General features: G+C 42.0%; 47 protein-coding genes (2 of these 47 cut by a window edge). 11 read left to right on the forward strand and 36 right to left on the reverse strand.

What is annotated here, in order from left to right; all coding sequences use genetic code 11:
- The 3 genes from AC23N5_RS14460 to AC23N5_RS14470 form a co-directional block, all read left to right on the forward strand.
- A protein-coding gene (locus AC23N5_RS14460) for a SusC/RagA family TonB-linked outer membrane protein (protein ID WP_487756137.1) crosses the window boundary here: on the forward strand, positions 1-2,953 show its 3' portion. It extends 146 nt beyond the left edge of the window; 2,953 of the gene's 3,099 nt are visible here — the last part of the coding sequence; the start codon falls outside the window, past its left edge; it ends in the stop codon at positions 2,951-2,953.
- A gap of 31 nt (positions 2,954-2,984) precedes the next feature.
- Positions 2,985-4,496, forward strand: a complete 1,512-nt coding sequence (locus tag AC23N5_RS14465; protein WP_487756138.1) for a RagB/SusD family nutrient uptake outer membrane protein — start codon at positions 2,985-2,987, stop codon at positions 4,494-4,496.
- A gap of 180 nt (positions 4,497-4,676) precedes the next feature.
- Entirely contained in the window at positions 4,677-7,373 is a 2,697-nt protein-coding gene (locus tag AC23N5_RS14470) for a c-type cytochrome (RefSeq protein ID WP_487756139.1), read from the forward strand.
- A 121-nt stretch (positions 7,374-7,494) separates the two neighbouring features.
- On the opposite strand, the gene AC23N5_RS14475 is transcribed toward AC23N5_RS14470, so the two are convergent.
- From AC23N5_RS14475 to AC23N5_RS14495, 5 genes are all read right to left on the reverse strand, one after another.
- Positions 7,495-8,595 carry a redoxin domain-containing protein gene (locus AC23N5_RS14475; protein ID WP_487756140.1) on the reverse strand — a complete coding sequence of 367 codons (1,101 nt, stop codon included), beginning with the start codon at positions 8,593-8,595 and terminating at the stop codon, positions 7,495-7,497.
- Between the two features lie 140 nt (positions 8,596-8,735).
- Complete coding sequence (locus AC23N5_RS14480; protein ID WP_487756141.1) at positions 8,736-9,296, reverse strand: pyridoxamine 5'-phosphate oxidase family protein; 561 nt, start codon at positions 9,294-9,296, stop codon at positions 8,736-8,738.
- A gap of 4 nt (positions 9,297-9,300) precedes the next feature.
- Positions 9,301-11,178: a CocE/NonD family hydrolase gene (locus AC23N5_RS14485; RefSeq protein WP_487756142.1), complete on the reverse strand. Its 1,878-nt coding sequence runs from the start codon at positions 11,176-11,178 to the stop codon at positions 9,301-9,303.
- A gap of 124 nt (positions 11,179-11,302) precedes the next feature.
- Entirely contained in the window at positions 11,303-12,115 is an 813-nt protein-coding gene (locus AC23N5_RS14490; RefSeq protein ID WP_183976279.1) for an RpnC/YadD family protein, read from the reverse strand.
- Between the two features lie 86 nt (positions 12,116-12,201).
- Positions 12,202-14,556, reverse strand: coding sequence for a prolyl oligopeptidase family serine peptidase (locus tag AC23N5_RS14495; RefSeq protein WP_487756143.1), 2,355 nt, complete (start codon positions 14,554-14,556; stop codon positions 12,202-12,204).
- A gap of 214 nt (positions 14,557-14,770) precedes the next feature.
- Here AC23N5_RS14495 and AC23N5_RS14500 point away from each other — a divergent pair, with 214 nt between their 5' ends.
- Complete coding sequence (locus AC23N5_RS14500) at positions 14,771-16,057, forward strand: acetyl-CoA hydrolase/transferase family protein (RefSeq protein WP_487756144.1); 1,287 nt, start codon at positions 14,771-14,773, stop codon at positions 16,055-16,057.
- A 133-nt stretch (positions 16,058-16,190) separates the two neighbouring features.
- A complete protein-coding gene (locus AC23N5_RS14505) occupies positions 16,191-16,790 on the forward strand; it encodes a Uma2 family endonuclease (protein WP_487756145.1) in 600 nt (199 codons plus the stop codon).
- Between the two features lie 4 nt (positions 16,791-16,794).
- On the opposite strand, the gene AC23N5_RS14510 is transcribed toward AC23N5_RS14505, so the two are convergent.
- From AC23N5_RS14510 to AC23N5_RS14650, 29 genes are all read right to left on the reverse strand, one after another.
- Positions 16,795-18,918 carry a T9SS type B sorting domain-containing protein gene (locus AC23N5_RS14510; protein WP_487756146.1) on the reverse strand — a complete coding sequence of 708 codons (2,124 nt, stop codon included), beginning with the start codon at positions 18,916-18,918 and terminating at the stop codon, positions 16,795-16,797.
- A 149-nt stretch (positions 18,919-19,067) separates the two neighbouring features.
- Entirely contained in the window at positions 19,068-19,841 is a 774-nt protein-coding gene (locus AC23N5_RS14515; RefSeq protein ID WP_487756147.1) for an NIPSNAP family protein, read from the reverse strand.
- Between the two features lie 111 nt (positions 19,842-19,952).
- The gene (locus AC23N5_RS14520; RefSeq protein ID WP_487756148.1) at positions 19,953-20,315 is read right to left on the reverse strand and encodes a winged helix-turn-helix transcriptional regulator; all 363 of its coding nucleotides are present in this window, start codon (positions 20,313-20,315) and stop codon (positions 19,953-19,955) included.
- Between the two features lie 50 nt (positions 20,316-20,365).
- Entirely contained in the window at positions 20,366-21,448 is a 1,083-nt protein-coding gene (locus tag AC23N5_RS14525) for an aminotransferase class V-fold PLP-dependent enzyme (protein WP_487756149.1), read from the reverse strand.
- Positions 21,445-21,861, reverse strand: coding sequence for a type II 3-dehydroquinate dehydratase (gene aroQ / locus AC23N5_RS14530; RefSeq protein WP_487756150.1), 417 nt, complete (start codon positions 21,859-21,861; stop codon positions 21,445-21,447). The genes AC23N5_RS14525 and aroQ overlap by 4 nt, the downstream gene beginning before the upstream one ends.
- Before the next feature lie 71 nt (positions 21,862-21,932).
- The gene (locus tag AC23N5_RS14535; protein WP_487756151.1) at positions 21,933-22,244 is read right to left on the reverse strand and encodes a LytTR family transcriptional regulator DNA-binding domain-containing protein; all 312 of its coding nucleotides are present in this window, start codon (positions 22,242-22,244) and stop codon (positions 21,933-21,935) included.
- Between the two features lie 26 nt (positions 22,245-22,270).
- Positions 22,271-22,651, reverse strand: coding sequence for a hypothetical protein (locus tag AC23N5_RS14540; RefSeq protein WP_183976260.1), 381 nt, complete (start codon positions 22,649-22,651; stop codon positions 22,271-22,273).
- Between the two features lie 158 nt (positions 22,652-22,809).
- A complete protein-coding gene (locus AC23N5_RS14545) occupies positions 22,810-23,451 on the reverse strand; it encodes a methyltransferase family protein (RefSeq protein ID WP_487756152.1) in 642 nt (213 codons plus the stop codon).
- Entirely contained in the window at positions 23,448-24,170 is a 723-nt protein-coding gene (locus tag AC23N5_RS14550) for a GNAT family N-acetyltransferase (RefSeq protein WP_487756153.1), read from the reverse strand. The genes AC23N5_RS14545 and AC23N5_RS14550 overlap by 4 nt, the downstream gene beginning before the upstream one ends.
- Positions 24,171-24,453: 283 nt before the next feature.
- The gene (locus AC23N5_RS14555) at positions 24,454-27,405 is read right to left on the reverse strand and encodes a sensor histidine kinase (RefSeq protein ID WP_487756154.1); all 2,952 of its coding nucleotides are present in this window, start codon (positions 27,403-27,405) and stop codon (positions 24,454-24,456) included.
- Positions 27,406-27,487: 82 nt separating this feature from the next.
- Positions 27,488-27,991, reverse strand: coding sequence for a hypothetical protein (locus AC23N5_RS14560; protein WP_487756155.1), 504 nt, complete (start codon positions 27,989-27,991; stop codon positions 27,488-27,490).
- Positions 27,992-28,040: 49 nt separating this feature from the next.
- Positions 28,041-28,424, reverse strand: a complete 384-nt coding sequence (locus tag AC23N5_RS14565) for an ester cyclase (RefSeq protein WP_487756156.1) — start codon at positions 28,422-28,424, stop codon at positions 28,041-28,043.
- A 110-nt stretch (positions 28,425-28,534) separates the two neighbouring features.
- Entirely contained in the window at positions 28,535-29,386 is an 852-nt protein-coding gene (locus AC23N5_RS14570) for a helix-turn-helix domain-containing protein (RefSeq protein WP_487756157.1), read from the reverse strand.
- Positions 29,383-30,330 (reverse strand): NAD(P)-dependent alcohol dehydrogenase, encoded by a 948-nt coding sequence (locus AC23N5_RS14575; protein ID WP_487756158.1) that lies wholly within the window; start codon positions 30,328-30,330, stop codon positions 29,383-29,385. Before AC23N5_RS14575 ends, AC23N5_RS14570 begins: the two co-directional genes overlap by 4 nt.
- A gap of 193 nt (positions 30,331-30,523) precedes the next feature.
- Positions 30,524-31,843, reverse strand: coding sequence for a hypothetical protein (locus tag AC23N5_RS14580; RefSeq protein WP_487756159.1), 1,320 nt, complete (start codon positions 31,841-31,843; stop codon positions 30,524-30,526).
- Positions 31,840-33,633, reverse strand: a complete 1,794-nt coding sequence (locus AC23N5_RS14585; protein WP_487756160.1) for a caspase family protein — start codon at positions 33,631-33,633, stop codon at positions 31,840-31,842. Before AC23N5_RS14585 ends, AC23N5_RS14580 begins: the two co-directional genes overlap by 4 nt.
- A 20-nt stretch (positions 33,634-33,653) precedes the next feature.
- Complete coding sequence (locus AC23N5_RS14590) at positions 33,654-34,727, reverse strand: hypothetical protein (RefSeq protein WP_487756161.1); 1,074 nt, start codon at positions 34,725-34,727, stop codon at positions 33,654-33,656.
- A gap of 65 nt (positions 34,728-34,792) precedes the next feature.
- A complete protein-coding gene (locus AC23N5_RS14595) occupies positions 34,793-35,608 on the reverse strand; it encodes a hypothetical protein (RefSeq protein WP_487756162.1) in 816 nt (271 codons plus the stop codon).
- Positions 35,609-35,694: 86 nt separating this feature from the next.
- Positions 35,695-37,518: a hypothetical protein gene (locus AC23N5_RS14600; RefSeq protein WP_487756163.1), complete on the reverse strand. Its 1,824-nt coding sequence runs from the start codon at positions 37,516-37,518 to the stop codon at positions 35,695-35,697.
- A 1-nt stretch (position 37,519) separates the two neighbouring features.
- On the reverse strand, positions 37,520-39,043 hold the full coding sequence (locus tag AC23N5_RS14605) for a hypothetical protein (protein WP_487756164.1): 1,524 nt from the start codon (positions 39,041-39,043) through the stop codon (positions 37,520-37,522).
- A 52-nt stretch (positions 39,044-39,095) separates the two neighbouring features.
- Positions 39,096-40,694: a GDSL-type esterase/lipase family protein gene (locus AC23N5_RS14610; RefSeq protein WP_487756165.1), complete on the reverse strand. Its 1,599-nt coding sequence runs from the start codon at positions 40,692-40,694 to the stop codon at positions 39,096-39,098.
- A gap of 57 nt (positions 40,695-40,751) precedes the next feature.
- Complete coding sequence (locus tag AC23N5_RS14615) at positions 40,752-41,516, reverse strand: hypothetical protein (protein WP_487756166.1); 765 nt, start codon at positions 41,514-41,516, stop codon at positions 40,752-40,754.
- Positions 41,517-41,525: 9 nt separating this feature from the next.
- Positions 41,526-42,119: a hypothetical protein gene (locus AC23N5_RS14620; protein ID WP_487756167.1), complete on the reverse strand. Its 594-nt coding sequence runs from the start codon at positions 42,117-42,119 to the stop codon at positions 41,526-41,528.
- A 200-nt stretch (positions 42,120-42,319) separates the two neighbouring features.
- Positions 42,320-45,319, reverse strand: coding sequence for a ligand-binding sensor domain-containing protein (locus tag AC23N5_RS14625; RefSeq protein WP_487756168.1), 3,000 nt, complete (start codon positions 45,317-45,319; stop codon positions 42,320-42,322).
- Positions 45,320-45,964, reverse strand: a complete 645-nt coding sequence (locus AC23N5_RS14630) for a response regulator (RefSeq protein WP_487756169.1) — start codon at positions 45,962-45,964, stop codon at positions 45,320-45,322.
- Positions 45,965-46,525: 561 nt separating this feature from the next.
- Positions 46,526-47,509: an SDR family oxidoreductase gene (locus AC23N5_RS14635; protein ID WP_487756170.1), complete on the reverse strand. Its 984-nt coding sequence runs from the start codon at positions 47,507-47,509 to the stop codon at positions 46,526-46,528.
- A 76-nt stretch (positions 47,510-47,585) separates the two neighbouring features.
- Positions 47,586-47,972 carry a hypothetical protein gene (locus AC23N5_RS14640; RefSeq protein WP_487756171.1) on the reverse strand — a complete coding sequence of 129 codons (387 nt, stop codon included), beginning with the start codon at positions 47,970-47,972 and terminating at the stop codon, positions 47,586-47,588.
- Between the two features lie 52 nt (positions 47,973-48,024).
- A complete protein-coding gene (locus tag AC23N5_RS14645; RefSeq protein WP_487756172.1) occupies positions 48,025-49,215 on the reverse strand; it encodes a nuclear transport factor 2 family protein in 1,191 nt (396 codons plus the stop codon).
- 43 nt (positions 49,216-49,258) lie between these two features.
- Positions 49,259-49,543, reverse strand: coding sequence for a response regulator transcription factor (locus AC23N5_RS14650; protein WP_229601474.1), 285 nt, complete (start codon positions 49,541-49,543; stop codon positions 49,259-49,261).
- A 78-nt stretch (positions 49,544-49,621) separates the two neighbouring features.
- On the opposite strand from AC23N5_RS14650, the gene AC23N5_RS14655 reads away from it, so the two are divergent.
- The 5 genes from AC23N5_RS14655 (at position 49,622) to AC23N5_RS14675 (ending at position 54,684) form a co-directional block, all read left to right on the forward strand.
- Positions 49,622-51,604, forward strand: coding sequence for a tetratricopeptide repeat-containing sensor histidine kinase (locus AC23N5_RS14655; protein ID WP_487756173.1), 1,983 nt, complete (start codon positions 49,622-49,624; stop codon positions 51,602-51,604).
- An 11-nt stretch (positions 51,605-51,615) separates the two neighbouring features.
- On the forward strand, positions 51,616-52,521 hold the full coding sequence (locus AC23N5_RS14660) for a hypothetical protein (protein WP_487756174.1): 906 nt from the start codon (positions 51,616-51,618) through the stop codon (positions 52,519-52,521).
- Between the two features lie 65 nt (positions 52,522-52,586).
- A complete protein-coding gene (locus AC23N5_RS14665) occupies positions 52,587-53,351 on the forward strand; it encodes an IS5 family transposase (protein WP_487756175.1) in 765 nt (254 codons plus the stop codon).
- A gap of 137 nt (positions 53,352-53,488) precedes the next feature.
- Positions 53,489-54,352 carry a sensor histidine kinase gene (locus tag AC23N5_RS14670; protein WP_487756176.1) on the forward strand — a complete coding sequence of 288 codons (864 nt, stop codon included), beginning with the start codon at positions 53,489-53,491 and terminating at the stop codon, positions 54,350-54,352.
- Between the two features lie 122 nt (positions 54,353-54,474).
- Positions 54,475-54,684: a hypothetical protein gene (locus AC23N5_RS14675; RefSeq protein ID WP_183979508.1), complete on the forward strand. Its 210-nt coding sequence runs from the start codon at positions 54,475-54,477 to the stop codon at positions 54,682-54,684.
- 1 nt (position 54,685) lies between these two features.
- Here the strand turns inward: AC23N5_RS14675 and AC23N5_RS14680 are convergent, their stop codons facing one another.
- Positions 54,686-55,327, reverse strand: a complete 642-nt coding sequence (locus AC23N5_RS14680) for a response regulator (RefSeq protein WP_487756177.1) — start codon at positions 55,325-55,327, stop codon at positions 54,686-54,688.
- A gap of 203 nt (positions 55,328-55,530) precedes the next feature.
- Between AC23N5_RS14680 and AC23N5_RS14685 the strand changes: the two genes are divergently transcribed.
- Positions 55,531-57,345, forward strand: coding sequence for a tetratricopeptide repeat-containing sensor histidine kinase (locus AC23N5_RS14685; RefSeq protein ID WP_487756178.1), 1,815 nt, complete (start codon positions 55,531-55,533; stop codon positions 57,343-57,345).
- A gap of 17 nt (positions 57,346-57,362) precedes the next feature.
- On the opposite strand, the gene AC23N5_RS14690 is transcribed toward AC23N5_RS14685, so the two are convergent.
- On the reverse strand, positions 57,363-57,671 hold the end of the coding sequence (locus tag AC23N5_RS14690; protein WP_183979514.1) for a response regulator. 342 nt of this gene lie beyond the right edge of the window; the window shows 309 of its 651 coding nt (coding positions 343-651); its start codon lies beyond the right edge, outside the window; its stop codon occupies positions 57,363-57,365.

The raw sequence follows: 57,671 nt of genomic DNA on the forward strand, positions 1-57,671 counted from the left end.
AGTAAACGTCGCCATCAAGGGCACCACCCGTGGTACCAACTCAGATGCCGACGGAAACTACAAACTTGACGTACCCAACGGTTCAACCCTTGTATTTAGCTACATCGGGTATCTTACCAAAGAAGTCGCAGTAGGTTCACAAACAACCATTAATGTGATACTCGAAACGAATGACAAAATTTTGAATGAAGTTGTGGTCGTAGGTTATGGTAGCCAAACAAAGAAAGAAGTAACGGGGGCGGTTCAGACCATTTCTTCAAAAGAGATTAAAGATTTACCTGTATCTCAAATTGGCCAAAAACTTCAAGGACAAGTTGCAGGGGTTCAAATCAACCAAACAACGGGTAAGCCTGGCGTTGGGATGAACATTCGTATTCGTGGGCAGCTTTCAGTTTCTGGGGGAAGCGACCCTCTTTATGTCGTGGATGGTTTTCCTATCACGGGTAATATTGGCGCACTAAACCCTGACGAAATTGAAGACATTTCGATTTTGAAAGATGCGGCTTCGACTTCATTGTACGGTTCACGGGCTGCCAACGGGGTAGTACTTATCACCACAAAAAGAGGTAAAAGCGGACAAACTAACGTAAGTTTCAACGTATTTACTGGAACGCAGGTAGTGCCTAAAAAAGGTCGTTTTGCGATGATGGATGCCGTTGAGTTTGCACAGTTTAAGAAAGAACACTACGAAGACTCAAACCTTCCAGTGCCAGTTGAATTCCAAAATCCTTCTCAATACGAAGGTAAAAACAACGACTGGTATGATGCCCTCCTCCGCCGTGCGCCAGTACAAAGCTACAATTTGACCCTAACGTCAAACAAAGACAAAGTAAGCACGTCGCTTGTTGCTGGGGTATTTAACCAAGAAGGGGTGGTATTAAACACCAAATATCAGCGTTATTCACTCCGTTTGAACAGCGAGTACAAGGTTTCGGATAAAGTAACGATTGGGATGAATATTGCACCACAGTACGTTTTCGACAATACGCCTCGTACGGATGGTGACCGTGGTACTGGTATTTTGTTTAATGCCATTCACACGTGGCCAATCATGCCTATTTATGACGAAAAAGGGGACTTGACCCTTTTCAACCGTTTCCCATCTAGCACAGGTAACATTTTTGCGTATCCAAACTGGGTGCGTGCAGCGTATGAATTGAAGAATGAAACAAAACAAACCAACTTACTTTCTAACGCTTACATTTCGTATAGCCCCATCAAAGGCTTGACGTTAAAGTCGTCGATGAACGTAGAATTGCTTAACCAGAAGTTCTTCTTCTTTAACCCATCTACTGCAACGAGTGCCATCAACACTGCCGTACCTGTAACGGCCGTTTCGATTCGTCAATCCACCGATAACTTTGGCTGGTTGAACGAAAACTTGGCTACTTATTCTAAGTCATTCAATGACCATAACTTTGAACTTTTGGCAGGTTATACCAACCAAAGCTTCCGCAGTGAGTCGAGCCGTATTCAAGCAGATACTTACTCGGACGACCGCCTTCCAACGATTCAAGGAGCCATCAACATCGCTCGTGGTGGTACCAGCAGCAACGTACAAGAATGGAGACTGACTTCATTGCTTTCACGTTTGACTTATAACTACAAAGGCAAATACCTCTTCACTGCCTCTATTCGTCGCGATGGTTCTTCTCGTTTTGGTTCAAACAACCGCTGGGGTACTTTCCCATCATTATCAGCAGGATGGGTTGTTTCGGACGAAGATTTCATGAAAACTTTCGACAAAATCTCGTTTGCTAAGTTGAGAGCAAGTATCGGTGTAACAGGTAACAACAACATTGGTAACTATACACAGTACGCCCTTATCAACAACACCGTAAACGCAGTTTTTGGAAGCAACGTAGCCCCAGGTGCAGCGGTAACATCACTTGCTAACGCCAATCTTGGATGGGAAACAACCCGCCAAATCGACTTAGGATTTGACATTGGTTTCCTCAATGACCGCTTCCAATTGACCTACGACTACTACACTAAAAACACTACCAACTTGTTGTATGCCGTTCAGATTCCACAGGAATCAGGCTTCGGTAACTTCAATGACAACATTGGTGAGATTAAGTTTTGGGGCCATGAAATCTCGCTTAACACGCGTATTCTTAGCACAAGCAAGCTCAAGTGGAACGTAAATGGTAACATTTCGTTCAACCGTAACAAAGTACTTGCCTTGGCTGATGGTATTGACCGTGTGTATGGTTTGCACCACATCACTCGCGTTGGTTATCCTTTTGGACAATTCTACGGACACCAAGCGAACGGGGTATATCAGAATGCTGAAGACCTCAAAAACTCACCTATCGTTCCTGGACGTTCTTTTGTAGGAACTATCAAACTTGTTGACATCAACGGTGACGGTGTAATTACTAACGGTGGTGACAAAGACGACCGCACAATTTTGGGTAACCCATTCCCAACATTTACCTACGGCCTTACCACTAATTTAACGTATGGTAACTTTGATTTCAGTGTAGTGGGTTCAGGTTCACAAGGCAACCAACTATGGGTTCGTCACTTGTACAGTACTGCTAACCTTGATGGGGTATTCAACCTACACAAAGAAGTGAAATACCGTTGGCGCTCAGAAGCCAATCCTGGCAAAGGATTCTACGGAACAACTGTAGGTGGTGGTACCGTGACGGGTATCGAGCGTGACTGGCAAAATAGCCGTTTTGTGGCTGATGCGTCTTTCTTTACCATCAAAAACATCACGGTTGGTTACACCATCAACAAGCCAAACAAAGTGTTCCGTTCGGCACGTATCTATGCTTCTATCCAACAAGCAGTAGTGTTTACGAAGTACTGGGGTGGATCTAACCCTGAAACCAGTGCACAGCAAGATGGTGGCGGCGACGGTGGTAACCTTAGCCCAGGTGTTGACTTGTTCAACTACCCTGTTCCACGTACATCAACCATTGGTATCAACTTTAACTTCTAAACCAACGGTTTAACCAAAATCACTGAATGACATGAAAAAATCCATCATATTTTCTATTGCGTTAAGCTTGGGTGCTTTTAGTTGCAACACCGACGAATTTCTTACCGTAACGCCTGAAACCGCCCTTAGTTCGGCCACTTTTTTCAAGACAGAGTCTGACTTTATTCAAGCTGTCAATGCAGCTTACGTTCCGCTGCGTTCGCTCCACAATATCAACTCACACTTACTCACAGAGCAACACTCTGACAATGCTCGGTATGTACGTAACGTACTCTTTGGAGCTACCGAAAACCAGTCGAACTTGGCAGACTTTAACGTACCGACGGCTAATGGTATTACTACCAACAGCAACGTACTGACAGCCTATCGTCAAAACTTTTTGATGATTGCGCGGGCGAATCAGGTATTGGCCTTGATTGATGCCTCTACCATCCCAGATGCCACAAAGAAAAACGTAAAAGGACAAGCCCTGTTTCTAAGAGCTTTGGGGTATTTGGATTTGGCGCGTTATTTCAACCGTGCTCCCCTTCAACTTACTCCAGTAGGCAACCGTTCGGAAGCTGCTGCTGCACTTGCTACGGGAGATCAGTTGTATGCTCAAATCATCAAAGATGCCACAGACGCTATTGCTTTACTTCCTGCCAAATCAGCGCAGGAAGCAGGCCGCGCTACGTCAGGTTCGGCTCGTGCGTTGTTGGCAAACGTCTATATGATTCAGAAAAAGTGGACAGATGCTGAAACCCAACTTCGTGCCATTGTTTCGAGCAATGAATACAGCTTGATGCCAAATTATGCTGATGCTTTCTCAACCAGTACAGGTAACAAAAACACCAAAGAATCAGTTTTTGAAGTACAGTATTTGGAAGGTTCGGCTGGGCTTAATGGCAACTTTTTGTATAACATGGTTCCTTACCCAATCGCCGCTAACGAACTTGTTACCATTACAGGTACTAGCAATGCGCAACCATTATCAGGAGAAGGCAATAATATTCCAACCCCTGATTTGATTGAAGCTTACGAAGCAGGCGATAAGCGTAAAGAGGCTACCATCGGGATGATTACGTTGAGCGGAGCATTACATGCAGATAAGACTTTCCCGTACATTAAAAAATACGCGAAACCTCACGCTTTGCACAACAACCACGGCATGAACTGGCCAATTTATCGCTATTCTGAAGTGTTATTGTTCTTGGCAGAAGCGTTGATTGAGCAAAATAAACTTGCTGATGCAACTCCATTCCTCAACCAAGTTCGTACACGTGCTGGCTTGGCCAACACCACTGCTACAACCCAAGCAGCCCTCCGCGATGCCGTTTATCAAGAGCGCCGTGTGGAGTTGGCATTTGAGTCGAAGCGTTTGCACGATTTGGTTCGTACAGGTCGTTTGGAAACTGTCATTAAAGCCTACGGCGACCGCGTGAAGGCAAATAAAGCACGTTACTATTTCCCTGCGGAAGGTTTCGTACCAGCCGATGCGTTTACCATCATCACCCCCTATTACGGACTTCCAGCTGCAGAAGCCGATTTGAGTCCTAATTTCTAGTTGTTTTCCTTCGAGCCGATTGCCGCAGTCGGCTCGAAGTTTTTTTGATTCATGGAGGGCTACGTAGCCTATTTTTCAAAGACTAAGGTAAAATAAGATAGGAAACTCTCTTTTACAGTACTATTACGATTCCACCCATTAGAACGTTGAACTTAAATTTGTATCCATATTTCTATTCCTATGTTCACTAAACACCGCTCTATCCGCGCATTTCTAGTGGCTTCCGCCCTGTTTACACTAGCGGCGTCTTTTACAATCCTCAACAAAACGGAGCCCGCTGTCAACGGCCGCGACAACCCGAAGGTAGAGAAGCTTCGTCTTCAGCCTGGTTTCAAAGCAGAGCATTTGTACAGCCCCTCCGAGAACAAACAAGGTTCTTGGGTTGCCATGACTTTTGACAACAAAGGCCGTATGATTGCTTCTGACCAATACGGTACCCTCTATCGTCTTGAGTTACCGCCGATTGGCAGCACAGGAGCACCCAAAGTAGAGCCGCTAAAAATTGGGAAAAGCGCCGCAATTGATACAGTCGGAATGGGGTATGCAAACGGGCTATTGTATGCGTTCAATAGCTTGTATGTGATGATTAACAACAGTAAAAACAACAAAACATTTCCACGTAAAAGTGGTTTGTACCGTTTGCAAGATACTGACAATGATGACCAATACGACAAGCTTACCTTGCTAAAAGAACTGGCTGGCGATGGCGAACACGGCCCTCACAGTATTATCTTATCACCCGACAAGCAATCGCTTTATGTCATTTCCGGGAACCATACCGACGTTCCTAAAATGGATGCGTATCGTTTGCCTGCTACTTGGCAAGAAGATAACCTTTTCCCGCTTATCAAAGACCCGCGCGGCCACGCCAACGACCGTATGGCGCCAGGTGGCTGGATTGCCAACGTTGACCCCGAAGGTAAAAATTGGGAGTTGATTAGTGCAGGTTATCGTAACGCCTTTGACATGGCCTTCAACGAAGTAGGTGATTTGTTTGTGTATGATGCCGATATGGAATGGGATTTTGGTTTACCTTGGTACCGCCCAACCCGTATTTGCCACGCTACTAGCGCTACTGAATTTGGTTGGAGAACTGGTAACAGCAAGTGGTCGGCTACTTGGCCTGACAACATGCCTGCACTCATGAACATCGGTCAGGGATCACCAACGAACCTTGTTTACTTGAGAGATGCCAAATTCCCTGCCAAATACAAGAAAACTTTGTTGGCCTTCGACTGGAGCTTTGGGATTATGCACGCCATTCACCTCAAACCATCTGGCTCTACTTACACTGGCGAACACGAAGAATTTATTTCGGGTATTCCGCTTCCGCTTACGGATGGTGTTGTTGGTCCAGACGGTGCTTTGTACTTTATGACTGGTGGTCGTCGTCTTGAGTCGGATGTGTATCGTGTCTATTACACAGGCACAGAAAGTACAGCCTCTCCTGCCCCAACGGCTATTACAAAAGAAAACGAGCTTCGCCGTAGTTTGGAGAAATTCCACGGCGAGCCAAACGCAAAAGCAGTGGCAACGGCTTGGCCTTATTTGAAACACCCAGATCGTTTCATTCGTTATGCGGCACGTTTGGCCGTTGAGCATCAGCCAGTAGCTGAATGGCAAGACAAGGCTGTGAGCGAAAAAGACCCAATTACGTCCATCAACGCCATCATCGCGCTTGCTCGTCAGAACAAAACTGAGTTAAAAGGAGCAATGCTTAACTCATTGTTGAGTATCAACTTCAAGTCGTTGACTGAGCCTCAACAAATTGATTTATTGCGTGCCTACGAGTTGGTGTTCTTGCGCACAGGAGCTCCCGATGCTGCTACAGGCACAAAAATTGCCGCAGCGTTGAATCCATCTTTCCCCGCTAATGCTAACAGCTCTGACCTAAACCGTCAATTAAGCAAAATTCTGATTTACTTAGAAGCTCCAGGTGTAATCCCTAAAACATTGGCCTTGTTGGAAGCCAAAGAACAACCTACGAACCTTACCGCAGGTGGTGAAACGGCAACCGCATCGGCTGAGTTAATCATGCGTAACCCCCAATACGGTTTGGACATTGCTGACATGTTGAAAAGTATGCCTCCTGCACAGCAGACGTACTATGCCACCATGCTTAGTTTAGCGAAAAAAGGATGGACTCCTGAGCTCCACGAGCGTTATTTCAAGTGGTTCTACAAAGCATTTAGCTTTAAAGGTGGACGTAGCTACGTTGGTTTTATCGACCGTGCGCGTAAACTAGCGTTGAAAAACGTACCAGAAGGCAAGACGGCGTATTACGACAAGCTCTCGGGTGGTGAGTTATTGAGCAAGAATGGAAATGACATTGCAAAAGTAACTTATCCAAAAGGCCCAGGTCGCCAGTGGAAATTGGACAATTCTGTAGCGGCAGTAGAGGGTAAATTGACAGGCCGTAACTTTGAAAACGGTAAAAACATGTACGAAGCCATCACTTGTAACCGTTGCCACAGTATGCGCGGAGAAGGTGGAAGTATCGGACCTGATTTGACTCAGTTGGGTACGCGTTTCTCTACCAAAGACATGTTAGAGGCCATCATTGACCCAAGTAAGAGCATCTCAGACCAATACGCGGCTACGCACTTTACGCTCAAAAATGGCGAGTCTATTGTTGGTCGTTTGACCAACGAAGACGCCAACGCGTATTACGTGTCTCAAAACCCGTATGAGCCTGAGAAAACAATGAAGTTGCTCAAGAAAAACGTCGCTTCGCACAAATATTCTCCAGTTTCTATCATGTTTGGAAACTTGATCAATAGCTTGAACGAAGAGGAATTGAAAGACTTGATGGCGTACTTGATGGCAGGTGGAAACGAGAAAAATGCAGTTTTCACTCAAAAGTCAGGTGACAAGTAACACTGACAACTTTCCATATCAAAAAGGGAGGCCACGCGGCCTCCCTTTTTTTTTAAGTGTTAGCGAAGTTTGTTTAAAGTTTTACCCGCAGATTGGCGCAGATTTAAAGTCGCAGATGAAATTATTTACTGAAAATTTTAGCGAGTTCTTTATTCAAGGTCTCTCCTTGTAAGTTTTTTGCAATGATTTTTCCCTCAGGATTAATCAAGAAATTTTGAGGAATAACCTGAATATTGTATTGTTTGGCTATGTCTGATTGCCATACTTTTAACTCCGAAACATGCGTCCATTCAAGACGATCTTTGTGTATTGCATTCAACCAAGCTTCTCTCCCATTGGGCCTATCCAACGATACCCCTAAAATGGTGAAGTTTTTGTCTTTGTATTGATGATAATTTTTAACAAGGTTTGGATTTTCCGCTCGACAAGGTCCACACCAACTTGCCCAAAAATCAACCAATACATATTTTCCTCGAAAACTGCTTAAAGTCACCGATTTCCCCGAAGTATCTGGCTGAGTAAAATCAGGAGCCATTGCTCCTACCGAAACCGTTTTAATAAGGGTTAATAATTTTGCGTAATCCTTTCCTAGTTTACTGCCTTTTATTTCCTCTGACAAGGCAATGTACATCGGTTCTAATTCAGTAATATCGCTATAAGTAAAATTTGAATATTCTTCCAAAAGGCACAGGCTAAGCATCGAAGTGGTATTTTCCTTGATAAACTGAGCTTTAATCTGCCACATTTTATCGTAGAGCAAATCCTGCTGTTTCACAAACGCCTTAGTAAACGCTTGCTGTGCTTTTTGTTCGGAGGTAGCTGATTGATATTCTTTATCTATTTGTTTCAACTGGTCTTCGGTGGATTTAAATGCCATTTTAAGTCGTTGATGGTCAATATTCATGGGTGAAACTACAACTGCGTTTTCAATGGAGTCAGCACTAGCCACCGTAATAGTGCCTGGTTCTATATAAAGCCTAATCGAAGCTTTCCCAGTCGAAATCCATCCGTAGTAGGGTCGATTTATAGTTCCAGTAACAACAAATTTCCCATTATAAATCTGCGCGGAATCCGTATGCCCAACAGACCCTATTCCGTAAACTACATAAATTTTGGCTTTGGGGGCAACATTCTTTAATTCTCCTTCGATTCGATAGTTGTTTTGAGCCCAAAGGAAGATGGGAGCTAAGAAAAGTACGGCAAATAGAAAAGGTTTCATCATAGTGCGTTTTTTTAATAATCATTAAATCCTTGACTACCAACAAAGATAAATAAATTACATATATAATTTTAATACATATAATCAATAAAAAAGACCTTCCAAGTTTTTGAAACTTGGAAGGTCTAGCTATAAACCAAACCCTATTTCCCCAATTCTTGCTCCCAATGAGTGGGAAGGCCGTCGAGGCTAATCAGGTTCTTTTCTCCAACGTAGTCACGTAATCCCTCTTCCCCTTTTTTCTCGGCCCAATCGAAGTGAATCGAACGCTCGCCCACGTAGTCAAACAACGGGATGCCAAATCCACAGGAGGTTTGCACCAAGTTGATTTCTGCAACGATGAGCTGACGCGTACTTGGATAGGTCGTAAACTGAGGGACGTATTTTTCCCACTCAGGCGTATTGGGTAAAACGACTTTTCCGCGACCGTAGAAGCGCAAAATATTGGGTGTTTTATCAAACGAACAAAACATAAACGTAATCCGCCCATTTTCGAGGGTATGCGCCGACGTTTCGTTTCCACTTCCTATCAAATCCATGTATCCCACCTCCGTATCGGAGAGGATTCTGAAACTGTCTAATCCCTTGGGCGAAAGGTTGACGTGGCCTTCCGTACTATTTGGGGCCGTAGCGACAAAAAATAGGTGCTGTTTTTCGACAAACGCCCGATGCGCTTCTTCGATTTTTGGATAAAACTTTCCCACGTTGTTATTTTTTTACGATTGGTAAACGGATTTGTGACGGGTAAAGCGTAGAATGGTGAATTTGGTTATGCGCCACCACACCTTGTTTCTCATCATAGTTATTACCACCTGTGTTCAAATTTCGTTCAAAACGAGGAAAATTACTGCTCGAAACCTCAATCCGAATGCTGTGGCCTGGGGCGAAATAGTTGGAAGTGGACATCGGGCTGAGGGTAAGTTTATAGACTTTGCCTTTTTCCATCATTACCTCTTTGTCAAAACCTTCACGATAGCGAGCGCGCAAAATGGTTTCGTCCAAATTATACGCCTTGCCATCAGGATATACATCCAAGATTTTCACCGTAAAATCGGTATCCTTCGCATCCGAAGACACGTACAACGTCGTTTCGATCGAACCCGTCACTTCTACCCCATCTTTGAACGGTTCGGTGGTATAAACCAAAATATCATTGCGTGATTCCATTTGGTGTTGGTCAAACGAACCACCCTGAACGGCATTGCCCGTACAACACACATTGCCCCCGTACGAAGGCACTGGATACGCTGGGTCGTACGTAAACGAATCCATTTTATCGTCTTTCGTCAAAGGCTGCGTTGTCAATTTCCCGTCTCCGTGCAAGCTATTGGCGCGGCCCCCACTGTTCAAATAATAGGTCATCATTTCGGCATTGGCAGGCGGCCACGTATCCGACGATTGCCATTTGTTTGAACCCATGGTGTAGTACTTAACGCGGGGCGTTTTTTCGGCAAAACCATTGGCTTCTCCTTTCAAATGAAGATCAAACCAGCCGTAGGTCATGCTGTCGTAGTCCAAACGGGCATCACCTACGCTGCGTTCGCCCACGATGGTGTTTTCAGATGCGCGTTTGTAGGCACAGTGGAGCGTCGGAGCAATGACTAAAAACTGGTTATCCGCAATTTCTTTGGTTTTGGCATTTTTACGAACGTGGTTAAACAACGCCAAATTTGGGCTCGACGACACATCGTACCACGACACAAACCAGTAACTTGGCTTAGTGAACGGCATATTGTCGTGATACAACCCACCTTTAAACCACTCAGGGTCATTGGGTTTGCGGCGAATCATGTTTTCATATACCCCTTGTTGTCCATTCACATTTTTGATAATGTCCGAAACGGGCAAGTGACGCAGGGCTTTCGACCAATCGACGGGAGGCATTTCGGTAGCTAAATCAAAATAGCGTGATACGCGCACGAGCTGCTCTTGGGTAGCATTTTTAGGAAATTCGGGGCGAATGACGTCGTTTTGAGTACCGTACAACCAAGCCGTGAACAGCATTTGTTGCGCTCCCCCACGGTACCAGTTTCCCTGCTCCCAAAATTCTCCTACTTTGCCCACTCCCGCGCCAAATCCTTGGGGAATCATGGCGGTATGAGCAGGGTGGTTGAGCGACGCCACGGCCATCTGCCATTCCGCCGTAGAAGAACAACCCAACGTCCCGATTTTACCATTGCTCCACGGTTGTTTCGACATCCATTCAAAAGCGTCGTAGCCATCCGTTAGCGGTGTACCTAAAATGTCCCACGTACCTTCCGAGAAGAAACGACCGCGCTCATTCTGAACCACATACGCATATCCTCTGCGAACGGCTTCGTAGGCAGCTTGGTAGGTTCCTGTACGCATTTCACCGTTCCCCCACGAGTTAAAATTATAGGGTGTTCGTGAAAAAATAATGGGGACGGGTTTATCGCCTTTGGGCCGATAAATGTCGGTTGCCAACCGAACGCCATCGCGCATGGGCATCATCACTTTTTGGTCGATGACCGCTATGGCTTCGAGTTTTTTTAAGATTTCATCCTGCGCTCTGGTGCCAAGCGAAACAAGGAGTGTGACAACGAGAAGGTAATTGAGTTTTCTCATGTGATTAGTTTGGTGATAAAACAAAAATGGTACTTCACTCATTTAAAGATGAAGTACCAGCGATTTTAATGTGTATTTACTATCAGAAGTATACAGCCAGTAGGAAGAATGCTGTCAAGGCCAATTACTTATCGGCTGAGAGTTTTTGCTTGATACCAATTACGAAGTCTATCGTCACACTCGCAAACTCTGCAATTTCAGCTATTGTATGATTTGTTTTAGTCAATAATTTTTCAACCATTTTTCTTTTGGCTTTAACGACAAAGTAGTCATTTTCTTCATTCAAGTACTTGGCTATGCTTTCCATGATTTCATCTATCTTAAGGTCTAATTTACGCAATTCCGCTAATATCCGTAACTGATTGATGTACTTTTTTAACGATAAATCGTTTTCAATAGTTTCTTCAAGCCGCTCAATTATCTTTTCGATAGCAACTTTAGGCTTATCTTCGCCAAAATTGCTCAATACAGCGAATACAATTTCTTCTGGCTTACTCGATTTTAGGAAAAGTTGATAATCAACCGCTTTAATTGAACGAAGTTGATACTCAAAATCAATTCCTTTACTTTTGAATTGAGTCATCATTCTAGGCTCTCCTTTTCCAATATAAATAACAAATTGCTCAACATTAATTTTGTATTTTCTCAAAAGCATAGCCTTATATTCAAGCATACGATAAACCATTTCAGGCTCATCAACTACCTGAAATTCTATTTGAAGTACAAAAACATTCCCTTGACTATCTGTCACTTTTTTGAGTACATCAGGCTTTCTTTCTTTGGTATGTTGAATATCGTCGGGCAGCTCTTCTAAAGAAACGGCCGTAATGCCAAGTAAGTTTTGCATGATACTTGATATTACGGCCTCAATATTTTCTTTAAAAACTTTATCGTACTGTGAGGATTGTCGTCTGCTTGGTTTACGTTTTGAATTCATAAAACAAAACTATCATAAATAATTGAAATGTTGTGCCTCGGCGAGATGCTACAAACGTGGCGCCTCGCCGAGGCTAATTTGAACCCCTATTTCAACTTCTCCTGAAACAACTTCAAGATACGTTTGTACTCGTCCATCCAGCTAGTGGGTTCTACAAAACCGTGGTCTTCCATCGGGTACGAGGCCATTTCCCAGTTTTCTTTTTTCAACTCAATCAAACGCTGCGCCAAACGGTACGAGTCCTGAATGTGCACGTTGACATCGACCATTCCGTGGCAAATCAACAAATGTCCTTGCAAACCTGCGGCATGGTAAATGGGCGAACTACGACGGTACGCCAACGAATCGGTTTGGGGTTCATTTAGGATGTTGGCCGTATAACCGTGATTATAAGCCGCCCAATCGGTCACGGGACGAAGCGCTGCGCCTGCCGCAAAAACACCAGGCTTGGTAAACATCGCCATCAACGTAATAAAACCACCGTACGACCCGCCATAAATACCAATGCGTTTGGCATTGATACCGTGTTTTTCAACCAAATACTTGGCTCCGTCCACGTTATCGTCAAGGTCTTTTCCACCCATAAAACGGTAAATACCCGTACGCACGTCGCGGCCGTAGCCTGCCGAAGCGCGGTAGTCCATGTCAAGCACCGTATAACCCATGTCCACCAACAAGTTGTGGAACATATACTCTCTGAAATATTGGCTCCACCATTTGTGGGCATTTTGCAAATAACCCGCACCGTGCACGAAAATCACCGCCGCGCCGTTTTTCTTTTTCGGAACGTACAAACGTGCATATACGTCGGTACCGTCGGTGGCTTTGACGGTCACAATCTGTGGCTCGCGCCAAGCATAGCTGCGGAACTCTTCCGAAGTGGAGTTGGTAATTTTGGCAGGAGTCGCATTGGGCTGGTTATCTTGCAAATACAGCTCCCAAGGCTGCGTACTCGACGAATAGCGAATCAAAAGTTTAGACTCATCGGGCGAAAGCGTTGCGTCGTTGCTGCCTGTCATTTTGGTCAGTGCCGTGCGCTCACCTCCTGCTACCGACATTTTATAGAAATGCTGCTCGCCAGGGTGGACTTCGTTTGAGGTAAAATAAATCGACTTTTTATCGCGCGAGAGTTGTGCTTGCTGCACTTCAAATTTCCCCGACGTCAACGTTTTACGCATACCATTGGCTACGTTTACGCTGTATAAATGCGAGTAACCAGTATTCGCTTCCGAATGAAATACAATCGTCTCATTGTCAATCCAATTTAACCAAAAACTTCCTGGGCCACCCACCCACGCTTCGTCGCGAACGCGGTCGAGAGTTTTTAATTTAGCCGTTGCGGGATCCAACAACGCAATCCAGCGGTCCTTGTTGTCTTGCGAACGCACCATCACGACCGCATACTTGCCATCTTCCGACCACGACAAGCTCATAAAATTCACTTTGCGCGCCGCTGGCTTTTTCGCTTTGGTGGTGTCTTGTTTGTAATCTTTCAAATAGTCGGGTTTATCGTTGATACCCGTCAGGTCTTTGGTCGAAACCTCCAAAACCGTATCGCGCGCGATGTTATAGACAAACAATTGCGACGTTGGTTGGGCCACCCCTACTTTCGTCCGCGCAGGAATATCTTCGGTAAAACCCGATTCAGTGACGTAGTTGGGCACAATCGTCGGCTTCGTTCCTGCCGCTGCTTTTACGGTACGATACGTAATAAAATTACTCTTAGGGGCAAGCGTTACATTATCGACCTGGGCTTCTCCCGTGTAAATTTCTTTCGGGCGTTTTGGCAGGTCGGCTTTAGCAATTTTATCGCCTTCTTTTTTCTTGTCTGAACGTTCCTTCAAAATATCAAACATCGCCAATTGATCCGCTTTCAACCATTTTTCTTGCTCACCTGCGGCGGCTTCTGGGCGTTTGTTGCCTGCTTGAAAATTGGTCAATTGTACCAACTCTCCTGTAGTCAACGTCAGCGCAAACAAGTTTAATCCACGGCGAAAAACGGCTTTGGTTTCATCACCGCTAAAAGTCACACCCGACTCATTTTCAACGGTATTGGTCAACTGTCGGGTTTGGTTTGTTTTAATATCCAACCAAAATAAATCACCATTTTTAGCATATAATTTTTGGGTAAACGCCCGATTGTATGCTCCCCCAAATTGGCCTGGCAGTGCGCGACGCTCTTGGGGCGTTACTTTGCGGGTTTGTTTTGAGGCGACTTCATAGACGTACAACGAATCGCTGGTGGTCTTGTCGGGGTTCCAGCTAAAGTAAACTTTGCTACCATCTTCGCTCCACACTGGGTTGGTAGGCGCTACACCCATCCATTTGGGGTCACGCATGATTTTTTCAACAGAAAGGGGGGCGAGTTTTTGGGCAAACAACGAAGATGAACTCACCACAACAGCGCAACAAAGTGACAATGCGCGGAAAATTTGGCTCATAGGGTTATTAGATGAAGAGTTAGTGTTTGAATAGGGACGTTAAATTACCAAAACAAACAAAAATTACCCATTCTTTTACAAAATGATGACCTACTTGGGCTTTGCGTAGATAAAAAGTCGAAAAACGGCTTTGGAAAGAGTAGTTCTGACCAACATCATTTTTTTAGCAACGATAGGTAATTAGCATTGTTCCAAGAACCAACTCACTCACACCTTGCGACCTAAAATCAGTTACGTCTCGCCCCAAGAAGCCCTTTCTTGCATTCAGTCTGGCAACCGTGTCTTTGTTCACGGAAGTGCCCAAACGCCCACGTTTTTACTTCGTCATCTAGCCCAAGAAGCCCCTCGTCTGCACGACGTAGAAATTGTGTCAATTACCGTTTATGGCGATGTGTACGTGGATAAACCCGAATTTGAAGGGCATTTCCACATCAATTCGTTGTTTGTTTCGGAAAGTATTCGCAAAGCCGTCAACGAAGGTAGAGCGGATTATGTACCCGTTTTTTTGAGCGAAATTCCTGAGCTATTCAACCAAAAAATTCTACCCGTCGATGTGGCCATTGTCCACGTTTCGGTGCCCGACCAGCACGGTTATTGCTCCTTAGGGGTATCGGTTGACATCGCCCGTTCGGCCGTCAACAACGCCCGCTACGTCATTGCACAAGTCAACCCCAACGTGCCCCGCACCCACGGCGATGGCATGATTCACGCCAGTCGTTTTCACGCCATGGTATATTGCGAAGATGCACTACACGAAGGCAAATTTGGAGGAGCAGTGACGGAAGTGGACAAAAAAATTGGCCAATACGTCGCCGAATTGATTGACGACGGTAGCACCCTGCAAATGGGTATTGGGTCAATTCCCAATGCCGTCTTGCAATGCCTCTACCACCATAAAAATTTAGGCGTCCATACCGAAATGTTCAGCGATGGGTTGATTGATTTGTTCGATAAAGACATCATCAACAACAAATTCAAGGTCATCAATCCCAACAAAACCGTCACGGGCTTTGCCTTGGGTACCAAGCGGTTGTATGATTATGTCAATGACAATCCTGCCTTTTCTTTTTTAGACATTGACTTTGTCAACGACCCGCACATAATCAAACAAAACCCCAAAGTAGTAGCCATCAACAGCGCCGTGGAAGTGGATGTAACGGGGCAAATTTGTTCCGATTCCATCGGTACTTATCAGTATTCGGGTGTGGGTGGACAAATGGATTTTATGCGGGGAGCAGCGTTGAGTCAGGGTGGAAAACCCATTATTGCCCTGCCATCACGGACTCAAAAAGGCGTATCGCGCATTGTTCCTTTCCTCAAACAAGGGGCTGGTGTGGTCACGACCCGCGCCCATGCGCACTACATCATTACGGAATACGGTTCGGCCTATTTGTTTGGCAAAAACCTCCGTCAACGTGCCAAAGCCCTCATCGACATTGCCCATCCTGACGACCGCGAAGGGCTTGAAAAAGCCTGTTTTGAGCGGTTTAAAGCGTTGTAAATAAGTGAGTCGGGTTGCTAGTAGCAAGTGAATCGGGTTGCTCACAACCCGATTTTTGTTCAGAACAAAATCACCAACTAATCGAAAGAACCTTGGCTGATTTTTTATAACTTTGTCAAAAACGCCCAATGGTATGGTCTTAATTACGGGAATTTTACGAAAGCCACGCTCCAACAAACTCTACACGCACGACGAATACTTGCGAATTGAAGAAAAAGCGAAGAGCAAAAATGAGTTTTATAAAGGTCTAATTATCCCTATGGCTGGTGCAACCCTCCTACATAATCAAATTTCAACCAATATTACTACAGCCTTAAAAATAGCTGTTCGTGGATTAAAGCAGAAATATCTTGTTTTGAATAGTGACCAAAAAATTCGGATTGATTCAGAAGACACGACAGTTTATCCTGATGCTTTGGTGATTTGTGAAAAGCCTGAGTTTTGGAAGGGTCGCGAGGACATCATTGTTAACCCGTACGTGATTGTAGAGGTGTTGTCAAAAAGTACCCAAAACTACGACCGAGGGGAAAAATTTATGTTATACCAACGACTCCCTTCGCTCAAGGAATACATTGTCGTAGAACAACACACTCCCCTCGTTGAGTCTTGGTATCAATTGGAAGAAAACACGTGGCAAAAAACAGCCGCGCAAGGGACAGATGGGCTCTTATCAATTCGTTCGTTAGGCGTTACATTGCGTTTGGATGAGGTTTACGAACATATTGATTTTTGATACATCAATACAGCACCCAAAGGCGACCCGCTTGTTTCACCCCCTTTTCCACGTTTTGAATAACATAACTGTAGATGCCTGCTTGAACACGCTTCTCACGGTAGGTACCATCCCACGAATTTTGGTAGGCATCTTTTTCATAAAACAATAACTCCCCCCACCGATTATAAATAAACAGCTCAAGGCTGGGGAAATCACCATTCTTTTTAATCTCCAAACGGTCATTTACCCCGTCGCCATTGGGAGAAAACGCATCGGGGATTAGAATTAGATTGGAAAAAACAAGCCTAATTGCTGCCTGATTGACACATCCGTTTTTATCAGTCACTCGAAGGCTATATGTCCTATTTTGTTGCACCGAAACAGTTGGCGTTGGAGAAAATGGGTCATCCAGCCCTTCCGCAGGAGACCATTGAAATTGTTCATTGATTGGGTCTTTCGTTTGAGGTTTTAACGTAACATTTTCGCCCTGAGCAATGCTTTGAGAGGTCGCAAGGTTGATTTCGGGAAGGGGCAGCACAACCAACGAACGGGTTTGCTTACCAATACAACCCGTAGCAGGGTCTTTGAGCTCGTAGCTTACCGTATGTGTCCCTACACCAACGTCTTTGACCTTCACACTGTTGGCTTCCACTCCTTTTCCAACAAAAATGCCTCCCGCAGGAGATACCCGCAACGGCACCACTCCCGAATCGCTAAAACACACTGTACCCAAGGAATCAAAAGTAACTATTGCCGCTGTGACCACCTGCACGGTATCCCAAGCAGAGACAGGGCAATTGGGTCGAAGTTGGGTAGTAACCTGAACACTATACGTCCCTGCTGATTGAACATTCAAGGTTGGCTTTTCTTGTCCTACAATCACTTCTCCATTCTTATACCATTTGTATTGATAATTGGCAGACTCCGTTACGCGCAATTCACCATTTTCAGCCGCACAAAGACGCAATGTATCCGTCGGACTGAGTTGAATGGTGGGAGAAGGCGCTTTTTTTACCTTTACAATCAGTGAATTGGTATCTCCTGCACACACAAGCGCCGAGCTGACAATAACGCGATAATCTCCAGGCTGGGTGACAAGCAACGAAGTCGAATTAGCTCCCATCAAATTGACATTGTCTCTCTGCCATTGGTACGCATAATCGCTTTTTTCCGCAGTAGCTAATGTGACCGAAGCCCCTTCGCACAGCTCCAACTCTTGAACCGCTTGATCGGGGGAAGTAGATGTATAAATAGGAGGTTCAGAAAGGGTACTACGCTGACAATCAACCACTGGCAGTTGGAAATCGCGCCGAACAAAACCGATTCGTTTTCCAGCTCGGTATTCCTCTACCAAAATAGTAAAAACATACAGACCTGGCCGATTGGCCGTCAGTGACATCAGGCCCGTTCGAGGGTTAACTACGGGAGGCCGTGGCCCAGGAATCACGTTGGCCAAACCCAATCCCGCCGCCCATCGTACCTCCTGAAAACTATTGTTTATGTCTATTTTTCCGTAAGGAGTGACCATCGAATACCGCAGTTCGTCGCCATCGGCATCGGTCGCCATCGAATTAAAATCAAAAGGCTTATTGATACAAATATAATCACCGTTTGGAAGGCCAAAATCGGGAGAAGAGTTACGAAATTCCGCGCCATTTTGCGTAATAGCGGGAAATTGTAACGTGATTACCCCTTCAGAAATAACAGGATTTTGAATATTAGAAATCGCTTGATTACGACAGCAATTGGTAAAAATAAGCAAATACCCTTGTGGCTGGTTATAAACGGCAGGATCTAAAAAAAGTTCTTGGGAGAAATAGCCCGTAGCGGTTCGTAATTTGCCTTGTTGCACGCAGATGGCATTTTTATACACTAGAGGTTCAAACCGTTGACGGGTCATGGTAAAACTTCGGACAATCCGCCCATCGGCAATCGAACGAATACTGCAACTGGCGGCTGTCTCGGCATTTGAAATAGTGGCACTGCCTTCTACATCAAAAAAAAGCGTCAAATTGATTTGGTAAAAACCTCTTTGAGGCAACGATTTCATCCCAAAATTTCCCCCAACGATGTGGATAGCAAAAGCCCAATAAGGTGTAGAAAACAGTAGGCTACACAACAACAACTCACGTAATCGTTTTTTCATATTCAACGTTTCAAAAGAAGTGATACCTTCCTTTTAAAACGTTTGAGAGAAAGTTTTAGTGTAACGAATTAGTTTTTTTGAATACAGGTGTAAGTCGGGTTGTGAGCAACCCGACTCACACCTATCACAACCCGACTCACTGCTATCTACTAAATATCCGAATAATCAGTTGGGTACAAAAGGCGTTGGTCATTTTTTGACACATTCTTTTGATACTCAGGCATGGCCGAAAGTTTTTTCCAGTATTCGTCCGCACTAAACGACTTCCAGTGCGCATCGCGGTCGGGGCGATTTTCGAACGTAGTAAGATACATCAGGTTAGGCATTCGGCTTCCTGCTACTACTTCACCGTAAAATACCGCGTTGAAATTTAAGCGTTTAAACAGCCCCACTTCGTCGCCGTCGTTGAACATCTTAATCTTATTTTTTGAAATCTTTTCCGTATGCCCTTCGTAGCTACGTAGTTCGTACACGCGCTCTTTCATCGGTGATTTCAACTGTGGCAAATTGTAGCGCGGATTCTTTTCAAACGCCGTTAACAAAATGGTTTCGATGCGGTCGTATGGGGGTTCGGTATAAACCGCATCCAAATACGCTTTTCCGTCGGCCCAATAAGCTTTGTCGGCGGCTAATTTTTGTTCTAATTTGAAAAAATCATCTTGCGACTTAAACGGGATAAACACATAAATCAGTTTTTCGTCGGCAGGTTTTTCGGGATTGGGAATCGGCTTAAACACACCCACCTGCGCAATCCCAAGGCGGTGAAGCGCAGGCAAATAGGCTTGTTTTAGGAAGTCATCTACTTTTCTTTCCTGCTCTTCGGTTTTTAAATGATATACTTTAATTTGGTAAAAATCGCGCTTGGCATTGGCCGTAAATCCAATGAGCAAAAGCGTCAAAAATGCAATAACTGATTTAAACATCTTACATGAACGATTAGGTGATTTTGAAAGCTCAAAATAACGTCCCTTCTACACCCTAATCAATAGCACTTAAACTTTTTATGTACTCACAATTTTCTAAGCATCTCGGCACTAGGTCGAAAAATCCATGTCTTTTTCGGCAAAATTGCACAATACCCCCAACCATTCGCTCAACGTCTCTCCCGTTTGAGTGAGGGCGTACTCCACCCGCGTAGGCGACTCTTTGACAAACTCCGTACGGACAATCAATTTATATTTTTCGAGCAATTTCAGTCGGTCAGCCAACACGTTGTCACTGATGTATTTAAGGTCTTCTTTGATGTTCGAAAAACGAACATTTCCCTCTTCGATACTGAACATTACTTCCGTCAACCAGCGCTTGCTCAACAAGTGAATCAGTTCGTTGAGCGCACATTTTTCCTCCAGAAAAACTTGGTTTTGGTAATTGGTCGAATTTAGTTTACGTTCTGCCATGACTCACTTTTTTATTAGCAAAAGTCATCAGTTATTGGATTCCTACCTTATCATTTCCGCAAAAAAGACCGCAATTGTTCGATTTCCTCGTCCTCAATGGCAGGAAAATTAGCGATGCGGAAGGTATTATTTTTCCATTCACCGTAGCCGTTGCCCAAGGTAATTCCTGCCAAAGTCGCTTCTTTTTTTAGCGCAGAAATCGCTTGTGGCTCCCCTTTGACCGCAATCACCGTATCCGAACGGGTCGCTCTGTTTGTTACCAATGGCTCCCAATCGGTCTCATTTTCAATAAATTGATACAGACTTTCAGCACGTTTAACCGTTTGTTGGTCAATTGCGGCAATCGGCTCAAGTTGCTCCATGACCCGCATCAACAAATACACGCCAAGCGTATTTGGCGTATAATGCGTTTGGTACTTTTCAAAGTTTTCGTGCACAAACAATAAACTGTTGTAGCGCAAAATATCGTTGACTTGGCGCGCTTTTTCGAGGGCGTTGGGCGAACATACCATTATCCCCATGCCTGCGGGCAAACCAAAACACTTTTGCACGGACGCAAACCACACATCGCCGAGCGTCCAGTCAAACGCCACCCCTCCCATCGACGAAGTAGCATCCACTGCAATAAGCGCATCGGTCAACGAACGAATTTCGGCCAACTCCTGCATCCGTATTTGTGTGCCGTTGGAGGTTTCGCTGTGGGTCAAACACAGGACTTCGTAATCGCTCAGACGCTGACGATTGAAAGCCGCACGCTCCTCCCCTTCCTGAAACAAATGATACGGCAAAGTTTGATTAATTGGGAACAATGAGCCCGAGGTCTGCGGGACGATGTGAGTAGCGTAGCTAAACCACTTCTTGCCAAAAGCACCATTGTAATGATGGGCGCTGTGTTGCTGCGTCAACGACTGCGCCACTATCTCCCACGCCTCCGTAGCCGACGATACCAAATAAATAGAATAATCGGCGGGAATCGCCAATTTTTCGCGCATCAACCGCATCGTTTCTTTCAGCACGTCCATGAAGCCTTGGCTGCGGTGATTCATGCTCAGAATCCCCGAGCGGTAGGCATCCTGCAAGTACTGTTCGACTTGAGGGTAGATTTTGGATGGACCAGGGTAGAAAGTTATCATATAAAATACCGAATCGCTAATTCGTATCCTTTGAGTCCTAATCCTACAATGACACCTTTTACGCGGCTACTGAGGTAGCTGTGGTGACGAAAAGCTTCACGGGCGTGTACGTTGGAAATATGGACTTCGACCGCAGGCGTTGTGACAGCCGAAAGAGCATCGGCGATGGCTACGGACGTGTGCGTATAGGCACCAGCGTTAAGAACAATTCCATCGAAGGTAAAACCAATTTCGTGGATTTTGTCGATGAGAGCACCTTCGTGGTTTGATTGAAAGTAATGCAACTCTACTTCAGGAAAAAGTTGCTGAAGGGTTTGGAAGTAATCTTCAAAGGTTTGGCTTCCGTAAATGGTGGGTTCGCGTTTGCCCAACAGGTTCAAGTTAGGGCCGTTGATGATAAGTATTTTTTTCACTGGATGCTCGTTTTGATTCAATTGCAATATTACGACCTTCCAGTGGTACATTCAAAACTTGTTTTGGTTCCTCAAATTTTTCGACGCCTCGCCACCGCCACCCCAAAACCGTCCTTTAGCTCTACCCAATCTTTCATCAGAACTTTTACGTACAAACGATTCACCAAAACACTCTTGTTGGCCCGAAAAAATACATTGGGTAATTCCTTTTCAAAGGAACCAAGCGTGCGCGCCATCAACAACGTTCGACCGTCGGCCAGCACTAAACGGGTGTAGTTTCGGTCAGCTTCGAGTCGAACGATGTCAGCTATACGCAATCGTAAACGCCCACGTAGCAGTACCAAATAATTTCCTGAGTTTGGTAAATGAGATAAAGCGTTCATGATTGGCAAGGGGTTAAAATCCAGGTTTACTTCTCTTTATTCCAAAAATACAAAGCACCAATGGCCATAACAGCCCAAATACCCATGTCCATCGCAATCGTTTTATGAGGCGCCATGTGTCTCACATTCAGGTTGTAATAATAGACTACTTCCGCCAAGACGGTTAGAAAAACGATGGACAACAGCCAGCCCCTGCGGGTCGCTTTGTCGGTTGAGCGGTACGCCACATAGCCCAAATAACCCATGGCTAGTTGGTAGCCTCCTAAAAAATTGAACAAAGAAAGTTCGTTGGCATTTGGAGACACTTGGCCAAAGTATTCGGAAGCCATTATTGGAGCAACAATCGCTGGCAAGCCCAATAAAAGGCTGTAAATCGTTACAATCAGGATAAAAGTGTTCGTTTTCATACAATAAAAGGTCTGAAAGGTTTAAACAATAGGGTTTTACTTCGGTACAAACTTCCCATTATTTTACCACACTCCTTCTCATGGTTTCCCATGATATTGGCTCATGGAAAACCATGATTTTTGGGGGGTCTAAATTCCCCTCCAAAAGGTCATTCCTTCTAATACACAAACGGCAAAAACCGCTTAGAAACTTTCTGATAATCTGCATATTCATCCCCAAACTCACGTACTAAGGTGGTTTCTTCTACGACAATGCGGTAGTAATAGGCAACTCCCAGCAAAAAGGCAGTTGCAACTGCTGAAAAATAAGCATGTACCAATAATGTGCTTCCAACAATCGCCAAATATGCGCCCAAATAGCTTGGATGACGAACGTATTTGTAGGGTCCTTCGGTGATGATTCGCTGGCCTTGCTGCACTTGTACCTCCGTTGTGAAAAAGCGCCCGAGGGTTTTAATACACCAAACACGAAACACCAAGCCACCAGCCGCCAGTGCTAATCCAAGCCAAAAAAAGACGTCATATACCACATGCCCTCCCCGAAAAAATACCCATTCTAGCATTGCGGCTATCTGTCCCCCAATATATACAACCACTATTCCCAAAGTAGAAAAACGATCATGGTCAGCTTGAGCATTAGCCCCTTCAATGGTGATAGGTGGTTGTGTAGTGACTAGGGTAATTGTTTTTAAAACCATAAAGGCAACTGGAATAGTTAGGAATACTTCCCATTGTCCCCAAAGGGGAACCAAATAGCATATTGTTACAAAAAGGAGAATATTTCCAATTTTTGATTTCATAGCGTCATAACAATTTGTTGAGTTTGGCGGTATTGATTATTCAGTTCAAGCAAATACTCACGGTAAGGTTCGGAAATAGCGGCTGGAGCCATACTAATCGCCAGCGTAATTTTTTCGACTCCATTGGTGGTATAGCTTCTATTATCATCAATATTTTTAATACCGTAGCGGGTATAAAATCGCTCATGTGTTGGGCAACAATTTATGACTACATACGAACAATCTTCGTGCTGAATATGTGTACTTAATGAACTCTCAATCAACAACCTAGCAGCTCCGCTACTCTGGTAACGTGGATGAATGATAAAACGACTTGCTTCGCAAATGACATCTCCATTATCTTCCAAGGTTCTCTTAAATTCAAAATGGCTGGCTGGAACATTTTCATAGCTCAAAAAGGGATAATCTTCTTTCATGGTTTGTGGTATTAGGGTTCCGTACTTTGCCTTCATTGCCTCAGCAAGCGGATTCGTATAAATTTTAGCAGGAAAAATGGCCCTAACGTAGCCTACCATTTCATGTTGTCGGAAAAATCCAAAATGCTTGGAATGTAAATCGAAACCATCAATGTCTATTTGTTGCTCATTGTCACGGATAAAAGCCTTGTTTTCGGAATGTTGGTAAACGTGATAACGCATACGAAAAGCATGTTCCAACTCTGCTTTTTCCGTAATTTCTCGAAAAACGAAAGTAAAGGGCATTTTCGTTACTGCTTTCATCTAGTTGTGGGGTTAAAAAGGTGTTGAGATTGCACATTCATGTAAGCCAGGATACCAAGCAGGGTCAGTACGGCCAAGAGTAAAAACACCAGAAATCCATACTTTTTGAGTTTTTTTGTGAGAAACCCAAACGTAGTTGACGGGGAAGGAGGTTGAGGTTGCATAATGAATAAATTATTGAACAAAGGTCGAAAAGACACTACGATAGTACTCTCATGGTTTTCCATGAAATTGGCTCATGGAAAACCATGATTTTTGGGAGTCAACTGAATTCGGAAAACTATTACTCTAACGTAAAATCGTACGGAATTTTAATGGTTACTTCCATTCCTTGCTCCAATGCCGAATGGGTTTCCATCGTACCATGGAGCAGTTGGGTTCGTGCCTGCAAATTAGAAAGGCCATTCCCATTTTTGTGTTTGGCTTGGGCTACATCAAAACCCACGCCGTTGTCATTATAACTCAAAATCAAATACTTACCACTGTAATCAAGGTAAAAAGTCGCCTCAGTGGCACTTGCGTGTTTGAGGGTATTTTGAAGCAATTCCTGAGCAATTCGATACAAATTCACCTCGTACTCCTCGGCCAAGTGTTTCGGAAACTTACGACTCACGTTGACAATTACATATACCTTCTGCGTTTGATTGATAAGGGTAGCCCGCTCACGCAACACACCTACCAACCCTTTGGTTTTCAGACTTCTGGGGCTCATGTCATTGATTAGTCCTCGTAAATCATCGAAGGTAGTTTCCAGCACATTTTCCAACTTCGATTTGAGGGTTGTGATTTCTATGTTTCCAAGTAAACCTACCATAATTCGGAGGGCGGTAAGGTTGGCACCAATGCCGTCGTGCACTTCCTTGGCAAAGCGATTTCGTTCGATCTCTTGGGTCTGTACCATTAGCTTTATTTCCTTTCGTTGCTGCGCCAAAAGTTGCCGAACACGGTATTTATCAAAGAAATACAAGCCAATTACAATCCCTAAAAATAGCAAGGCTTTGAACCACTGCGTTTGCCAAAAATAGGGTCGAATCTCGATTTTGAGTCGGGCGGGAATCGGATTCCAGACGCCATCACTATTGGCCGCTTTTAACTCAAAAACGTACTTACCCGCTGGTACTTGAATAAAGCGTGCGATGGTTTGTTTATTGGCGTTAACCCACGTACTATCCGACCCCAAAAGCCGAAATTGGTAGCTATTGACCCCTTCCGACACGTAATCTATGACGCTGTACTGAATGGCAAACGAGTTGCTATCGGGCGGCAGCGTGATGGACGTAGCTTCACTGATAACCACGAGCAATTTGTAGGGAGCTTCTTTGACCGTCAATTGCGTCAAATACGGTTGACTCACATACGTGTTCTTTGTAATATCCTCAGGGTAAAAGCGGTTAAAACCCTGACTTCCACCAAAAAACATTTCCCCATCGGGTGCACGGTAGGCCGTCCGCGAATTAAAATCATTGCTTTGCAGTCCATCGGTGAGTTTAAAATTTTCGACTTTTGAGCGATAAGGGTCTATCCTCGAAATTCCACGCGTACTACTTACCCAAAAATGCCCTTTTTTATCCGTCAACACATCATACACATACTCACTGGCAAGCCCTTCCTTCGCAGTCCATTTGGTGACTTTCCACGTAGTTTTAGAAATAACAAACAATCCCGTTGCACTTGCCCCTAACACCTGATTATGAGCTACATCGTCGTAGCCATTGCGGAAAATCGCCCCTGTAATCGGGGCAGTAGTGGCCCGCCAAACCGTATCTTGAAGGTAGCCAATGTGTAGTTTCCCATTAAAACCCACGTAGAACCGCCCTTCTTTGTCGTGCAGGCACACGCGTCCATTGGTTCCAAAAAAAGGAATCCGTCGAAAAGTTAGATTTTTTCGATGAAACACAAACATCCCCGATTCGGTATTCAGAACCAATGTCGTAGGAGTTGTTTCAAAGACATCTCGAACGGTATTGGCAAATTTAGACTCGTTTTGAAGCGTGTCGGGATTCACAAACGTTCGTATTGTTTTCCTCAATGAGTCATACACTCGAAGTCCATTTTTTGCCATAATCCAAACGTTTCCATCCGCACTTCGGAAGGTACGTCCCCCTGTATTGTTGAGTTTATCATTGGGATTGGGAGCAAACAAACCATCCGTTTTTTTATTGTACAACAGCACTTGATAGTCGTCCAGATTCACCCTCAGCAAGCTATCATTGAGTACCAAAAAGCCTCGATTTGAAAGCTTCATGGGTACCTCATGGGTACTCGCTGTCACTTTTTGAAACTTGGGAATCAACGGGTTAAGTTTATAGCCATAGTTAAAATTCCAAAGCCACTGCACCCCATCGCCAAAGGTTTTGTAATGAGGGTAATAAGGATACACCGCCTTCGGCAAAGCCAACACCGAATGATGAGGCGCAAAAAACTCCTGCGTTTTCGTCGTCGGTTTCACCGTTCGTAAATCATTACTAATCAGCCTACCTGAAAAATCTTTTGTTGCCGCATAAATCCCTTCTTCAGTCAACTTAAAATGGCTAAAAAAGGTGGGGTTGCCCAGTTTGTTCAACGGATGTTTACTGAAAATATAACAGCTTTCCAATGTCTGCGTGTCGAACCTTAAAATACCCTCCAAGAGGTGAATCCAGAGGTAACGTTTCCCATCAAACATGGATTGATGATCGTAAAAGTTATTATCCTCAAAAAACGGCACTTGAGTTAACACAACGGTTTTACGCCGAGTCGCTACATCGAAATAAAACAGCTGTTGGTTTGAAGGCGATATACACCAAAGTCGGGTTCCAAGCAGTCCCAGCGGCTGTCCTTTCATCGGCCTCCATCCTTCCTTGGTTTTCTCTTTAAGGTGAACAAAGCGTTCAGTTTTTCGGGTAAAATACGCAACGGTCGAGTACCGCTCAAAAAAACTTGGAATTCTATTTACCCCCAGCCAAAAATTGCTGTTGGGGTCTTCCACAATGGTCCTGACCAAATCCACCGCACGAATGGCCGAATCACGCACGAAGTGCATTTGAGTACCGTCGTAGCGACAAAGCCCCCCAGGTGTTCCCATCCAAACAAAGCCTTTTTTATCTTTATGAAGGCAAAAAATGGAACCCGAAATATACTCTTTGTCGGCGTCAAGAATAGAAACGAGGTACTTTTTTTGCGCCCAACCAAAGCTTACACCCAAGCCGATTAGTACCAAAAAACTTCTCCAAAGATGTACAAATAGTGAGCGCAACTGATTTAAGGAAGTGATATCGAATGAATTCCAAAATTAGGGTTTCTTTGGAATCTTGCAAACTACGCACGATAGCATTTCCTTAAAAACTCACCACCCAATTGACGGTAAACTCCCCTCCTAGTGTCACGGCATTGAGTAAAATATCAGAAGTACCTTTTCCAATAATGCGCGCAAAACGCCCCGTTCCACGGGTGATGGGTTCGGTCACTTTAATGGCTAACACTGTCGGGGTTGCCGTGGGGGCTCCTTGCGCAGTCCCTCCCAATTCAATGGTGTTGCCCGATTTGTCGGTGTAAGTCGTTACAAATTCTGTCCCTGTCAATTTGCTATAATCAAACTTAAACTTCGAATTAAAATTTACGTCCCCTATCGTACTCAACGTACCCGTACCTACCACCTCAATGGTGGCTATGATGGGCTGTTTGGTGGAGGGATCTACCGTTATTGGCACTACGTTTTTGGTCGTGAAAGTAATTTTTCCCGTGATGTTGCCATTTTCTACTTCGTAGAGGTCTTCCTTTTTACAAGCATTTAAAAAAGTGAGGGCGCACGCAAACAGCGCAATGAATTTGAGCCTTTTCATTGTGTAGAGTAGTTTTAAAGTGAATAAAGAAGAAAATTCTAATCGTTTCTCAGGACGGTGTTCGTAAAATTCCCAACTGCTCAAAAAGCAACATTTGATCGCTGAGCGGAAACACCTCCACAATTCGATTATTTCGAACTCGGTACCGTACCATCATCGGTATTTCCACCGTTTTATACGTGGGCGGAACCCCATACATCTCACCTCGGTGCTCGCCCCTAAAAATCCCCTCCACAATCACGTCGTCACCCTCAGCCGTAATGGATTCTATAAAGATATGATAACCAGGAAAACCTTTGTCGTGCAACAATACGCCTTTGATGTAATTTTCAGCATCCGTAAACTCTCGTAAAACAGCCTCTGTCTTAATTCTTCCCGAAAGTTTTGAGGCCAACTGCAAGACAAGTTTTTTATTTTCTTCCGCTTTTTCCATCTTTTTGTGGTGGTTTTAGGTTAGTACAAAGGTAGGGGCTTTCATCTTTAGCCATTAGTAGCCGTTTTTCAAAGATTTACACTATTGTTTCACCCTACCATTGGCTTGTGTTATTGTTTCATTTTTTGTTGACGCCACTCAGTTGGGCTACAGCCCGTTTGCTCTTTAAAACAATGGGTAAAATAACTCAGCTCCCCAAACCCTACTTTATAAGCAATGTCTCCAATCCCCATTTGTGTGCTTTGGAGTAATTCCTGTGCTTTACCTATTCGTACGTATCGGATGTAGTTAGCCGTCGAATACTGCGTCAGTTTTTTTATCTTTCTAAACAATTGAGCTTTGCTTAATCCCAACTGAATTTGGAGGAACTCCCCCGTTAATTCATCTTTATCCAAATGTTGGTAAATCAATTGATTCACCTGTTCTAAAAAGGCTTGTTCTTGGGTTTCGGGAATGGCCCTGAGCTGTTGCAAAGCAAACGAATCCGTGGCCACCGATTCAAATCGGCGTTTGAAGTTAATGGAGTAAAACGCATCGTCAAGCTTCTCGTTTGTTGGTGGCCGAAACTGCTCAATAATCGTGTTATCTTTTTTGTCTTCCAACATTACTTTTACAAACACAACCGTGGCATGTACCTGTGCATTGTCCAAGTACACTATTTTTTGCTCATGAGCCGAGAGCAAAAGATTGGGATTGAAGTAAATCTTGGGTATCTGAAGCGCCAACCGAAGCTCAACTTGTTGATTTTCAACCTCCGTACTTGCATCAAGGTGCAAATGAGCATCATCAAAAAAATACAAACTTCGGATGACAAAAGACGTAAAAGTAGGTAGCACCTCTTCAAGAGAGGTGCCAATTTTTAAAGCAATAGCGTCTGAGCAAGTAAGTCGATTGCGTCGTAAGGCCGCAATGGGAGCAAACGCACGACTCAAATTTTGCAATAACTCTTTGATGTCAATCATCCGACTTTAATCACTAATTTACCGCGTACGTGCCCTGCTTCTACGTTGGTAGTGGCTTCGTAGATACTTTCTAAGCCGCTGTATATTTTGTCCAAATGCAGTCGAAGTTTCCCCTCTTTTACTTGGTTAGTAACCCAAGCTAAATCGCTGGTCGTGAGCTTTAGCATCAACAAAGCCATTTTTTTTGAACGAAACGGGTTCAGCGCCACCTGCAAAAACTTAGCTGGTCCAGGCACCGAGTTAACAAATACACCTCCTTTTTTGAGTGCTTGCCGTGCCTCCTTGAACGTATATTTATCGACAATGTCTATAATGAGGTCGTATGCTTCTATCTCCTCAAAAGGGTTTTGAACGGTGTAATCTATGACTTCGTCGGCCCCTAGTCCTTTCACAAACTCAAAGTTAGAGGCTCGACAAACGCCCGTTACGCTCGCGCCCATCTGTTTGGCTAGTTGTACGGCCAAATGCCCCAACGCCCCCGCTGCGCCCAAAATCATCACTCGTTGTCCCGATTTGAGTTTACCTAAGTCGCGCAAGCAGCTCAAGGCCGATGCGCCTGCAATCGGTAAAGCCGACGCAGTTTCAAAACTCAACTCGGCAGGTTTGGGTATCAGTTGGTCCGTTTTAGCAACGACGTACTCCGCATACGGCCCCGATTGCTTAAAAGGGTCAATGGCTCCCATCACTTTATCACCCACTTTAAAAGCCTGTACTGCATCGCCCACCGCCACGACCTCGCCCGCAAAATCAACCCCCATAAGCATGGGGAGTTTGCGCCTAACAAACATTTTTGCTTCTCCTTTTCTGATTTTCAGCTCAAGGGGAGAAATTGTAAAAGCCTTTACTTTCACCAGCACTTCGCCTGCGGCAGGGAGGGGTGTAGGTACTTCATCAATTTTTAGGGCGGAAAGGCCGCCGTAGTTTTGTAGTAAAATCGCTTTCATAAGAGGTTTATAGCATAAAAATTTTGCCCCAAATATCATGGAAACTGAGAACTTTTCTTCTCATGGTTTTCCATGATATTTGGGGTTTGACAAAATATTTACACACACAGAAATACCTATGTATTTAATCACTTCCAATAAAGACTTCTTTTATTCCGAGACTTTAGATGCAACATATTTAGTTCCTTTGATTTTATAAACTTTTATTGATTTTGAACACTATAGGAAGGACTTTAGCCTTACTACCAGTAGCCTCAAAAACAATTTTACTATCCAGTGACTCAATCGTAGATTCGCTAAAATTAACACGCTCTTCACCAAATACTTGAGAAATTCGCTCACTTAGTGATCCCTTAGCAGTATTTAGTCTTTGAAGTATATCCACACTAACCAATTCTGAACGAGACACCAAAATACAAAATTCCTCTGCTTTTGTTATACTACCTGGCTGGTCAACCGTTATCACAAACGACGCATCTTCAGATGGCAGCGTTAAATCACCAATCGTTGGGGTTATATCGTACTCAACACCTGTACTTTTTGAATTTTTGGCTAATTTTGGATAGAGTTGTTCTGCCCCTTCTGGATTTAATACAATAAAATAAGTAAAAGCCGAATTGGATACTTTTATCTTGAATTTAGTGCCAATAGAATACGATTGAGCAGAAACCCAATTCTTATCTAAAAATTGGACTGGAGAATCTTTATCGTTTATAACCTCTGTGCCCTTACCTTGTGATTGCTTGAATAGTATAGGAACTTGTTTGCCATCTGAGTTTTGTACAAATTCTATGCTGCCTACCATTTCGCTCAGTATTGACTCTGGCAATATAATGCCTTGCTTTGTGACTTGTTCGTTTTGAGAAGCAACTGCTTGGTTAGGATTAGATAAAGACTGAGAATCAATAGAAATATCTAACTCTGCCCATGATTTCAACCGAAGGTTTTTGAAAAAATTAGCATCTATATCCTGAAGTAAAGTATTGAAGTTCTCATTCTTTTTTATTTTCCGTTCTTTAATTACTTCAATAAGCTGATTGAAAATTTTTATACCAACCTGAAGCAGCTCGTCCATTATTAGTTTACTTCCTGCATTCAGTCGTTTATAAACTGGCAAATACGACAGTTCATGCTCTTCCTTTATTCCCTGATATAATGTCATATAATTTCTTGAGGCTTCGTCAGGGTTTTTGAATATGCTTTGCAGTTTATTTTTATCTAACAAAGATTTTTTCACAGTAGCAACAAAAATATCGTACTTTTCATAAACCCCATTGTATGCTGAACGTAACTCATTTCGTTGAACTTCCGTTAAGTGAGGTTTAGAAGCCATTTCTTTAGTTTTATATTCCAATTCATTTTTAAACCTTTCACATTCCTTAAACACTTCTACTTTTTTCAAATTAGCAACAATATCGGCAATATCCGATTGAGCTAATAAAACATTAGGCAACATACAAAATAATGATATTGTAAAATATTTCACAATACTCCTTATAATTAAATTTTTCATTTTGAAATTTTTATTTTAATAATTGGAAAATGAAATCCTATAGGCATAATAGTTCTAACATTTTGACGATGTCCTTCTTTTTGAGTAGCAACAACAATAGCTTCTTTGAGATATAGATCCAGTTCAAAGGTTTCTACATAACCGTCACCATCTCTATCTGGTGCCGAATCATTCACTTTTTTATTCTCAAAAACATCTAAGAAACATTGAGTAAAATACCCATTTTCACATTGTAAACATTCGTAAGACTCTTCTTTTTTAGTCGAAGACCCCACAATCATTTGGGCTTTATCAGAATCTCCCAATGCCCGTACCATACTGGCAATTGCATCTTCTTCTGAAACAATAGCTTTACTGCCAATAGCATCTTTCCGAGCCACAAAACTTCCGCTTTGGCACGCATCCATCAAGCATATATGATTACAATCTAAGGTCTCTAAAATTTCTTTTAAGTCCTTTTCTGTCAACGAAGTCCCTACTTTATCCTTTTCATTGTATCCATAAGTAGTTAATCCTCCCGAAAAACCATGTCCTGAAAAAATAAACACTAATAACCCTGTAGGAGAAATAGTTAAATTTTGTAGTGAATTTCTGATATTCTCGCGGGTAGCTTGTTCATTGAGTAACAGTATCTTTTCTTTTACATTATATATTTCCGTTTGTTCGCCCCAGGCATTGGCTAAATCTTGGGCATCTTTGTGGGCAAATTGAAGGTTCATTTTCGGGTTTTTATATTTTGAAATACCAACTGAAACAATATAAAGATCTATTTTTTTTAATGGTTTTATAATCGTAGTATTAATCGCACTTTTTCTGGTCACAATAAATTCTTTCAAGCTTTTATTACCTTGTATGTCAGTAGCAGTTATAGTAACCTTATTAACCCCCATTTTAAGGCTCAAATTTATCTCAAAAAGATTATCTTCCAATTCTATCAACTTGTTATTGATTATTACTTCTTTTAATTTACTTTCGTCTTGTACTTTACCTACAATAAGAAACTCTGAATTAGAAGTAGATGTATATTTTTCTTTTGGAGTAAAAAGAGAAATAATAGGTGCGGATTTATCTTTAATAACATTGGTAACTATATTTGACTGTTGGGGTGCATTCTGTTGCTGTATTTCTCGCTGGTTTATCCCATTACTTCGATTACTTGATGTATTCACTTTAAATGCATTATTTATATTGTTCGATTTATACTTAAAACTAACAGCAGACTTTCCTCCGTTATATATTATACCATCAAAACTGACACCGTTGCTCCGTTGCTTTTTTATAAAACCTGCAATATCTTCTTCAATCGAATTATTCACCAAACCAGCTGATAAATAAGATTTCCATTTCAAATCACCACCTGACGATGCCATCGTTTCAATCTCAATAAGAGGTTCTGCTAGTATATATACATCTACTCCATCTATGTCTCTTACCCGAGCTACATTTCTATTATGGCTATTTGATGATGTAAGAAATTTAATAGTTATAATACTCTTCCCACCAGAATACAATACCGCATCAAAAACCGACCCCTGTTTACGAGCACGGCGTATAAACTGTAATACTTTATCAGTAATACTTTCATTAAATAGCCCTCCTGTCAGTATAGACTCAGCTTTAATACCCGTTTGTACGCTAGCCACAATTTCGTAGTCACGTATCGGTTCGGATAAAACATATACCTCCACCCCGTCAAGACGCTGTACCCTAGCCAATTTCCTATCTTGCGCCCATATTTGCTCGGTCGTTATAAGGCAAGACAAAAGCAAACCAATGTTAAGAATTTTCATTTTTGAAAGAAGTCAGTTAATCAGGCAGTTATAAGTTCCAGAGTATTGGTTTTACTGTCGAATTCAATCTGTTTTCTCCAAATTTTACTCGACGAAAGCGACTTCGCAATTAGTAAATAAGTACCCGTAGGATATTCTAACTTAAGATACCCTTTCCCTATTTTAGCTTCGGTATTATCATCATTGGGAGGATTATTACTACCCCAATCGCCATAAATAAACCCAGATACAGTATCTTCATTATTGATATAGACGTTGATAATTTCATTGGGGATATTAGTCCAAACAATAAAATTACTCATCAATTGTAGTTCTATCCTTTGGTGCGTATTATCCGTAATAGTCACTTCACCCTCCCAGACAAGCCCTTTAGAGGAGAAGGCGCGGTAGGGATATACCCCTTCTTTTAAATTTTCAACCCTGGGAAATCTTGGATTATTCCATTCGGGTTCAGTAGCTTTTGAGTTCCAGTACTGTTTGATAGTACCAATTTCTTCACCCAAAACCGAAATGCTTATTTCTTCTTTCAACCGCGACCAAAAAGTAACAGTACCTTTGGATTTTGGCCCTATTAACTCCTGCGTATGATGGCCATTTCCTAGAATCATTATTTGCCCTTTCCATATAAGTCCATTAATTGAGACGGCTTTGTATGAATACACTCCTACCGATAATGTCAATCTTAATAATTGACTTTGATTCCATTCAGGCTTACTATCTTCCGCACCCCAATATTTATCAATCGTACCTACTTGTTTATCATCCAGATAGAGTTGAATATCAAGTTCGTTTTTGAGTCTAGTCCAAAAAGTAACTGTTCCAGTTTGAGCAAGAGGGCGAGTAGTCACACCCATTTGACGCCCATACACCGACCCTTGCCCTACTTTACCCAGACAGGCTCTTTTACCCGTTCCACTGCAATAGCCACAACTTCGATAGACTCTTTCAGGCTCATAAACGTACTCATCTCTACCCGTAGAACTATTGTATCTGGATTTCCCTCTATTTTCGGTTTCATATTTACCACCCGAACCACCACAGTTTGAACAGTTTATATAGCCTGAGCCGCCACAAAAGCAATTGGATTCATGCATGGTTTTGAAGAATTTAGATTTAACTGAGGTAGCAATCGCAGGTGCTACCTCACTATTTTTTTAAATTAAAAAACACTTCCTACACATTGAGTAACTTGAGTAGTAGCACATCTGCCACAGGTACCTGACGCAACACACTCAGCCAGCCCACCAGCAAATCGAACGAAAGCTGCGGAAGCGCGTACTACTCTTTCGGGCACCTCGTACCAACTTGAAGTATCTGCAAAAATTGCCCTTATTTTACGGGCCAAACTACCTTTTTTCTTACTTATACAAGATAAAATTTCGTCTTTACAAGCATTCGAACAATCTCTCCTAACTTCACTACTAAGGCATGAAAAAAATTGATTTATAGCAGAAGAAGCACCAACTAATGGCTCCAGAGTATAAGAACTGGATATTTCTGAGTCGATTTCCTCAAGATACATTTCATCTGAAGGGCCTCCTTTCATTTTTATTTCATTGAATTGAAACTTATTATTAGGAGCAGAAATTACTTGATTTACTTTAAAGGTTTTAAATTCTTGATTTAATTTACCTGTTGTAATTTCCACTCTTGTATTATTACCCTGCTTTATATGAGCAACTATGGCCATTTCTCCTTTAGCCGTGTTTTCTACAGCTTGCATATCCACTTCCATCGTTGTTGTTTTACCACCTTTTTCGGTAGATTCAATCGTTATCTGAAACGAATCATCTTCATCATTAGACTCTTTAAATCCTTGCGCAAGAAGGCTTTTCATGGCAAAATCAACGCCACTTACTTTTTTGAACGAGTTTTGCCGCATTTTAAAATCGTTGCCTTTTAAGATTTGGGGAGTTTGTGCAGCAGCGTAGAATGCTACTACAAGGCATAGTGCCGTTGTTAGTAAACTTTTCATTGTAGTAAAATCTAATTATTGTTTAGTGCCTATTATTTAGGGTTTCGGCATTCCCTCTTATTTATCTTGTTACCTGACATATTGGCCTATAAATCTTTAAATTCGTCTTTAACTAGCATTTTCACTTCATCAGACCACTTACAACCAGAAATCTTTTGTACATTTCTTAAATGTTCAATATTATTTTCTGGCGACTTTTTTAAAATTGAAATCATTCCTTCTGCCAGTATTTTGCTTTGTTCATTACACAATGCCTCGGCTACAAATTCAATGGAGAGTGAGGTAACGGCGCGTCCATTGAATGCGTCCAAGATATTTTTCCTAATTAAATGATTAGCGCTTTGTTGATAGATAGCTATCAAAAGTGAATCTTTGTTTTCTAAAAATCGAAGTGCATAAACAGCGCTTGCTTTTACTTCACTTTGTGCTGATTTTAGCCCATCTTCTATTAGAGAAACAAATGTATCAGAACCATAATTACCTAATTCATTGAGTATTTGAATGGTATCACTCATTGAGCGACTTGGAATTCTTTCCACTGCTTCAATCAATTTTAAAATAATTGAATCGGCAAAACTCGTATTCTTATAACACAAGTTTAGTGCACTCGTAAGGGTCAAACCCGCTTGTGATTTAATAAAGTCATCGTTTGATTCAAGTCTTATTTCCAGAAGCCTTCGGCAAATAAATGGGGGTACGTTTTCCGCAATAGCTATTTTTAGCAATATATTTTTCAGGCATTCTTTTTCTTCCGTGCAATCTTTCAAAATTTGCCCAACTACTTTCCATGATGGCTCAGTATCTGCATCAATGAGTGCGTAGCTCAATACCCAAAAAGCCCTGCTTCTTACATCTGTTTGTTTATACTTTTTAAAAATACTATCTGTTTTTTCAGGGTAGAGCACCAAAAATGCCCTAATCTGAGCCAGTATCTCAAAATTTTTAGAAATAGAAGAAGTATCCAGCCCAACCAACTTTTCTATTAATTGCTCCCAAGTCTGTGACTTTAAAACATTTTGGTTTATTAGCTTTTTCCGTTCGTACGCTGTTAAGATTACAGATAGAGTCATTTTTTTCCCTGATACCGATAGGTTTTTATCTGCCTTCTCAATATTTTCAATTAATTTACTATCCTGTATTTGCTCTACTGAACTAAAAGTAGCGTAAAACTTTTGAGTTACATGGGCGATTTTTTGAGAACGTGAAACCTGAAAAAATGAATGGTCCAAACTAATCTCCTGTATTCGATTGTGTTTTGAGTTCGTAACAAAAAAATGATTGTAATAAATGGTTGAATCTGATACTACTTGCCTACTTTGCGGTGTTTCTATCATTGGATACTTATAAAGCGTATCCCCTTTCCAATAATATTGAAATTTTTTATTACCCACAATTTGGTTCTCATTTGTTATCCAAGGCGATGTGCTATCGCCATGTGACCGAACCACTTGTAGTTGACTCCATAACATTCGTACCAAGTTGATATAAATGGGTGATGTATCTGGTGAGAAGACAAAACCTCTGATTTCACTATCGCTTTTGTTTTTCAATACTTTAAATAAATGGTTTTGATTCGCCAAAATGACGTTATAAATACTGGAATCAGCTCTATTATTCTGCTTACCATCAATACGTTGAAAATCTAAACGTACAAGAATATTCAGAATACTATCCCGCTGATTATTCAGCCAAAACTCATTTACAATAAGCTGATATTTATTTTGAGAGAGGTTAGCGAAAGTACCATTCGCCTGAGCAGATACGTTGAAAATACCGTAATTAGACTGAACCTCTTCGTCAAAGCTAATGGTGTATCGCTTATGAGTTATCGAACTGCCTTGGCCCATTCCTTTTTGAAAAGGCAAGATGAACATGAACACCAGAAGGAATAGAAAAAAAAATGTTTTCATATCACCAATCCAATGATTTACTATCATCATCATCAACTAATGTCCTATCCATGTTTAAAAGTGCGCCGTTTGTTTTAACAATAGTATGGCGAACCTCCTTGATTCCCCAACAATTACCTGCCTCCCAAAAGCAATCCCACCAACCGCAAGAGCAGAAAGGATAACTTATAAAGCTGTAAATGCGTCCTTTCATAAGTTCAGAATCGACATTCAGATAGGCTTGATTGTTGAGTACTAAGGCGCCATCCTCACCAAACGAAACGCCAGCATTTCCACCAAAGGTTATATTGCTTGCGATCATATCCAGTTTTCCACCTACACCTACGTCAAAAACTCGATTGAAAGGAAATGGAATCGCTCCTGCTTCCATGGTAATAGCGTTTGAAATACGCGGGCCTATGTGTCCTCGTACACCAGATCTATCTACGGTTACATCCACCATGCCACCCACTTCGCTCCCTATATAAATATCAATGGGTATTAATAAATTAAAACCATATTGATAGACATCCATCCCGCCCACTACTTTATTTAATGGGTATGTTTCGGATTTGTTAAATGAAATAGAGTTGCCATTTACTTCTTTATCCTCATTAATCAGAATTTTATCTAAAAGTTTTACCACCACTTTTCCGCTTAGTTTCTTAGTCTTATTAGAGCGAGAGGTGAAATCGGCATCAAATGAATAAAGGCTGATATACCCATCCATCAAGAGGTTGGCTACTAAATTTATTTCGGAAATTTTTAGCTGAGCCTTTGTATGCAACCCCATCGAAAATTCAGAATTCGTATTTTTTATCGCTTCCAACGGGTCGGTAGCGTCTCCGTCAAAGGGTTCTGCTTTCCCTTTCAAACTATAGGAAGCTGTCATCTTTACACCCCCAAAGTTTGGAATTGATACTTCCCAAGGTTTAAAATTTTGCTCACGTGAGAAGTTTTCTACAAGCGGGGTCTTTTTTACTTTTTTGTAGGTGTTAAGCGCAACAAATCGAGGTTGTTTAAAACTGCCGACAAATTTATTTTTTGAAGACGACTTAAATTCTTGAATTTTTTGAGGAGTAGCTTTCAACAGTGAAATTACTTTGAAATTTGTATTGGGTATTTGAATTTCTTCAGCAAAAGCTAATTTTAGCTGTGGCAGTGTTTTTTTTACTCCCATCGCCGGATAATTAGGATCTAGCTTCACAACAGGCTCCAATTTCTGCTCTGCTAACTGTGTCATTTTATCCATCGTACGAGTTGAGTACCCAATTTCGTTAAGGTTTTGCTCAAAGGCATTCATCGCCTCTACATATTGTTTGAATGATGATTGTTTGCCATTGGGTAGCTTAACTACCTGATTTATATCCACTTTTTTATTGGGAGGAGGCGTATTTATATCAAATGGTCGAAAGGTAATTTTGGGTTTTACATCAATAATAAATTTATCTTTCGTAACCTGTTTTTTTTGAGCTAACCCTGAATGGCTGCTTATCAAAAAACCCAAAAGTGTCACAATGCTCAGTAGTTCAATTCGTTTTTTCATTGTGTTTTAAGTTAATTTTATACATAAGTTTCAGGGCTTTGGCATTCCCGTTTTAGTTATCTTCAAGTGTTCTGACGGAATACTTATCTAATTGAAATGTGCGTTTTTTTACGTTTTTAACATTGGGTCCAGTCTTTATTTGTTGATAATATTCCTGTTTTTTGAGTAGTGTTTTATCATGTACCTTCGCTTTAAACAACCTTAATTTTGAGGAAGCTACGGCCGCTTTCTCTTTGTTAGCTCTATATTTTAGGTCATAAGCTTGCGCCTGACGCAGCTCCTCTTCTGCTACCCGTCTATACACTACTAAGTCGAAAGCCCGCTTTAATTGCCATTCAGCTCTTATCTGAGTCAGCACTGCTGAGAGTTTATCAAAAATGAATGGCTGGTACATTTTTCGCTGCCCTTCTACATTTGGATGAAAAGCCCCACGTTCATCTCCCTGTTCATAGATTGATTGAGGGAGTGTATTAAAATAGCCGTCACAGTTGCAAATACCATAAAAAGAAGAACTACGATAAGGACCATCTACGTACTCCCACTTCAATTCCGCAGCAGATGTTTTAATCTGATTATTGAGCGGAATCAATACTTTATTTCTTGCGTAAATATATTCTGCTTTCTCCCCAAATGGGGTTTCAGAACCGCAAGCATCAAGCGTAAAATCACCGCAGGCTAGTCCATTTGCGCCATTTAGTGGATTAGGGTATTCGGTTATCAGAATTTTGCTCGAAATGAAATTACTTCGGATATAATTATTCAATTGGCGATAGGCTTCTGGAAGATAAACCTTAATAGCATCATCTATGTCGTCTTTGATTTCTTCGTCAGTTGTTAAATCACCAATCGGGAAGTATAGATAATCCTTTATTAAACCCATCAGGCCGATGTCATTACCTCCTACCGACATCACCAAAACATCTAAACGGTCATAGTTATTATCATCAAGCCATTTTTTCAATTTTTCAAATTGTATAGGCACTTCACCATTGACTGTCCTTTGTTTTTTTTCAAATATCTCGTCAATTTCAGCGCCAGAACAAGATACGTGTTTATAGGCCATAGCGACACCTCTATTGCGGTCTTTTAATTGTTTAACGGCTTTTACCTGTCCGCTATTGGCGGAGCGATGACAGGCGTCATTGGTCCAGTAATCACCCTCCATAGGTGCTCCTTCGCCGCTACCATACGAATCTCCAATCAAACCAATAGTAAGTTTTTGTGGCATTTTAAATTCGTATATGTCACTAATGACAGGTGTTACCACCAAGGCCGTACGCAGTGATACCCTCGTAAAAACCGTTTTACCCGATTTGATAGAAATTGAATTTTTATCTTGACGATTTGGTGTTGGGAAGTCTGTGTGCGGAAAAATAAATTCGTATTCATACTCTCCTAAATCATTTTTTCTGTTAAAACTGGCTACCCCCGCTGCTACATTAGATAAGTTATTGTCAGCGAGTTGGCTCCGTTGTTCAGAATAATAAACTGTAATTGTTAACGCTTCTGGTTTTAAATCACACGCTTTAAAAACAATTTTCATTGTTCTGTCTCCAGGCCCAAAAGGGGTTAACAAATTATTTAACTGGCACTGAGAATAGGACTCAACACAAACCCCAAAAACTATAAATAAGATAAGTAAGGATTTCATACAATTCGTCAATTAAAGATATAAGCTTTTCATGTTTGAAGTTTTATTTTTTCAGACTCAATTATCCCCAACACTGTTAAGTTCATGAATCCCATGTTCATATACCCTTTGCCGTCTTAGGCTTTCAATCTGTTGCTGTTCACTCTGTTGTGCGTTATAGTTTCGTTGGTTCTGTAAATCTATTGCTATTAATTGCTTTCTCTCTGCCAGTGACGCAGTAGCTTCCCTAAATCGAATCCCATTAAAAAGCGCATTTATAGTTTGCTGTGAAATAGCTGGTGCGCCCATAATCCATCGCATAATCGAAAGTCCACCGCCATTCGGGGAGGTATTATAGGCCATATTCAGAGTCATGCCATTTTCGCTGATTGAAGCAAAAATTCCATTTTCAACTCTGGTGAAAGTGGTTCCTGCCGATTGCAAATTCTGAACAATGGTATTCAAATCCTCGTCAGTAGGCATTACAATAATAAGGTCATTGCGAGAACCGCTTCGGGCATCTACAAAAGCATAACTGTTTTTAGAAGCACCTGGCACCATCTTTAAATCAGCTAATAAGGGGATACTTACACCGAATGGGTCATTCACAATTGTATTGGGATCATAATCCTGTGAAGCCGAAGTACTTCTTTGGGTATAGTCTCCATTGCCAACCTCATTCAGTTTATTAACTCCCTCTCTAAAGCGTTGTTGGGCAAGGTTGCTGGCCTGAATCTGCTCAATAAACGCATTTTTTTGTTGGTGTGTTTTGTATTCTTCATAGGCGAACATCGCCAAACCAACAAGTACGAGTACTCCTAAAAATTTGATATTACCGTTCATGACATTTTTTCATTTATACTTAAAACTAATCGCTGACTTGCCCCCTGAATAAATCAAACCTTCCATGTTTACACCGTTGGTACGCATTTTTTTAATGAACCCCGCCATATCTTCTTCGATGGAATTGTTGACCAACCCACCTGTTAGATAGGACTTCCATTTGAGACTCCCCCCTGATGATATAATAGTTTCATAGTCTTTAAGCGGTTCCGCTAATACATATACGTCCACGCCTTCTAACTGTCTCGCCCGCGCTATCCCTCTCGTCTTTTCAGATGACTTGTCAGTAAATCGAATGGTTACAAGACTCTTCCCTCCCGAATAAAGCACCGCATCAAAAGTAGCCCCTTGCTTACGCGCTCGACGGATATACTGAAGCACTTTGTCCGTAATACTTTCATTGAACAATCCTCCCGTCAGTATTGACTCCGCCTTTACGCCCGTTGTCACGCTCGTCATGGTTTCATATTCCCGCACGGGTTCGGCGAGAATATAAACTTCCACCCCATCAAGGCGCTGGACGCGAGCAAGGTTTTTGTCTTTTTGCGCAAATAGCTGACTGCTAGTGAGTAGCAGCAGAAAAAACAGATTGAACTTTTTCATAATACTGATATATTGTATCTTTTACCCAAACAACAAACCCACCACCGCCACTACTACCGCCACCAGCGACAGTAAAATCACCAAGTGCCAGCGCCAGCGTTGTTGTTTAGGATTCATATAACAAAGGTCGCTCTCAAAAGGCTGCTGCGCCTCCCCTGATTAGGGTATATTGAACACGTAGAAATACGCATTCTATCCGACTAAAACGGTACGTCTAACTTCACCGTTGTTCCCTCCCCCACCACCGACCGTATGTCAAGTGTAGCGTTCAGCAATTGAGCACGGGTATGTAGATTAGCTAAACCATTGCCCGAGGCCGTAGTCTCAGACCTGTCAAAACCCCGCCCGTCATCGGCGTAGTGGATTGTCAGACCGTGAGAATTTCGTTCTAATCTGAGCGTAATTACCTTCGCTTGCGCGTGTTTGAGGGCATTTTGGAAAAGTTCTTGCACAATGCGGTACAAATTCACCTGCATTTCTTCGGACAGGTTTTCAGGAAAATCTTCCGAGAAGACTTTCACCTCTACTTTGCCCGTTTGATGAATAATAATGGCTAGCTCTTGCACGGCTTTGACCAAGCCCAATCGCGCCAAACTCCGCGGGCTCATGGCGTGAATCAACTGCCGTAGGTCATCAATCGACTCTTTTAATAAGTATTCGGTTTGGGTTTTAATAGGCTGCGATGCCGGGTCATCGAGGAGGCCAAGCACCATTTTTATCGCTGACAAATTAGCCCCAAGGCCATCGTGCAGGTCTTGCCCAAAGCGACGGCGCTCGGCTTCTTGGGTCTGCACCATCAAGGCTATTTCTTTTCGTTGCTGCTGCCGAACCACATAGATTCTGTATCGGTAAAAACCGTAAAAACCCGCTGCCAACAACAAAAGCATGGCAAACCTAAACCCAATTGTTTCCCAAAATTGGGGGGCTATTTCGATGGTTAAAGTCGTAGGCACAGGATTCCAGACGCCATCGCTGTTGGCTGCTTTTACTTCAAAGGTGTATTTTCCTGCGGGTACTTGCACAAATTGCGCCGTGGTATGCTGGTTGGCCTGAATCCAAGTAGTATCAAGACCTTTCAAGCGATATTGATAGGTATTTTGGCCATTGCTTACGTAGTCTATTGCACCATAATCTATTGAAAATGAACCTTGATGGTACTTTAAAGAGAGCCGACGTTTCTGGTCGAGGTAAATGGCAGTTGATTTATCGCCCGCAAAACGCACTTTCCAAAGCCTCACTGTAGGTGTCTCTTTGTTAGGCTGAATTTGCAAAGGGTCAAAGTAATTAAAACCATTGGCTCCCCCAAAATACATCTGCCCCGTAGAGGTCATCAAATACGCATTTCGATTGTATTCATCTCCTTGCAGACCGTCGGTGGACTTCAAATTTAAAAAGGTATTTTTTTGATGATCAAACCTCAAAATACCCCGATTTGTACTGAGCCACAAATAGCCATTGGAGTCTGCCAATATCCCATAAACGTGCGAATTAGCCATGCCGTCTTGTTCATTGTACAATCGCATTTGAAAATTTCGGACAGGGTCCATTCTTACCAAGCCATCAGCACATCCAAGCCACCATTTTTCAGATTGTTCGTATAAAGACAAAACATGACTTTGGGGCAACAAATGACGCTCTTCTTGCCACATTCCATCCTTTAGTTTCCCCAGATGTACGCCTTTATTTTCGACACTAACTAGCAGTTGGCCACTTTTGAGCCGAATGACAAACTCAATGGTTTGGTTTTCAAAGGCTTGTATTTCTTGAAAGCGATGTTTTTGTGTATCAAAGAGATAGGCGCCCGACTCCGTCGCTATCAGCAATTGACTGGGTGAGTATTCGTCAATATGTTTGATAAAATTGGCATTTAGCGCTTTGTCATGTCGATACAGGGCGTTAGGAAAAGTTTGAAAACGTTTGTGTCTTTCCTCAAACTCTACCAATCCGCTGCCCGTACCCAGCCAAATTCGCTGTTTGTGATCTTTGTGAAAACACCAAACCGTTTCGGAAGGCAACGTTGGTAGATACACGTTTTTCTCTATTTCATTTGTTTCGGGATTATAAACGTATAGCCCATGAACGGTAGTTCCTACCCAAATTTTTTGCTTATATTCAACCAAACAACGAATTGAATTGCTCAACAACGCACGGTGTGAATTGTAATTGACCGTCATGAAATTTTTTCCGTCTGGCACCAATTTCAACAAGCCAATTGGCTCAATGTTAATCCAGACAATTCCATCACCGAGTGTAAACAAAAAATAAGCAGGTGTCAAGGGTGGAATGGAAGGTAAGTGGTAGTTGACTTGCTGAAAATGCTCTGTTTTAGGGTCAAACCGAAGCAAACCCGCCGACTGGGTTGCTAGCCATAAGCGCCCATCGGGGGTTTGAATAATATTATGGACATCGTCCAAACGACGCCCATTGGCCTCCACAAATACTTTATATTGCTGGTTAAGCGGGTCAAATCGAATCAGTCCGTTTTGCGTCCCAAACCACAACAGCCCCGAGCTATCCATGATGACCTCAATAAACGTGGTCGGCTTTCCTGTTTTATTATGTGGGTTGTCGCTAAAATAGTAACTTGCTTTTCGGGTAAGTGTATCAAAACACACCACCCCCGTATTGGCTTTGAGCCAAAGTTGACCTTGTTTGTCAAAAAAAATATCGTGCTGATTTACAAAATGGGTAATGTCGAACGAAAACCCCTTAAAAATGGAGGTTTTGGTCTTGGTATTTAGCTGATACTTAACGACGCCTTCGAGTTTCGACCAATACCAAACCTCGTTTTTAGTCGCTAAAAACGGAGTAATGTGGGTCATCTCTTCTTTGCCGTTGGTATTAGTTGCAAAAACTTGGGAAAAATCATTAGACCGACGGTCGTACAAATTCAGTCCATCTTCGGTACCTATCCACAATTTTCCATCGGGCGACTCAACAATTCGATTTACAAAACGCCCACGAATTGACCCTTTTTGGTTTATTTTTTGCCGATACACTTCTACCTGCGAGCCGTTGTAGCGATTTAATCCATCTTGCGTACCCACCCATACGTATCCGCGCGTGTCTTTGTGCATGGCATACACCGACCCCTGCGAAAGCCCCTGCTCAGTGCCCAGTAGGGTGGCTCGGTAATTTTGCGCGTTACCCCACCTCAGACAACCAATCAGGATAAACAATAATAGACTTTTTGTTGTCATTTATTGAAAGGTATCCAGCTTATTATCTCTCACAAATACCATCAACTCCCCTAAGCTGTGGACATTGAGTTTGGAATAAATATTTTTACGATGACTTTCTACCGTGTGCTTACTTAGGTTCATCTCATCCGCAATTGCAGCAGCGTTTTTGCCTTTGGCCAATTCCTTCAAAATCACCTGCTCGCGTTCGGTAAGGTCTTTGAGGGGATGGAAAGTGTTGGATTTGGGCGTAGTGAGTCGGCGCCCGTTGAGCAAGACAGGCATTAGGTCATGGCTAATAAAAATCTCTCCTCTGCTCACGTTGGCAAGAGCATTGAGAAGTTCGTCTTTGCCTGCCGTTTTTAAGCAATAACCCATCACGCCCACCCCCAACATTGTTTTTACCGTATCGTAATCATTCAACATCGAAAGGGCAAGAATTCTCACGGAAGGATAATGCTGTTTTACTTCAATGGCGACTTCTTTCCCCGATTTCCCTGGCAAATCAATGTCTAAAAGCAGGACATCAATGGGCTGTTTTTGGAGAAAAGGCATTACTTCATGGCCATTGTGTACCACCCCCGCGAGTTTATAATCGGTGGCATAGTTAATGATGAAACGGAGTCCATCCACAAACAATCGGTGGTCGTCAGCTATAAAAAGCATATACATCAATGGTTAAAGAAACCTTATAGGTTTGAGTATAATCGAGTGGACAAAATTAAAACCGCATCTTCTAACATCAACCCCCAATACGGGTGGGGGCTAACAACGAATCCTATTTCTCTTTGTTCCAGAAATACAAGGCACTCAAACCCATAATGGCCCAAATGCTGCAATCTATATAGAGTGTTTTGTGCGGCGGCATCTGCCGTACATTGACGTTGTAGGCATATACAATAAGGTCAAAAACGCGACGGACAACAACCAAGATCGTCGGGTAGCCTTGTCAGTAGAACAGTAAGCAATATAACCCAAATAACCGATGGCAAGTTGGTAGCCACCAATAAAGTTCATGGATGAACATTAGTGTTGGTTTTCATAATTTTTACGGTTTAGGAATTGATAAACTGAACAAAGTTTTTGTTAATTAAGAGTTTTATGGGCAAAGAAGCCAATAAATTACTCAGTGGCACGGAGGACACTCCACCCATGATTTTGATTAACTTTATTCCCAATCATGGGCTGAAGTTACGGTCAAGATGACCGTACCACATTGGCGTTCTTCTATGCTAAAAACTTTTCTTGCTTTAACCAATCATAGCAATCTTTGACACAAACATTCAATGGTACTACTTTCAAACCTAACTCTTGTTGGGCTTTTTCGCTTGAAAACTGGTAATCTTTTCTGCTTAGCAAGTCTGCCAATTCGGGAGAAATAAGCGGTGGTTTATTGTTAAAAATAGCTACAAAATCTAAGACTTTCCCCAGAAACTTGTATAAAAAAACGCTGGCAACGGGTGGTGTTTTCTTTCCCAATAATCGGCAAATTTCATCCATAAATACTTTGAAAGATGCATTTTCACCGCCTAAGATGTATTTTTCGCCACTTCGGCCTTTATCTACGGCTGCAATATGCGCCTTTATTACTTCGTCAACATGCACAAAGCAACTTGTGCCCGGGGGGATAAAAGGGGCTTTATCATTTTGAAGCGCAACAAACGCACTTCCCCAAGTGGTACTATCATAAGGGCCTAACACAATGGAAGGGTTCATAACTACTACTTTCATTCCCAAATTTACCCCTTTGAGTGCTTCTTGCTCGCCTGCCCATTTGGTTTTTTCATAGTTACCCCATGCAACATCCCCGCGTTGGGGTGTATCTTCGGTGGTAAGCCCCCGCACATCTCCCCAAGCAGAGATACTCGACGTATGAACAAAGCATTTGGCTTTTTTTGCCACTGCTACTTCCACCATATTGCGCGTACCTGTCACGTTGGTTTCAGTTTGAGCCGCATACTGTTTTTTCCAAGAATTAACGTCGCCCGCTACGTGAAAAACGGCATCTAAACCACTAGGCATTCCTTTTTCGAGCGAGAGTCGGTCTTCCAGCGAGCCTACTACCCAGTTGATGTCTAGGCCTTTAAGATATGTAAGGTCGGATGTGGAACGACGTAGGGCGGTCACTTCCCAACCTTCAGCCACTAATTTATGAAGAAGATTGATACCGATAAAGCCAGTACCACCCGTTACAAATGCTGTTTTTTTCATGTCATAGAAAGGTTATACAGATGATGATTTAGTATTTTCATTGATATGCCAGTGAGTAGCAAATCTTACTTAAGATTTATCTCTCCTTATTACTCTTCAAAGCATAATACACAGCTACCAAGCCCACCAACAACCTAAAACTCATATCTATCCAAACAAAATTATTGGCTGCAATACCTTCCCCAAATACATCGTAACATCCTTTCAAAACGCAACTAATAGCCAAAAAAGCACTAGAAATAAAAATATTACGGGCGTTGCGATTATCTGCATTTCGGAAAAGAAAGGCATTAAGTGCTAATCCGATATTTGTAAGTCCCAAAAACTGTATCGTAGAGATATGGTCTTTGTCAATGTTTTGAACCCCATAGTCTTGCAACGTACCAGCGGCATTAAAAAGCATCATAGACCCACCCAAAAGGGAATAAATAGCAAGAAAAATAAGAAAATAGGAAGCTTTCATTTTGTGTTTTTTAAGTTTATTGAAAAACGATTGTTATGCTATGGACAAACTCCTAAAAGCCTGTCAAACTCAGCATTACAATCTTCCACTGACCGTTTATTTTCTCCAAAATGCGCAACGAACGTTGTTTTTGTCCCACAGTTCCGTCGGCTTTTTTATCTTCTTGGGTATAAGTAGCCCAGGCCAAATTACCTGAAATGTGCGATTCATAATCACTCACTACTGTATTAAGACCCGTCGGTTTATGGGTTTTGCCAAATTCCTCGTAGCCTTTTTGGAGGGCTTGGCCTTTCAAATAGGGCGTATTGGCCAGTTTTCTGAGTTTTTCGTCTTGCCTTTCTATATAAGGAGTAGTAGCCCAGTTTGATCTCCATACGGCTAGATTGGCTTCGTGATAGGCTTTGGTTTCGGCATCAATCACCTGCCGAACGGCAGCTTCTTCTTCGGCTGCTGGCGAGGCTATGTCGGTTTGTTGCGAACTTACAAACATCCACTTGCCATTGCGCCGCTGAAAAACATAGGTAGCCGCTACTTGCTTGCTACGCTTGATACCGTCTTTATCTAAACGCACGGTTTTGTGGATACCCGTTTCAACGGCCAAGTCACCCGATTGAAAAATAAGGGGTTGGAGCGTCTCGGACGAAATAATGTTTTGCTTGTCGCTTTTCAAAACCATTTCTTTGGTCAGATAGCTGCCCTGCACGGTTGCATATCTGAAATCATCAGAAAGGCGATTGGCATAAAAGGCTTTGGAATCAGTCTTGTATTCATTCTCTATTTTTTGCTGCATTTGGGTCGTAAGCGTGTTGTCTTCGCCGCCCGTTTGATAATCTATTTTGGTGTGGTGTAAGTCGGTCAGCGTCCAGTTGTTGTTTTTCCATTCAAAGGTATAGGTAAAGGCATCTTTCCATGTCATTTTTTGGCCATTGGGAAGTACTAAAGCATGGTTTCTAATGCCCGATACCACGCCCAAACTCCCCGATTGTTTTACGCGCAGGTCGCTCATTTGGGTCTCGCTTTTGGCAGTGGGACGAGATTTGAGCAAAGCAAGCGTTGTAGCTTTATCGTAAAACTGTCCACTATGCCCCGCCACAAAGCGCAGCTTATCGTCCATTTGTTGAATGGCCTCCATCGAATTTTTGTCATAATCAGCTAACCCTTTTTCAAAGGCAGCTTTTAGGTCAGTTTGAGCGTAGATGCTTCCTGTCGTCAGCATGACAAAAGTAAAAATTAGCTTTTTCATTGTAGGGATCATTGGTTTATGGTTTAAGAAATTCAATTGTCTCTTATGGATTCTCAATCAAACCTTGGCGGATGGCTTCCTTTATTAATCCAACTACCGACTTGGCTCCCATCTTTTGCAGCAGATTGTGGCGATGGGTTTCGATGGTCGGAATGCTCACTTTCAGCAGATTAGCAATCTGCTCGGTGGTCAGTTCTTGGCTGATGAGTTGTAGCACTTCTATTTCGCGTTTGGTGAGCATACGTTTTTGATTGATGCTACAAAGTTGGCCGCTTATTATTTCTCCATTTATCAGGGCATACCACGATTTTATCTCATGGTAAACCATGATTTTGAGACCATTGCATGGCTAATTATTTGAAAAATGATGGATTAAATAGATATTGGCATCATTAACCTCTTCTCTATGAAAAGAACACTCGCTCTTGTGGTACTTGTGATTTTTAGCACAGTTGCTTGGACTCAGTCGGTACAAGATGATTTACGAAAAATTGCCGAGTTTCGCCGAATGTCGCCTTCTTTTCAAAAGGATACACTCCTGATAGGTACGCAAATCAACCTCGCTACTACCTATAATCGCCTCCAGAAAATGGACTCTGTTCGCTATTGGTTGTGGGAAAGTGAAAAAATGCTTTCTAAAACCAAATGGCAGCGGGGATGGGGCTTTTTTTATCGAGCACGTGGTCAGTATTACGTATTTACCCTCAAAAAAGATTCTTCCGTCGCCGACTTCATCAAGTCAATAGCGATTTGGGAAAAAGAAAAGAACTGGCGGCAAGCGGGCATCGCCAGTGCGCGCCTCGGAAATGCTTTATTGATGGATTTACAGTTTGACAAAAGCCTTTTTTACCTCAACCAAGCACTCAAAACGTTTGAAGAACACAACGACTATTTTAGCCAAGCCAATACACTCAATTACCTAAGCAATGTGTATCGAAGTATGAACAATTATACCAAAGCATTGGAAATACATCGTAGGGTAATGCAACTGGTTGGGAAGTATAAACTTAACCCTGATCTGATTCAATACAGGCACGTAGCCACTTCTTATTTATTCAACAATATGCTGGATAGCGGGCGTTATTATTTTGCCAAAGAAGGCATTGACATTGACAAAAATCCCGAAAAAATCAATGATAATTTTACCTACAATCGCCTCTCCGAGTTTTTTGACGGGGCTGGTATGCCCGAAAAAGTCGTTAAAATAGCCAACTTGTCGCTACAACTTGCCGAAAAAAATAAATCAGTAGCTTATGCCCGCACTGCCCATGAAATGCTCCACAAAAGCTATCAAAATTTAAAAAATTATGAACAAGCGTTGTACCATTATGGCAGGGCGCAACAAATTAATGACTCCTTGGAAAAAGCCGAGGTGAGTCTCAAGCTCTCTCAGTTGGAAATGCAATACCAAACTCAGAAAAAAGAGACTCAAATAGAACGTCAAAGAGCCGAATTGGCTATCAGTAAACAAACTCTTTTGCTTAATGAATCAAAAATGAGTTTTCTAAACAAAGACCTTTTGCTTCAACAAGCACTCGTAGCCCAGCAAAACGCTGATAAAAAACGAAAAGAAGCCGAGTTTAAAATCGCCAATCAACAACAAAAAGTAGCGATGGAACAATTGACTCAGCAAAATGAGCTGACTTCCCAGCGACAAACTCGTAATTTGCTATTGGCCAGTATTGCATTTTTAATGACACTTGCAGGCGTACTTTTTTATCATAATCAGAGCCTTAAAAGAAAAAACAAGGAAATATCAGCATCGGTTTTAAAAGGCCAAACCATCGAGCGCAAGCGCGTAGCGGCCGACCTCCACGATAGCCTCGGCAGTACGATGTCGTCGCTGATTTATACCGTCAATGCCATTGATACCAACAATCTTGACAACGACGAGAAAAACGTCTATCTACACCTCAAACAAATGCTCGATACCGCCTACAACGAAATCAGGCTCCTCTCCCACAACCTGTTGCCCGAAGAATTTGAAAAACAGGGATTGGCCGAAGCACTCAAGCATTTTGTCCGAAAAATAAACCAAACCAAAACCATTCAGTTTGACCTATCCATCGACCCGCAGTTGGGACGACTCTCGCCCCAAGTAGAGTTTGAACTCTACAGCATCTGCCTCGAACTCATCAACAACATCTTAAAACACGCAAAAGCCACCCAAGCCCAAATTAATTTATCAGCCCCCGCCCGCACGGCGGACCGTCCCAATGGGGAGTTAAAATTGATTGTTTCCGACAACGGTATCGGCTTTTTCAGTAATGAAAGCGACGGAAAAGGTATAAAAAACGTCAAAGCCCGCGTGGAAAGCCTCAATGGTACTTGGAAAGTCAAAAGCATTGAAAATCATGGAATTACGAATATCATTTCGATTCCTTCTTAATAAATTTCGCAATGAAAAAATACATATACTATTCACTAATATTATTTTTTTTATTTGCCAGTAAAGTTTGTGGACAAACCCTGTTCATAGAAGAATTGGCAAAGGCAAAGAAGTTACCTTCAGGTGCCAAAAAAGATAGTATTATTGTTGAGTATTTATATCAAATTATTCAAATACCCTCAGAAGATGTTTCTAAATGGAGAGATTCACTAATTATTTTTTCAATTAATAACAACAATAGAATTGCCCATTTACTCAATAATATCAGAGAATCAGATAATATTATTAATGGAATAAATAAAAAAAATGGCTCCAACAACCTTCTACAAATAGCCAAAGAATTGGAAAGTAAAAAGTATTATGCCTATTCCTCTTATTCATATTTAAAAATAGGTGCAATATATCACTATGTTTTACCCGATAGAAATGAAAAGTACAAAGCCTTTATATACTATAAAAAAGCTTTAGAATTAGCCTTATTATCAAAGTCAGAACTTGACATTACTCGTGTATATGATTACATAGGTGAATGTCATTTAGCTTTAAAAAATTACCCTAAAGCTATTGAATATTTAAAAATTGCTGAAACAAGGCAGTTAAATTATAATATCAAATATATCTTACCAACGATTTATGCAAGTTTAGCTGCCTGTTATTTAGGCTTAAATAATATAGAGTTAGCAGAAAAATACAATTCAAAAATAAACCCTATACTTAATGACGAGAAATACAATATTTCCGCTGGTTATCAAGCATATATCAAGCACATATATTTAAGCAAAATTTCTGAATACTATTATTTAAAAAAAATGCACCAAAACTCAATTAATCGCTGTATAGATGGATTAAAAATGATAGATATATTTATGAAGATTTATGGTTATCGTAATGATTTTGAAACATACAAATTAAGTTAGAGGATGTTTAAAAATTAAAATAGGTACCGGAGCATTTACTTTTGAGTGACCAAACTTAAAGCAAAATGCAAACCCATTTTAAAGAGTTATCCGATACCTGCTGGCAAATTATTGAAGAAAACTTAAAAGACCGACGAAAACGGAAACATAATTTACGAGATGTAGTCAATGGCATTTTAGAAATACTTCGAACCGGCAGCCAATGGCGAAATCTGAATCATCCCCGAGTGGGATGGCAATCTATCTATTATTATTTCAGAAAGTGGAAGTTAGACGGCACTTTGGAAAGGTTAAATAGTGAATTAAATAAAAAAGAAAGAAAAAGGCAGGGGAAACACGAGATACCAAGTCTATTGTGTATTGATAGTCAATCCGTTAAGTCTGTTGCTTTTGTTAGCCAAGATAAAGGGATTGATGGTAACAAGCACGTTAATGGACGAAAGAAACATATTATTGTTGATACACTTGGCTTAGTGTGGGGAGTGGTCGTACATGCAGCTGACATTCACGATGGAGTAAAAGCACATCTATTGGTTGAACATTGTTTAGGCTACTTGAATCGGATGCAAAAAATTCTGGTGGATGAGGCTTATAAGAAGGTGTTTTATGAGTGGGTACAAGACCATATTATAGATTTGGAAATAGAGTTTGCGTCCAAACCTCCTTCACAGAAAGGCTTTGTTCCGGTTAAATGGAGATGGGTAAATGAGCGTACATTTGGATGGCTGAATTTTTTTCGAAGGCACTCAAAAGACTATGAAAAAACGGCTGCAAGTACTGAAGCCTGGGTTTTATGGGCGAACTGCCAAATAATCTTAAATAGATTGTAAAATGCTCAACAGATAATTTTTAAACATACTCTTACTTGGAAATAATACATAAAAACTATTTTAAATTAAATAATTTTAAGAAATCATATTACTACTTAAATCTTTATGAAAAAAAGCAAAAACAGCACTTAAAAAACATGCAACTTAAGGAATTCAATGAGCTTAATCTAAAATACCAAACTGACCAAAACAAACTCAGAATCACAGCTTTGCAAAATGAGAATTTAAAAAAAGATGTCGATAAACAAGCTACGTTTAGATATTTTGGTGCAGCACTAATTTTACTTCTATTATTAGTAATTGGTATTACTTTTTATTCAAATGCAAGTTTAAGAAAGAAAAATGCCGAAATCTCGAAAGCAATGCTCCAAGGCCAAACCATCGAGCGCAAGCGCGTAGCGGCCGACCTCCACGATAGCCTCGGCAGTACGATGTCATCGCTGATTTATACCGTCAATGCCATTGATACCAACAATCTTGACAACGACGAAAAAAACGTCTATCTACACCTCAAACAAATGCTCGATACCGCCTACAACGAAATCAGGCTCCTCTCCCACAACTTACTGCCCGAAGAGTTTGAAAAACAGGGATTGGCCGAAGCACTCAAGCATTTTGTCCGTAAAATAAACCAAACCAAAACCATTCAGTTTGACCTATCCATTGACCCGCAATTGGGAAGACTCTCGCCCCAAGTAGAGTTTGAACTCTACAGCATCTGCTTAGAACTTGTCAATAACATCTTAAAACACGCAAAAGCCACCCAAGCCCAAATTAATTTATCAGCCCCCGCCCTGCGAGGGTCCGACCGCGCGGCGGACCGTCCCAATGGGGAGTTAAAATTGATTGTTTCCGACAACGGTATCGGCTTTTTCAGTAATGAAAGCGACGGAAAAGGAATAAAAAACGTACGAGCTCGCATAGAAAGCCTCAATGGAACTTGGCAAGTTAAAAGCATTGAAAATCATGGAATTACGAATATTATTTCGATTCCTTTGTAAATCAATGAAAAACCTATTCGCAACGTTCCCTCAAAAAAGTTAGTAGTTCAAAACAAGCGGGTGTACTTTACCAAGTACTGGTACTGATAAAAAGTGTAGATTTGCAGAAAAATAATAGAGTCATGACACAGATTATTCTTAAAAATGATATTGACCAAAACAAATTAAGCGCATTACTCCATTTTTTGAAGTCTTTTGATATTGAGGTAGAAGTAAAAACTTCTAAAAAAACAAGTAAGCCTTCGGAGGAGTTCTCACTAACGGCTGGTTTATGGAAAGATTATGAACTTGATGCAAATGAACTACGGAAACAAGCATGGAGAATAAAATAATCTACTCCACTAGCCCGTGCCTCAGGGCATATTTAGTCAGGCCAATCGCGCTTTTGACGTTGAGTTTATGAAACAAATTTCGACGGTGGGTTTCGACGGTCGAAAGGCTGATATACAGTTTTTCAGCGATTTCGGGGCTTGAAAACTCCAAGGCGATCAGCTTTAACACTTCTATTTCACGCTCAGTAAGATTTTGAATGGTGGCAGGTTGGGCATTATTCAAATCTTCGCCAGGATGTGCCGAAAGTTCATCAACAATCGCAGGACTAAAGTATCGTTTTCCTAGCATTACTTGTTGGATGGCCCGTTCTAGTTCTTCCTTGTCCGCTTTTTTAAGAATATAACCATGTACTCCCGCCTTGATGGCCTCCCGAATGTGAATGGCCTCTTCTACCATCGTAAGCATTAAAATACGAATCGTTGGGTGCTGCTGTCTGATTTGGAGGGTCAAATCAACGCCACTCAAATGAGGCATATTAAAATCTAACACCACCAAATCTACGGGGTCGTTGGCCAAAAAAGTCAATACATTTCTACTGTTATCAATCGTCGCCACAATCTTCACCTCTGGGATTCGTCTGAAAAGTAGTTTTAGACTTTCCAAAATCATTTGGTGGTCGTCCACAAGGAGTACTCTGATCATGTTTTTTGCAGTAGGGTTAAGGAAGCACACAAGATAGTATTTTCCTTCGATAAATATTTCGTTAAAAAATCAAGGACAAAATATACCTCATGGTTTTCCATGATTTTATCCCAAAAACTCACCTTTCCCTAGGAATATCACCAAATTTTTTGGTAACTATGGACTTGTTAGCTTTATCTGCCTTTGGTACACGACTTTGCCCTATGAAACCTTTCATTTTCCTAGTTTTTTTGATGAACCTCTGGGGAGCATTTATTACTGTTGCACTGGGACAATCTTCCGAAAACCTTTCCCCGCAAGAATCGGCTACGGTAAAAAAGTATTTTCAAAAAGTAGATGATTTTATGAACGATGACAACTACGATTCGGCCCAATACTGGCTCAATCGCGTCGATTTGTTGCTCACCATCAAAAAACCCACTTACTTCACCTACCTTTTTCACAGTCGGCAGTGCGAAATTTATTACTTCAATAACTTGGTCGAAATTGGCATCAAAGAAGCAAACAAAGGCTTAGCCGTGGCAAAATTAGTAAACGACCGCAGCCTGTTGGCCGACTCCTACAATTTTTTGGGTCTCTTTTACATCAATTCCGAACAACTCAAAAATGCCGAAACTAGCCTATTAAAAGCCCTAAATTATACCTTGGAAGACAATGACCAAGGCAAAGCCGATTACTACAACCTGACGCAGAAATACCACATCTACGGCAACTTAGCGGAGGTTTATATCAACCAACTACAGTATGGAAAGGCCATTACGGCCATCGACAGTTCCATGAAACTGGCCCTTCAAAAAGGGAAAGTACGGCCGTATGCGTTGGGGCAGTTTACCAAAGCCGAGTTGTTACTTAAACAAGGCAACGCCCAAGCAGCCATGCAGTATTACGAACAAGCCCAACGCACGTGCAAACAGGCCAAAGACTTTACCAACCTGCGGGATGTCTATTTGGTCACGTTTTCGGGAATTGCCAAATGCCAGCTCCAACTCAACCGCTTGCAGAAAGAGCTGATTTCGACAGGGTTAGATTTTTACCAAAACCAAAAAGACATCAACCGCTATTATTCCTTACTGTTTATCAACGACGCTATTCAGATTTTTAAACAAACCAAAGACTACAAACTTTTGGCCGAATGCCTGGAAATCAAATCAGACATCGAAAATCAGAACGTCAAAGGGAGTCTCAAAAAGTTAGAAACGACCGTCAATGTAAGTCTCCGCAATGAAAAAAAAGTATTAGAAATGGAGCTTCAAAAAGTAAAAGCTTACCAAGAAAATGAGCGAAATCGCGAACAAAACCTGACCATCATTTTGGGGCTTGTTGCCCTCATTGTTGGGATTTTGATATGGACCAACCAAAAGTTAATTGCCAAAAATCGCGAGTTGGTGCAGAAGAACCAAGCGATTTCGGCGGCACTTCTACAAGGCCAAACCACCGAACGAAAACGTATCGCCGCCGATTTGCACGATAGCCTCGGCAGTACTATGTCGGCTCTCAACTGGAGCTTAGAGGCCATCGACATCAAAAAACTTAACCCGCAGGAGCAAGAGGTATATAAGCACGTCAAAAGAACAATTGCCAATGCGCACGAACAAGTACGACTCCTTTCCCACAACCTTCTCCCAGATGAGTTTGAAAAACAAGGACTTACGGAAGCACTACGCTATTTAATTCGTAAAATCAACCAAAACACAACGACTCATTTCAGCCTGGACATTGCCCCACAAATCGGACGGTTTGACAAACGCGTCGAATTTGAGTTGTACAGCATTTGTCTGGAATTGGTCAATAATATTCTCAAACACTCTAAAGCTACTCATGCCACTATTCAACTTAGGGTAGAAAATCACCAACTCTCGCTAGTCGTTACTGACAATGGGCTCGGTCTATTTGAAAATACCTCAGATGGAAAAGGATTGAAAAATATCAAAGACCGCATCGAAAGCCTTGGAGGAGCCTGGACGATGAAAAACAATCCCAATGGCGGTGTGTGTTCTCATTTAACTCTCCGCATTTAATATTTTTACGCCCAGCCTCATTTCACTAACCCGTGGCGCATGGCGTATTTTACTACACCTGCGACGCTCTTGACGCTAAGTTTTTGCATCAAATTTCGGCGGTGCGTTTCTACCGTTGGCACACTTATGCACAGAATATCCGAAATTTCGTTGGTTGAAAACTCGTTCGCAATCAGCTTTATAATTTCGATTTCACGACTCGTCAGGTGTAGAATCGTGTCGGGGCGGGCATCGTTTAGGTCTTCGGGGGCGGAGGAAGATAGTTCTTCAATTACGGCTTCGCTGTAGTATTTTCTACCCGACATTAGGGTATAAATCGCCTTTTC

The organism is Runella sp. R5_40, assembly GCF_057652295.1.

Coding starts and splice junctions, on each gene's coding strand:
- AC23N5_RS14465 (WP_487756138.1), top strand. CDS start 2,985: ATGAAAAAATCCATCATATTTTCTATTGCGTTAAGCTTGGGTGCTTTT.
- AC23N5_RS14470 (WP_487756139.1), top strand. CDS start 4,677: ATGTTCACTAAACACCGCTCTATCCGCGCATTTCTAGTGGCTTCCGCC.
- AC23N5_RS14475 (WP_487756140.1), bottom strand. CDS start 8,595: ATGATGAAACCTTTTCTATTTGCCGTACTTTTCTTAGCTCCCATCTTC.
- AC23N5_RS14485 (WP_487756142.1), bottom strand. CDS start 11,178: ATGAGAAAACTCAATTACCTTCTCGTTGTCACACTCCTTGTTTCGCTT.
- AC23N5_RS14490 (WP_183976279.1), bottom strand. CDS start 12,115: ATGAATTCAAAACGTAAACCAAGCAGACGACAATCCTCACAGTACGAT.
- AC23N5_RS14495 (WP_487756143.1), bottom strand. CDS start 14,556: ATGAGCCAAATTTTCCGCGCATTGTCACTTTGTTGCGCTGTTGTGGTG.
- AC23N5_RS14505 (WP_487756145.1), top strand. CDS start 16,191: ATGGTCTTAATTACGGGAATTTTACGAAAGCCACGCTCCAACAAACTC.
- AC23N5_RS14510 (WP_487756146.1), bottom strand. CDS start 18,918: ATGAAAAAACGATTACGTGAGTTGTTGTTGTGTAGCCTACTGTTTTCT.
- AC23N5_RS14515 (WP_487756147.1), bottom strand. CDS start 19,841: ATGTTTAAATCAGTTATTGCATTTTTGACGCTTTTGCTCATTGGATTT.
- AC23N5_RS14520 (WP_487756148.1), bottom strand. CDS start 20,315: ATGGCAGAACGTAAACTAAATTCGACCAATTACCAAAACCAAGTTTTT.
- AC23N5_RS14525 (WP_487756149.1), bottom strand. CDS start 21,448: ATGATAACTTTCTACCCTGGTCCATCCAAAATCTACCCTCAAGTCGAA.
- AC23N5_RS14535 (WP_487756151.1), bottom strand. CDS start 22,244: ATGAACGCTTTATCTCATTTACCAAACTCAGGAAATTATTTGGTACTG.
- AC23N5_RS14540 (WP_183976260.1), bottom strand. CDS start 22,651: ATGAAAACGAACACTTTTATCCTGATTGTAACGATTTACAGCCTTTTA.
- AC23N5_RS14545 (WP_487756152.1), bottom strand. CDS start 23,451: ATGAAATCAAAAATTGGAAATATTCTCCTTTTTGTAACAATATGCTAT.
- AC23N5_RS14550 (WP_487756153.1), bottom strand. CDS start 24,170: ATGAAAGCAGTAACGAAAATGCCCTTTACTTTCGTTTTTCGAGAAATT.
- AC23N5_RS14560 (WP_487756155.1), bottom strand. CDS start 27,991: ATGAAAAGGCTCAAATTCATTGCGCTGTTTGCGTGCGCCCTCACTTTT.
- AC23N5_RS14565 (WP_487756156.1), bottom strand. CDS start 28,424: ATGGAAAAAGCGGAAGAAAATAAAAAACTTGTCTTGCAGTTGGCCTCA.
- AC23N5_RS14570 (WP_487756157.1), bottom strand. CDS start 29,386: ATGATTGACATCAAAGAGTTATTGCAAAATTTGAGTCGTGCGTTTGCT.
- AC23N5_RS14575 (WP_487756158.1), bottom strand. CDS start 30,330: ATGAAAGCGATTTTACTACAAAACTACGGCGGCCTTTCCGCCCTAAAA.
- AC23N5_RS14580 (WP_487756159.1), bottom strand. CDS start 31,843: ATGAAAAATTTAATTATAAGGAGTATTGTGAAATATTTTACAATATCA.
- AC23N5_RS14585 (WP_487756160.1), bottom strand. CDS start 33,633: ATGAAAATTCTTAACATTGGTTTGCTTTTGTCTTGCCTTATAACGACC.
- AC23N5_RS14590 (WP_487756161.1), bottom strand. CDS start 34,727: ATGCATGAATCCAATTGCTTTTGTGGCGGCTCAGGCTATATAAACTGT.
- AC23N5_RS14595 (WP_487756162.1), bottom strand. CDS start 35,608: ATGAAAAGTTTACTAACAACGGCACTATGCCTTGTAGTAGCATTCTAC.
- AC23N5_RS14600 (WP_487756163.1), bottom strand. CDS start 37,518: ATGAAAACATTTTTTTTTCTATTCCTTCTGGTGTTCATGTTCATCTTG.
- AC23N5_RS14605 (WP_487756164.1), bottom strand. CDS start 39,043: ATGAAAAAACGAATTGAACTACTGAGCATTGTGACACTTTTGGGTTTT.
- AC23N5_RS14610 (WP_487756165.1), bottom strand. CDS start 40,694: ATGAAATCCTTACTTATCTTATTTATAGTTTTTGGGGTTTGTGTTGAG.
- AC23N5_RS14615 (WP_487756166.1), bottom strand. CDS start 41,516: ATGAACGGTAATATCAAATTTTTAGGAGTACTCGTACTTGTTGGTTTG.
- AC23N5_RS14620 (WP_487756167.1), bottom strand. CDS start 42,119: ATGAAAAAGTTCAATCTGTTTTTTCTGCTGCTACTCACTAGCAGTCAG.
- AC23N5_RS14625 (WP_487756168.1), bottom strand. CDS start 45,319: ATGACAACAAAAAGTCTATTATTGTTTATCCTGATTGGTTGTCTGAGG.
- AC23N5_RS14630 (WP_487756169.1), bottom strand. CDS start 45,964: ATGCTTTTTATAGCTGACGACCACCGATTGTTTGTGGATGGACTCCGT.
- AC23N5_RS14635 (WP_487756170.1), bottom strand. CDS start 47,509: ATGAAAAAAACAGCATTTGTAACGGGTGGTACTGGCTTTATCGGTATC.
- AC23N5_RS14640 (WP_487756171.1), bottom strand. CDS start 47,972: ATGAAAGCTTCCTATTTTCTTATTTTTCTTGCTATTTATTCCCTTTTG.
- AC23N5_RS14645 (WP_487756172.1), bottom strand. CDS start 49,215: ATGAAAAAGCTAATTTTTACTTTTGTCATGCTGACGACAGGAAGCATC.
- AC23N5_RS14650 (WP_229601474.1), bottom strand. CDS start 49,543: ATGGTTTACCATGAGATAAAATCGTGGTATGCCCTGATAAATGGAGAA.
- AC23N5_RS14655 (WP_487756173.1), top strand. CDS start 49,622: ATGAAAAGAACACTCGCTCTTGTGGTACTTGTGATTTTTAGCACAGTT.
- AC23N5_RS14660 (WP_487756174.1), top strand. CDS start 51,616: ATGAAAAAATACATATACTATTCACTAATATTATTTTTTTTATTTGCC.
- AC23N5_RS14665 (WP_487756175.1), top strand. CDS start 52,587: ATGCAAACCCATTTTAAAGAGTTATCCGATACCTGCTGGCAAATTATT.
- AC23N5_RS14670 (WP_487756176.1), top strand. CDS start 53,489: ATGCAACTTAAGGAATTCAATGAGCTTAATCTAAAATACCAAACTGAC.
- AC23N5_RS14675 (WP_183979508.1), top strand. CDS start 54,475: ATGACACAGATTATTCTTAAAAATGATATTGACCAAAACAAATTAAGC.
- AC23N5_RS14680 (WP_487756177.1), bottom strand. CDS start 55,327: ATGATCAGAGTACTCCTTGTGGACGACCACCAAATGATTTTGGAAAGT.
- AC23N5_RS14685 (WP_487756178.1), top strand. CDS start 55,531: ATGAAACCTTTCATTTTCCTAGTTTTTTTGATGAACCTCTGGGGAGCA.